Annotated in this window: 53 protein-coding genes (2 of these 53 running past the window's edge); 18 read left to right on the forward strand and 35 right to left on the reverse strand. The window is 67.6% G+C overall.

The features are described from left to right. The 6 genes from FS787_RS11595 to FS787_RS11620 form a co-directional block, all read right to left on the reverse strand. Positions 1-2,444: the 5' portion of a DUF4118 domain-containing protein gene (locus FS787_RS11595; protein ID WP_144672586.1), read on the reverse strand. It extends 232 nt beyond the left edge of the window; 2,444 of the gene's 2,676 nt are visible here — the first part of the coding sequence; its start codon is at positions 2,442-2,444; its stop codon lies off the left edge, out of view. Positions 2,445-2,456: 12 nt separating this feature from the next. Beyond that, complete coding sequence (gene kdpC / locus FS787_RS11600; protein ID WP_144672587.1) at positions 2,457-3,086, reverse strand: potassium-transporting ATPase subunit KdpC; 630 nt, start codon at positions 3,084-3,086, stop codon at positions 2,457-2,459. A gap of 12 nt (positions 3,087-3,098) precedes the next feature. Then, positions 3,099-5,225: a potassium-transporting ATPase subunit KdpB gene (gene kdpB, locus FS787_RS11605; protein ID WP_144672588.1), complete on the reverse strand. Its 2,127-nt coding sequence runs from the start codon at positions 5,223-5,225 to the stop codon at positions 3,099-3,101. Then, positions 5,222-6,889, reverse strand: coding sequence for a potassium-transporting ATPase subunit KdpA (kdpA, locus tag FS787_RS11610; RefSeq protein WP_144672589.1), 1,668 nt, complete (start codon positions 6,887-6,889; stop codon positions 5,222-5,224). The genes kdpB and kdpA overlap by 4 nt, the downstream gene beginning before the upstream one ends. Positions 6,890-6,896: 7 nt before the next feature. Then, entirely contained in the window at positions 6,897-6,995 is a 99-nt protein-coding gene (locus tag FS787_RS11615) for a potassium-transporting ATPase subunit F (protein ID WP_116765591.1), read from the reverse strand. Between the two features lie 385 nt (positions 6,996-7,380). Further along, positions 7,381-7,584 carry a cold-shock protein gene (locus FS787_RS11620; protein ID WP_013599688.1) on the reverse strand — a complete coding sequence of 68 codons (204 nt, stop codon included), beginning with the start codon at positions 7,582-7,584 and terminating at the stop codon, positions 7,381-7,383. A gap of 158 nt (positions 7,585-7,742) precedes the next feature. On the opposite strand from FS787_RS11620, the gene FS787_RS11625 reads away from it, so the two are divergent. Beyond that, entirely contained in the window at positions 7,743-8,486 is a 744-nt protein-coding gene (locus FS787_RS11625) for a glycosyltransferase family A protein (protein ID WP_144672590.1), read from the forward strand. Positions 8,487-8,502: 16 nt separating this feature from the next. Here FS787_RS11625 and FS787_RS11630 read toward each other — a convergent pair whose 3' ends face one another. From FS787_RS11630 to FS787_RS11655, 7 genes are all read right to left on the reverse strand, one after another. Next, complete coding sequence (locus FS787_RS11630; protein WP_144672591.1) at positions 8,503-9,441, reverse strand: alpha/beta fold hydrolase; 939 nt, start codon at positions 9,439-9,441, stop codon at positions 8,503-8,505. Positions 9,442-9,490: 49 nt separating this feature from the next. Next, a complete protein-coding gene (locus FS787_RS18150) occupies positions 9,491-9,694 on the reverse strand; it encodes a hypothetical protein (protein ID WP_260982520.1) in 204 nt (67 codons plus the stop codon). Beyond that, a complete protein-coding gene (locus FS787_RS11635; RefSeq protein WP_260982521.1) occupies positions 9,691-10,629 on the reverse strand; it encodes an alpha/beta hydrolase in 939 nt (312 codons plus the stop codon). The genes FS787_RS18150 and FS787_RS11635 overlap by 4 nt, the downstream gene beginning before the upstream one ends. Before the next feature lie 60 nt (positions 10,630-10,689). Beyond that, positions 10,690-13,383, reverse strand: coding sequence for a PEP/pyruvate-binding domain-containing protein (locus FS787_RS11640; RefSeq protein WP_144672592.1), 2,694 nt, complete (start codon positions 13,381-13,383; stop codon positions 10,690-10,692). 9 nt (positions 13,384-13,392) lie between these two features. Next, positions 13,393-13,710 carry a hypothetical protein gene (locus tag FS787_RS11645; RefSeq protein WP_144672593.1) on the reverse strand — a complete coding sequence of 106 codons (318 nt, stop codon included), beginning with the start codon at positions 13,708-13,710 and terminating at the stop codon, positions 13,393-13,395. Positions 13,711-13,809: 99 nt separating this feature from the next. Further along, the gene (locus tag FS787_RS11650) at positions 13,810-14,514 is read right to left on the reverse strand and encodes a class I SAM-dependent methyltransferase (protein ID WP_144672594.1); all 705 of its coding nucleotides are present in this window, start codon (positions 14,512-14,514) and stop codon (positions 13,810-13,812) included. A 62-nt stretch (positions 14,515-14,576) separates the two neighbouring features. Beyond that, positions 14,577-15,632 (reverse strand): zinc-dependent alcohol dehydrogenase family protein, encoded by a 1,056-nt coding sequence (locus FS787_RS11655; protein ID WP_144672595.1) that lies wholly within the window; start codon positions 15,630-15,632, stop codon positions 14,577-14,579. A gap of 184 nt (positions 15,633-15,816) precedes the next feature. Here FS787_RS11655 and FS787_RS11660 point away from each other — a divergent pair, with 184 nt between their 5' ends. Further along, positions 15,817-16,677, forward strand: coding sequence for a 3-hydroxyacyl-CoA dehydrogenase family protein (locus FS787_RS11660; RefSeq protein ID WP_144672596.1), 861 nt, complete (start codon positions 15,817-15,819; stop codon positions 16,675-16,677). 11 nt (positions 16,678-16,688) lie between these two features. On the opposite strand, the gene FS787_RS11665 is transcribed toward FS787_RS11660, so the two are convergent. The 8 genes from FS787_RS11665 to FS787_RS11700 all read right to left on the reverse strand — a co-directional run bounded on the left by FS787_RS11665 (position 16,689) and on the right by FS787_RS11700 (position 24,575). Next, positions 16,689-17,492 carry an SDR family NAD(P)-dependent oxidoreductase gene (locus tag FS787_RS11665; RefSeq protein WP_144672597.1) on the reverse strand — a complete coding sequence of 268 codons (804 nt, stop codon included), beginning with the start codon at positions 17,490-17,492 and terminating at the stop codon, positions 16,689-16,691. A gap of 10 nt (positions 17,493-17,502) precedes the next feature. Beyond that, a complete protein-coding gene (locus FS787_RS11670) occupies positions 17,503-19,065 on the reverse strand; it encodes a class I adenylate-forming enzyme family protein (RefSeq protein WP_144672598.1) in 1,563 nt (520 codons plus the stop codon). Next, positions 19,062-20,363, reverse strand: coding sequence for an MFS transporter (locus FS787_RS11675; protein ID WP_144672599.1), 1,302 nt, complete (start codon positions 20,361-20,363; stop codon positions 19,062-19,064). Before FS787_RS11675 ends, FS787_RS11670 begins: the two co-directional genes overlap by 4 nt. Before the next feature lie 169 nt (positions 20,364-20,532). Next, entirely contained in the window at positions 20,533-21,675 is a 1,143-nt protein-coding gene (locus FS787_RS11680; RefSeq protein WP_144672600.1) for a CdaR family transcriptional regulator, read from the reverse strand. Beyond that, positions 21,668-21,874, reverse strand: coding sequence for a hypothetical protein (locus tag FS787_RS11685; RefSeq protein WP_144672601.1), 207 nt, complete (start codon positions 21,872-21,874; stop codon positions 21,668-21,670). Before FS787_RS11685 ends, FS787_RS11680 begins: the two co-directional genes overlap by 8 nt. Positions 21,875-21,889: 15 nt before the next feature. Further along, positions 21,890-23,086 (reverse strand): acetyl-CoA acetyltransferase, encoded by a 1,197-nt coding sequence (locus FS787_RS11690; RefSeq protein ID WP_144672602.1) that lies wholly within the window; start codon positions 23,084-23,086, stop codon positions 21,890-21,892. After that, a complete protein-coding gene (locus FS787_RS11695) occupies positions 23,083-23,811 on the reverse strand; it encodes a CoA transferase subunit B (RefSeq protein WP_144672603.1) in 729 nt (242 codons plus the stop codon). Before FS787_RS11695 ends, FS787_RS11690 begins: the two co-directional genes overlap by 4 nt. Before the next feature lie 32 nt (positions 23,812-23,843). Then, positions 23,844-24,575, reverse strand: a complete 732-nt coding sequence (locus tag FS787_RS11700) for a CoA transferase subunit A (RefSeq protein WP_144672604.1) — start codon at positions 24,573-24,575, stop codon at positions 23,844-23,846. A 198-nt stretch (positions 24,576-24,773) separates the two neighbouring features. Here FS787_RS11700 and FS787_RS11705 point away from each other — a divergent pair, with 198 nt between their 5' ends. Next, positions 24,774-25,550: an IclR family transcriptional regulator gene (locus FS787_RS11705; protein ID WP_144672605.1), complete on the forward strand. Its 777-nt coding sequence runs from the start codon at positions 24,774-24,776 to the stop codon at positions 25,548-25,550. Positions 25,551-25,724: 174 nt separating this feature from the next. On the opposite strand, the gene nadE is transcribed toward FS787_RS11705, so the two are convergent. Further along, a complete protein-coding gene (nadE, locus tag FS787_RS11710) occupies positions 25,725-26,546 on the reverse strand; it encodes an ammonia-dependent NAD(+) synthetase (protein WP_144672606.1) in 822 nt (273 codons plus the stop codon). A gap of 261 nt (positions 26,547-26,807) precedes the next feature. Between nadE and FS787_RS11715 the strand changes: the two genes are divergently transcribed. Both FS787_RS11715 and FS787_RS11720 read left to right on the forward strand, forming a co-directional pair. After that, complete coding sequence (locus FS787_RS11715) at positions 26,808-28,049, forward strand: FAD-dependent oxidoreductase (protein WP_144672607.1); 1,242 nt, start codon at positions 26,808-26,810, stop codon at positions 28,047-28,049. A 29-nt stretch (positions 28,050-28,078) separates the two neighbouring features. Continuing rightward, a complete protein-coding gene (locus FS787_RS11720; protein WP_144672608.1) occupies positions 28,079-28,666 on the forward strand; it encodes a dihydrofolate reductase family protein in 588 nt (195 codons plus the stop codon). Positions 28,667-28,676: 10 nt separating this feature from the next. Here FS787_RS11720 and FS787_RS11725 read toward each other — a convergent pair whose 3' ends face one another. The 5 genes from FS787_RS11725 to acsA are packed head-to-tail and all read right to left on the reverse strand — an operon-like array spanning position 28,677 to position 34,211. Continuing rightward, positions 28,677-28,919, reverse strand: a complete 243-nt coding sequence (locus FS787_RS11725) for an acyl carrier protein (protein WP_056427728.1) — start codon at positions 28,917-28,919, stop codon at positions 28,677-28,679. Between the two features lie 13 nt (positions 28,920-28,932). Continuing rightward, entirely contained in the window at positions 28,933-30,333 is a 1,401-nt protein-coding gene (locus tag FS787_RS11730) for a dihydrolipoamide acetyltransferase family protein (protein ID WP_260982522.1), read from the reverse strand. A 7-nt stretch (positions 30,334-30,340) separates the two neighbouring features. Further along, a complete protein-coding gene (locus FS787_RS11735; RefSeq protein ID WP_144672610.1) occupies positions 30,341-31,321 on the reverse strand; it encodes an alpha-ketoacid dehydrogenase subunit beta in 981 nt (326 codons plus the stop codon). After that, positions 31,318-32,319 (reverse strand): pyruvate dehydrogenase (acetyl-transferring) E1 component subunit alpha, encoded by a 1,002-nt coding sequence (gene pdhA, locus FS787_RS11740; protein ID WP_144672611.1) that lies wholly within the window; start codon positions 32,317-32,319, stop codon positions 31,318-31,320. The genes FS787_RS11735 and pdhA overlap by 4 nt, the downstream gene beginning before the upstream one ends. Continuing rightward, positions 32,316-34,211, reverse strand: a complete 1,896-nt coding sequence (gene acsA / locus FS787_RS11745; RefSeq protein ID WP_144672612.1) for an acetate--CoA ligase — start codon at positions 34,209-34,211, stop codon at positions 32,316-32,318. Before acsA ends, pdhA begins: the two co-directional genes overlap by 4 nt. A gap of 155 nt (positions 34,212-34,366) precedes the next feature. On the opposite strand from acsA, the gene pyrE reads away from it, so the two are divergent. The 4 genes from pyrE to FS787_RS11765 all read left to right on the forward strand — a co-directional run bounded on the left by pyrE (position 34,367) and on the right by FS787_RS11765 (position 37,662). Next, positions 34,367-34,951 carry an orotate phosphoribosyltransferase gene (pyrE, locus tag FS787_RS11750; RefSeq protein WP_144672613.1) on the forward strand — a complete coding sequence of 195 codons (585 nt, stop codon included), beginning with the start codon at positions 34,367-34,369 and terminating at the stop codon, positions 34,949-34,951. A gap of 107 nt (positions 34,952-35,058) precedes the next feature. Beyond that, a complete protein-coding gene (locus FS787_RS11755; RefSeq protein WP_144672614.1) occupies positions 35,059-35,832 on the forward strand; it encodes a GAF and ANTAR domain-containing protein in 774 nt (257 codons plus the stop codon). Between the two features lie 96 nt (positions 35,833-35,928). Next, a complete protein-coding gene (locus tag FS787_RS11760; RefSeq protein ID WP_186329177.1) occupies positions 35,929-36,561 on the forward strand; it encodes a hypothetical protein in 633 nt (210 codons plus the stop codon). Positions 36,562-36,621: 60 nt separating this feature from the next. After that, a complete protein-coding gene (locus FS787_RS11765) occupies positions 36,622-37,662 on the forward strand; it encodes an alpha/beta fold hydrolase (protein ID WP_144672615.1) in 1,041 nt (346 codons plus the stop codon). 9 nt (positions 37,663-37,671) lie between these two features. On the opposite strand, the gene FS787_RS11770 is transcribed toward FS787_RS11765, so the two are convergent. Then, complete coding sequence (locus FS787_RS11770; protein ID WP_144672616.1) at positions 37,672-38,526, reverse strand: HAD-IIA family hydrolase; 855 nt, start codon at positions 38,524-38,526, stop codon at positions 37,672-37,674. A 94-nt stretch (positions 38,527-38,620) separates the two neighbouring features. Between FS787_RS11770 and FS787_RS11775 the strand changes: the two genes are divergently transcribed. From FS787_RS11775 to FS787_RS11790, 4 genes are all read left to right on the forward strand, one after another. Beyond that, complete coding sequence (locus tag FS787_RS11775; RefSeq protein ID WP_144672802.1) at positions 38,621-39,277, forward strand: TrmH family RNA methyltransferase; 657 nt, start codon at positions 38,621-38,623, stop codon at positions 39,275-39,277. Between the two features lie 169 nt (positions 39,278-39,446). Further along, entirely contained in the window at positions 39,447-40,466 is a 1,020-nt protein-coding gene (gene fbaA, locus FS787_RS11780; protein WP_144672617.1) for a class II fructose-bisphosphate aldolase, read from the forward strand. Positions 40,467-40,468: 2 nt separating this feature from the next. Then, complete coding sequence (locus FS787_RS11785; RefSeq protein ID WP_144672618.1) at positions 40,469-40,897, forward strand: DUF3151 domain-containing protein; 429 nt, start codon at positions 40,469-40,471, stop codon at positions 40,895-40,897. 1,664 nt (positions 40,898-42,561) lie between these two features. Continuing rightward, a complete protein-coding gene (locus FS787_RS11790; RefSeq protein ID WP_222124070.1) occupies positions 42,562-43,755 on the forward strand; it encodes a phosphatidylserine/phosphatidylglycerophosphate/cardiolipin synthase family protein in 1,194 nt (397 codons plus the stop codon). A gap of 471 nt (positions 43,756-44,226) precedes the next feature. Here FS787_RS11790 and FS787_RS11795 read toward each other — a convergent pair whose 3' ends face one another. Next, complete coding sequence (locus FS787_RS11795; RefSeq protein ID WP_144672619.1) at positions 44,227-44,859, reverse strand: uracil-DNA glycosylase; 633 nt, start codon at positions 44,857-44,859, stop codon at positions 44,227-44,229. 432 nt (positions 44,860-45,291) lie between these two features. On the opposite strand from FS787_RS11795, the gene FS787_RS11800 reads away from it, so the two are divergent. The 5 genes from FS787_RS11800 (at position 45,292) to FS787_RS11825 (ending at position 50,008) form a co-directional block, all read left to right on the forward strand. Beyond that, on the forward strand, positions 45,292-46,581 hold the full coding sequence (locus tag FS787_RS11800) for an adenylosuccinate synthase (RefSeq protein ID WP_069952569.1): 1,290 nt from the start codon (positions 45,292-45,294) through the stop codon (positions 46,579-46,581). A 189-nt stretch (positions 46,582-46,770) separates the two neighbouring features. After that, positions 46,771-47,781 carry a 1-aminocyclopropane-1-carboxylate deaminase gene (locus FS787_RS11805; RefSeq protein ID WP_144672620.1) on the forward strand — a complete coding sequence of 337 codons (1,011 nt, stop codon included), beginning with the start codon at positions 46,771-46,773 and terminating at the stop codon, positions 47,779-47,781. A 305-nt stretch (positions 47,782-48,086) separates the two neighbouring features. Next, positions 48,087-48,590 carry a hypothetical protein gene (locus FS787_RS17990; protein WP_186329178.1) on the forward strand — a complete coding sequence of 168 codons (504 nt, stop codon included), beginning with the start codon at positions 48,087-48,089 and terminating at the stop codon, positions 48,588-48,590. Between the two features lie 87 nt (positions 48,591-48,677). Further along, positions 48,678-49,226: an RNA polymerase sigma factor gene (locus tag FS787_RS11820; protein ID WP_144672622.1), complete on the forward strand. Its 549-nt coding sequence runs from the start codon at positions 48,678-48,680 to the stop codon at positions 49,224-49,226. Further along, complete coding sequence (locus tag FS787_RS11825; RefSeq protein WP_144672623.1) at positions 49,223-50,008, forward strand: hypothetical protein; 786 nt, start codon at positions 49,223-49,225, stop codon at positions 50,006-50,008. Before FS787_RS11820 ends, FS787_RS11825 begins: the two co-directional genes overlap by 4 nt. Before the next feature lie 90 nt (positions 50,009-50,098). Here FS787_RS11825 and FS787_RS11830 read toward each other — a convergent pair whose 3' ends face one another. The 6 genes in view from FS787_RS11830 to FS787_RS11855 are tightly spaced (each overlapping or abutting the next) and all read right to left on the reverse strand, a layout consistent with a single transcriptional unit that may run on beyond the window. After that, complete coding sequence (locus FS787_RS11830) at positions 50,099-50,593, reverse strand: CoA-binding protein (RefSeq protein ID WP_144672624.1); 495 nt, start codon at positions 50,591-50,593, stop codon at positions 50,099-50,101. Beyond that, the gene (locus FS787_RS11835; RefSeq protein WP_144672625.1) at positions 50,590-51,951 is read right to left on the reverse strand and encodes an O-acetylhomoserine aminocarboxypropyltransferase/cysteine synthase family protein; all 1,362 of its coding nucleotides are present in this window, start codon (positions 51,949-51,951) and stop codon (positions 50,590-50,592) included. The genes FS787_RS11830 and FS787_RS11835 overlap by 4 nt, the downstream gene beginning before the upstream one ends. After that, the gene (sfnG, locus tag FS787_RS11840; protein WP_144672626.1) at positions 51,951-53,177 is read right to left on the reverse strand and encodes a dimethylsulfone monooxygenase SfnG; all 1,227 of its coding nucleotides are present in this window, start codon (positions 53,175-53,177) and stop codon (positions 51,951-51,953) included. Before sfnG ends, FS787_RS11835 begins: the two co-directional genes overlap by 1 nt. Next, positions 53,174-55,186 (reverse strand): acetate--CoA ligase, encoded by a 2,013-nt coding sequence (gene acs / locus FS787_RS11845; protein WP_144672627.1) that lies wholly within the window; start codon positions 55,184-55,186, stop codon positions 53,174-53,176. Before acs ends, sfnG begins: the two co-directional genes overlap by 4 nt. Beyond that, on the reverse strand, positions 55,177-56,088 hold the full coding sequence (locus tag FS787_RS11850; protein WP_260982523.1) for an ABC transporter permease: 912 nt from the start codon (positions 56,086-56,088) through the stop codon (positions 55,177-55,179). The genes acs and FS787_RS11850 overlap by 10 nt, the downstream gene beginning before the upstream one ends. Continuing rightward, positions 56,088-56,281, reverse strand: the end of a protein-coding gene (locus tag FS787_RS11855; RefSeq protein WP_144672628.1) for an aliphatic sulfonate ABC transporter substrate-binding protein. It continues 850 nt past the right edge of the window; 194 of the gene's 1,044 nt are visible here — the last part of the coding sequence; its start codon lies beyond the right edge, outside the window; it ends in the stop codon at positions 56,088-56,090. Before FS787_RS11855 ends, FS787_RS11850 begins: the two co-directional genes overlap by 1 nt.

The raw sequence follows: 56,281 nt of genomic DNA on the forward strand, positions 1-56,281 counted from the left end.
GTAGTCTGCGGGGCGTCGTCCAGGCGCTGGAACGGCCGGAACATTTCCACGACCCTCTCTGCCGGAATTCCCCGGCCGTGATCGATGATGCGCAGTTCTCCTGCCGGGCGGCCCCCGAGGGTAACCGGGCTGAGGCCGCCCCCGGCGCCAACCAGGACGATGTCCGAATCGGGGGCGTACTTCACCGCGTTTTCGACGACGTTGGCAACGACGCGCTCAAGCATCCCGGGGTCCGCGTCGACCTCCGGCATGTTGGCGGGCAGCTCCACCCGGACACGCCCCTCCGGCACGGCACGCAGGGCGTCCGGAATGACGTCGTACCAGCGCACGGGCCTGAGCAGGGGGTGGGCGGCATCGGCACTGATTCGGGACATGTCCAGGAGGTTGCCCACCAGGCCGTCCAGCCGGTCCGAGCATTCCTCGATGGTCGCGAGCAGCTCCTGTTGTTCGTCGGGGGTGTACCGGGCGCCGTCGTGGCGCAGGCCGCCGACGGCGAGTTTGATTCCGGCCAGCGGCGTGCGGAGGTCATGGGAGACAGCACGGAGGATGGACGTTCGGATGGTGTTGCTTTCGGCGAGGCGCAGCATCTGCCGGCGGCTGGCCACGAGCTGCTGGCGTTCCAGCTGCGCGTTCAGATGGACGCCGAAGGCCCCCAGCAGCCGCCGGTCGCTCGCCGGCAAGATCCGGCCGAAGAGCACGAGGCGGGTAGATGGGTCGATCTCTTCAATGTTCCCGCCCTCGGCGCCGCCCCCTTCTGTCTCGCCCGCGGCAAGGTCCCCGGCTGCGGCAAGCAGCCTCCACTTCCGCCCGTTGGCGCCAGGAGCCGCCCCGTCGCCCGGGGAATCAGCGAGGCTGAAGATGGCGGCCCCCCGGACCTGGAAGACCCCCAGCGCCTGCTCCAGGAGGGCCAGGACCATATCGTCGGCGCCGGCTGCACTCCTGGCCAGATCACTGAGGGTCGTGGCTTCCGCGCGGGCGCGGGCGGCTTCCTTGGACCGGCGGGCCGACATGTCGACCACCACCGCCACGGCTGCCGAAACACCCACAAACACCAGCAGGGCGAGGAGGTTCTGCGGATCGCTGATGGTGAGGTTCCCGACCGGCGGGGTGGAGAAGTAATTCACCAGCAGGCTGCTCCAGAGCGCGGCCAGGATCGCCGGCCAGAGCCCGCCGATCAGGGCCACGACGACGGAACCGCTGAGCTGGACGAGCACGGCCGTGGCAATGTTTTGGTCCGGGTTGAGAGCCAGCAGCAGGAGCTGCAGCACGGCCGGGAGGAGCACGGCCAGAATGAATCCCACCGTCACCCGGACGCGGCCCAGATCCCGCTGCCGGGACGGCCGGGTGCCATGCCCGCCGAGCGGGTGGGAAACCATATGGACGTCGATGTCGCCGGAATCGCGGACCACCCGGGTGCCGACGCCGCCGCCGAGCAGGTTTCCCAGCAGCGCGGAGATCTTCTTGCGCCGCGAGATGCCGACGACGATCTGGGTGGCGTTGACGCTGCGGGCGAAGTCCAAGAGGGCCCCGGCCGGATCCTCACCGGTCACGATGTGATAGCTGCCGCCCAGGTCCTGGATCAGGAGGCGTTGGGCTTCGAGCGCCTGGGGGGATTCGCTGGCGACACCGTCCGCGGCCCGCACGTGGACCGCCAGCAGGTCGCCACCGCTGACGCGGTTGAGGATCCTGGCGCCCCGACGGATCAGGACCTCCCCTTCCGGGCCGCCTGTCAGGCCCACCACGATCCGCTCCCTGGCCGGCCAGCTTTCCTCGATACCCTGCTCGGCCCGGTATTTGGCGAGGCCCTCATCCACGCGGTCGGCCAGCCACAGAAGCGCCAGCTCCCGCAGCGCGGTGAGGTTGCCCAGACGGAAATAGTTCGAGAGTGCCGCGTCGATCTTCTCGGGGGCGTAGATCTTTCCGTCGCCCAGGCGCTGCCGCAGCAGCTCGGGGGAGATGTCGACGAGATGGATCTGATCGGCCCGGCGGACGACGTCGTCCGGTACTGTCTCCGCCTGGTGGACGTCGGTGATCGCGCTCACGACATCACCCAGCGATGCCAGGTGCTGGATGTTAACGGTGGACAGGACGTTGATTCCCGCGTCGAGCAGCTCGTCGACGTCCTGCCAGCGTTTGGGGTTGCGGCTCCCGGGGATGTTGGAGTGGGCGTACTCGTCCACGATCGCCGTCCCGGGTGCCCGGGCGAGGACGGCGTCAAGGTCCATTTCCTCAAATTCGGTGCCCCGGTAGGGCATGCGCCTCGGGGGAATGACTTCCAGCCCCTCCAGCAGCGCCCGCGTCTCGCTGCGTCCGTGGTCCATAGCAAGGGCGACGACGACGTCCTCGCCGCGCTTGCCGAGCCGGTGCGCCTCTTCGAGCATCTCGTAGGTCTTGCCGACCCCGGGCGCGGCCCCCAGGAAAATCCGCAGCGTTCCACGTGCCATGCCGTCATTCTCTCACTCGGATTGTGCCGGCTGCGACGCGTGCGAGGCCTCAGCGACCGCCAGGTTCAGCGATGTCACGTTGACGGACGGCTGGCCCAGGAAAGCGAGCAACCCGCTGCTCGTGTGCCGGTCCACCAGCGACGCCACGGCCTTGGTGTCCAGGCCGTGCGCCGCCGCCACCCGGGCCACCTGCAGCCTGGCGTATTCCGGCGAGATGTCCGGGTCCAGCCCGGACCCGCTTGCCGTGACGGCGTCGGCCGGAACCTCGGACTCGTTGATGCCTTCCGCGGCGGCGACGGCGGACCGGTTCGCGGTGACGGCGTCAATGAGCTTGGGCTCGTTGGGGCCGAGGTTGCTGGCAGAGGATGACGCTGGGTCCCACATGACGGCCGACGGCCGGGCGTGGAACCACCGCGGATCCCGGGCGCCGCTGTCATCGGCGCTGGCCTGGGCGATCAGGGCGGACGCCGCCGGGGCGCCGGCGGCGTCAGTGATGATCGAGCCGTTGGCCTGGTAGGGGGCAATCAGTTGTCCGACGCCGAAGACGGCCAGCGGGTAGGCCAGGCCGAGGACAAGGGTGGCGAGGACGAGGAACCGCAGGGCAGTTCCTGCCTGGCGGAGATAGCCGGTGAGGGTGTTCATGAGGGCGTGCTCCTAGCCGATTCCGGGAATGAGGGAAATGATCAGGTCGATGATCTTGATGCCGATGAAGGGGGCGATCAGCCCGCCGAGCCCGTAGACCAGCAGGTTCCGGCTCAGGGCCTGGTTGGCGGACACGGCCCGGTACTTCACGCCGCGCAGGGCCAGCGGTACCAAGGCCACGATGATCAAGGCATTGAAGATCACTGCGGACAGGATCGCCGAGGCCGGCGTGGCCAGGCCCATGATGTTCAGCAGCCCGAGGCCCGGGAAGGCCGCAGTGAACAGGGCCGGAACAATCGCGAAGTACTTGGCGACGTCGTTCGCCACGGAAAAGGTGGTCAGCGCGCCCCTGGTGATAAGCAGCTGCTTGCCGATGCCGACGATATTGATGAGTTTGGTGGGGTCGGAGTCAAGATCCACCATGTTGGCGGCGTCCTTCGCGGCCGGGGTGCCTGAGTTCATCGCGACGCCGACGTCCGCCGCGGCCAGCGCCGGGGCATCGTTGGTGCCGTCCCCGGTCATCGCCACGAGGCGCCCGTCGGCCTGCTCCTTCTTGATGACCGCGAGTTTGTCCTCGGGGGTCGCCTCGGCCAGGAAGTCATCCACCCCGGCCTCGGCCGCAATCGCCTTGGCGGTGATGGGGTTATCACCGGTGATCATCACAGTCCGGATGCCCATTTGCCGCAGTTCGGCGAAGCGGGCGTGCATGCCCGGCTTGACGACGTCGGCCAGATGGATGGTTCCCAGGATCTCCGCGCGGCCGTCCTTGCCCACCTGGGCGACCAGCAGGGGGGTGCCGCCCTGCGCCGAGACTTCCTCGACCCGGTGCTCGACCTCCGCCGGGGTGTGGCCGCCGTATTCGGCAACGAAGGCAGCCACCGTGGAAGCGGCGCCTTTGCGGATCTGCAGCCCGTCAAGGTCGAGTCCGCTCATGCGCGTGCTGGCGCTGAAAGGTACCACGGCAAAGTCGCCGGAGCTGCGTTCGAGGGTGACCAAATCGGATCCGGTGACGCCCTTGTCCGCGGCGAGGTCCACGATGGACCGGCCCTCGGGGGTTTCATCCGCCAGGCTGCAGACCCGGGCCGCTTCGATGAGCCGGGTCCTCTCCACATGGCCGGCGGGGAAGAAGTTGACGGCCCGGCGGTTGCCATAGGTGATCGTCCCGGTCTTGTCCAGCAGGAGGGTGGTGATATCCCCTGCGGTCTCGACGGCGCGGCCGGACGTGGCGAGTACGTTGTGCTGAACCAGGCGGTCCATACCCGCGATGCCGATTGCCGGCACCAAGGCCCCGATGGTGGTCGGGATCAGGCAGACCAGCAGGGCGACCAACACGATCGGGGACGGGGTGGCGCCGGCCAGGGCGGCGAACGGGGCAAGGGACATGGTGACAGCCAGGAAGACGATGGTCAGGGACACCAGCAGCACGTGGAGCGCGATTTCGTTGGGCGTCTTCTGCCGGACGGCACCCTCCACCAGCTTGATCATCCGATCGATGAACGTCTGTCCCGGCTCCGCCGTGATGCGGACGACAATCCGGTCCGAGAGCACCCGGGTGCCGCCGGTGACCGAGGACCGGTCGCCGCCGGATTCGCGGATCACCGGGGCTGATTCACCGGTGATGGTTGATTCGTCGACACTGGCCAGGCCCTCGATGATTTCGCCGTCCGAGGGGATGACATCCCCGGCTTCGCAGATCACGACGTCGCCCCGCCGCAGCTCCGTTCCGGGGATCTCTTTGGCGGTGCCGTCGGCTTGCCGGAGCCGGGCCTGGACACCTTTGCGGCTGGCGCGGAGGCTGTCGGCCTGGGCCTTTCCGCGTCCCTCGGCGATGGATTCGGACAGGGTGCCGAAGAGGACGGTGAGCCAGAGCCAGGCGGTGACGGCGATGCCGAACACGGAGGGCCGGTACACCGAGATCGCGGTGCACAGGGCGGCGCCCACCAGCACGGTGAACATGACCGGGGAATGGATCATTTGCCGCGGGGAGAGTTTCCGGACCGCGAGGGGCAGTGCGGCGGCGACGGACCCGAGCGTCAGTTTGGCCGGTGCCTTGGTGTGGTGTTTGTGTTCGCCGGGGGTGCCGAGGGGGTTGCCGTCGGCGTAGGTGGCGGCGGCGGTGTCCGTGCTGGACGGCGTCATTTCAGGAGTCCTTCTGCGAGGGGGCCGAGGGCAAGGGCCGGGAAGTAGCTCAGGGCGGTCAGGATCACTGTCACGCCCAGCAGCAGACCGCCAAAAAGCGGGCCGTGAGTGGGGACGGTGCCGGTCGAGGCGGGAATCCTGCCCTGCCGGGCGAGGGAGCCGGCCAGGGCGAGGACCAGCGCGATGGGCAGAAACCGGCCCAGCAGCATGGCCAGGCCCATCGCGACCGAGAGAAACGGGCCGGAGGTGGTGATGCCGCCGAATGCGGAGCCATTGTTGTTCGCCCCCGAGGTGAAGGCGTAGAGCACTTCACTGAATTGGTGCGGCCCTGATGCCGGGGCGTTGGCCAAGATCCCCGGCAGCAGGACCGTGATGCCGGCCAGCGCGAGCACGAGGGTGGGAGTTACTAGGATGTACATGGCAGCGAGCTTCATTTCCGTGGGGCCGATCTTCTTGCCCAGGTATTCCGGGGTGCGCCCGACCATTAGGCCTGCGATAAAGACGGAAATGATGGACAGGATCAGCAGGCCATAGAGCCCGGAACCGGTTCCGCCGGGGGCGACCTCGCCAAGCATCATGTTCACCATGGCCACGCCGCCGGCCAGCGGCGGCAGGGAATCGTGGGCGGTGTTCACGGCGCCGGTGGAGGTCAGGGTGGTGGACGCGGCGAAGATCGCGCCCGGCACCGGACCGAAGCGCTGTTCAAATCCCTCGCCCAGCCCGCCGGCCGCCGCCGTGGCTGTTCCCTGGCCGGAAGCCACGGCCCAGCCCATCAGCGAAGCCGATGCCAGCCACAGAGTGCCCATCACCGCGGCCACTGTGTAGCCCTGCTTCTGGTCACCCACCATCCTGCCGAAGGCGTAGGGCAGAGCCGAGGGAATGAGCAGGAGCAGGAACACCTCGAAGAGGCTGATGAGGGCATTGGGGTTCTCGAACGGGTGGGCGGAGTTGGCATTGAAGTACCCGCCGCCGTTGGTGCCGAGCTCCTTGATGGCCTCCTGGGACGCGACCGGCCCTCCGGGGATGCTCTGGCTGATTCCCGCCGCCTGGTTGGTGACGTCGGTGGGCCAGAAGTTCTGCACCACCCCGCCCAGGACCATCACCACTGCCGCGACGAACGCAATCGGTAGCAGGATCCGGAACGACGTCCGGGCCAGGTCCACCCAGAAATTGCCCAGCCGCTGCGTCCTGGTGCGGGCGATGCCGCGGATGAGGGCGACGGCGACGACGATGCCGACGGCGGCGGAGAGGAAGTTCTGCACCGCGAGCAGACACATCTGCACGAAAATGCCGACCGTGGTCTCCGGGACGTAGGTCTGCCAGTTCGTGTTGGTCACAAAGGAAATCGCGGTGTTCATCGCCACCCATGAGTCCACTCCCGGCAAGGAACCGCTGCCCGGAAGGATGCCCTGCAGCCGCTGGAGGGCGAACACGGCCAGAATGGAGACAGCCGAGAACGCCAGGACGCTGCGCAGGTACACCGACCAGGTCTGTTCAGTGCCGGCGTCGATCCCGGCAAGCCGGTAGAACAGCCGCTCCGGCCGGGTGGACGTGGTTGCTTCGAAAACCCGGGCCAGGTAGATGCCGAAGGGCTTGTGCAGGGCTGCCAGAACAATGAGAAGCGCCGCCACTTGGACCACGAAGGATGCGTAGTTGAAGGTCATGATCCGCTCACCACTTCTCGGGATGGATCAGGACCGCCAGGAGGTAGCCAAAGAGGCTTAATCCGGCAATCAGCAGGACGAGCCACATGATCGCGTCGGCGCTCACCTTTCGCCCTCCGGCCGGTCCTCGGCACCGCCGACCATCCCGGCCAGGACGTGTCCGATCCACATCACGAACCCCATGGACACCATGAGAATTCCGATAACAGCCACATCGGCCATTGCAGGTTCCTTTCCTCTGCGCCCCGTGTGCGGGGCTAACTCCAGTCAAGTCCTCCCGGGAGACCAGAGCGCAGGGACTAACGGATCCTTGATGCCGACAGGGCGGATCTTGACGGATTCTTGACGCATACTCCTCGGGGAGGCTGCAGAGCTTCCGTCGGCTGGTTCTTAAACGACAAACGCCCCTCCCGAGGAAATCCTCGCGGGGGGCGTTTGTGGTGTTGGGGAAAGCATGGCGGCCGGATGGCCGGTGCTGCTATCCGGAGTCCTTAGAGCGGGCGGATGTTCTCAGCCTGCGGGCCCTTCGGGCCCTGGGTGACGTCGAACTCGACCTTCTGGTTCTCGTCCAGGGAGCGGTAGCCGCTGCTGGCGATTGCCGAGTAGTGGGCGAAAACGTCGGCTGACCCGTCATCCGGGGCAATGAAGCCAAAACCCTTTTCGGCGTTGAACCATTTAACTGTGCCTGTAGCCATGCCATATCCTTCTGAAATGCTGCTGATCTCCGGCGGCCCGGAGGCCAACGGCTGCGGAGACATTCGTCCGCTGTTGCCCAACCTACGGGTCCGGGGGCCATGGTGCAAGAGGCCAACGCGGGCGTTTCTTTAGGTGCCGGGGCTATAGTCGGGGCACCATGACAACAATCTCGGTGGTTATCCCCACCCGGAACGACGCCGACATGCTGGCCGTCTGCCTCGCCGCGCTCGCGGACCAGACCCGCCGGGCCGACGAAATCGTGGTGGTGGACAACGCCAGCACGGACAACACCGCCGAGGTCTGCGCCGCCGCGGGCGCCCGGCGGATCGCCGTCGAACTCCCCGGCATCGCAGCCTCCACGGCCTGTGGCTTCGACGAAGCCCGCTCCGAGCTGATCGCCCGGCTGGACACGGATTCGATCCCGCCGGCCGACTGGCTGGAACGGGTCGAAGCAATCCTTGAGGCGGCGGGCCCGCTGTCCGCTGTGTCCGGTCCCGGCGACTTTTACGGCGAAACCCGATTTGCCCGGTGGGTGGGCACTAGCGTCTACATCCCCGGGTATTTCTGGGCCATCGGCTGGCTGCTGGGTCATCCGCCGCTGTTCGGCTCGAATTTCGCGCTGCGTTCAGAGGTCTGGGGCCGGATCCGGGGTTCCGTCCACCGGGGGCTTCCGCCGGTTCACGACGACCTGGATATTTCCTACCAGATCCCGCCTGACGTGAAGGTGATAGCCGATCCCACGCTACGCGTGCAAGTCTCCGCGCGGCCGCTGGCGGGCTGGGCCGCGGCCGGGCGCCGCCTGTCGATGGCGTGGACCACGTTCAATGTCGAATTCACGCAGGAGGGCCCGTTCCGCCGGCGCCGCCGGCGGCGGCAATGGGAACGTGACCACGCTGGCTAGGCAGATCTGAACGGCGCTACGAGGACCTGTACAGTGCGATCAGATCGCGGCTCATCTGGTGCGGTGAGGTCTCACTCGGACTGTGTCCGCCCCGGTAGACCGCGATGCGCGCTCCGATGGCCTGTGCGAAGCGGCGGTGCAGCGCCAGCGGCCAGAGGTCATGTTCCCCGACGGCGACGAACTTCGGCAGCGGCGCCGCGGCCAGTTCTGCCCTCATATCCGGGGCGTGCTGCATCAGTCCGACGATGTCGCTCACGGAGCTCCGGCGGGTAAAGCGGAACCGGTAATTCACGAACCGTATCCGGTTGGGCGGGACACGCACAACGTTGACCCGGATGCCCCAGATCATCAATGCAGCCCCGACCCGCGGCCCGATCAGGCCGCTGAACCACCCGACGCGCTGGACGCCGCGGAAGCTCTGGCCCGGTTCGGGCGGGCAGCTGAGCAGGGTGAGGCTGCGGAATTTTTCCGGGCGCCGGGTGAAGGCCAGCTGGGCGAAGATCGCGGCGAAGGAATACCCCACGACGTGCGCGGGCCCGTCCTCGGCGTCGAGCATGGCGAGAAGGTCGTTGGTGAACAGGTCATAGTCGTAATGGGCGCGGGGCGGCACGAGGTTTTCGGGGCCGGCCGCGGCGGATTCGTACTGGCCGGCGATGTCGCAGCTCAGGACGTAGTACCCGGCAGCGGCGAGCCCGGGCAGCATCAGCACAAAATCTTCCTTCGATCCGGTGGCCCCCGGTATCAGAAGCACCCGGGGATTCCCGGGTGTGCCCATGGTGAGGGTGGCAAGTGTGCCGCTGGGCGCATCGAAAGTCCCGCGCACGGCGCCGTCGGGCAGGGCGGTCCAGACCACGTTGTGCAGGGCCGCGTCCCGGCGGGCCGCTTCATCGACCAGGGCTGAACCGAACCCCTCGGGTTCCGGATCGTTCAGGGCGTTGCTGTCGGCAGACACCATGGACTAAACATAGCCCGGTCCGGATGCGGCCGGGCGGATGGGGCTCCGCTCAGGCCACTTTGCGGACGAAAGCGTGGAGCCGGCGGTACACTTCCTGTGATTCCGGGTAGCGGAAGTTCTGCTGCCAGGTGTGTTCAGTGTTCGAACTGTCCCAGGCGTAGATCAGGCTGTCCACGGGGACGGAATGTTCGCGCAGCCGGGCAATGAAGTTCATGTTGGCGGCGTAGAAGAAGTCCCGCTCCGAGGTGGTCACAAAGACCGGCGGGAAGCGCGAATCCAGCCATTCGATCGGGGGAGGAAACCTGCGCCCTTGCGGAGGGCCTCCAAGTGGCTGGCCCCGTTGCCAGGGCCGCCGAGCCTGCCGCCGATGCCGCGGTTGCGTGCCCCGGAATGGAGGCCGGGCAGCAGCATGCGGATGAAGTTGAGGCTCAGCACGAATCCCTTGTCGAAGAAGACCGAGAAGTCCACCACGCTGCAGTGCTGGACGAGCCCCTTGACGTCGGAGGCGGGCAGGGAGGGTGTCAGGCCGTGGTGCCGTGCCAGTTCCGGGCGGAAGCTGGCCGCCGTCAGGAGGGCCGCGATCTGGCCTCCGGCGGAGTCTCCGCCCAGCACGATCCTCGACGGGTCACCGCCGTAGCCGGCGATGTTCTGCCGGACCCAGGCCAGGGCTGCATTGGCGTCCGCCAGGACGTGGGCCATCTGGAAACGCGGGGCCTTCCGGTAGTTCACGTTGACCGCCACCATGCCTCCCGCGGCCTGGCTGGCGCAGTATTTGGTCAGCGAGGCTTTGTCCCCGGACGTCCAGCCGCCGCCGTGGAAGTACACGTAGACGGGCAACGCAGGCGGCGCGCCGGCATCGGCGGCGCCGGCTGCTGCAGTGCCGTGCGCTGTAGTGCCGTTCGGCAGCCGGGGAGTGATGACGTCGAGGCGGTGCGCCCGGATGCCGTCGCCTACGAAATCAATGTCGCGGACGTACTCGACGCCGGCAATCGGGTCGACGTTGAAGCGGGTGTTCTCGCTGGCCTTCACCGAGTGCATCAACACCCGCCAGGTCCACACCGGAACCCGCCGCAGGAGGTTCCTCGCCTTGCGGGCCACGGCGAACGTGCCGCCGGACTGCTGTGGCCGTTGTGTGTGTTGCTGGAAGGACGAGTCGTGATGCCGTGGCTGGTGGCCCGGTGTGGTCATCACCCAATTCTATCTGGCACAACTGTGCTACAGCTGTGAGCGCCGGGTCACGGCCCCAGGTCACGGTTCTGCGGCGACGGTCCCGGCGGCCCCGTCAACAGTGACCGTCTGGCCGGTGTGCAGCCGCGTGGTGGCGTCCGGAACGCCCACGACGGCCGGGATCCCGTACTCGCGGGCCACCACCGCCCCGTGGGAGATGACCCCGCCCATCTCCATCACCAGGGCGCCTGCCGTCAGGAAGAGCGGCGTCCAGCCGGGGTCCGTGGAAGGGGCCACCAGGATTTCGCCGGGTTCCAGGTGGGCGCCCACCGGATCCAGGATCACCCGGACCCGGCCGGTGGCGGTACCGGCGGACGCCGGTGTGCCGCTCAGGCCGCCGGCCGCGGGAGACTTCGCCATCATGGCGGCCTCGACGTCGGTGCCGTCGGACAGCAGCAGCCGCGGGATGCGCCGGCGTCGTAATTCGGTGTTGTAGAGCCGGCGGCGTCCGGCGACGATGCCGTGCAGGTCCGCCCCGCGCAGCCCGACGCGGATCTCGTCAAAGTCCAGGAAGAAGACGTCGTCGGCGGCCGCGACAGTGCCTGCCGAGGCCAACTCGGTGCCGATCCGCAGCAGTTGCCGGTGCATCTCGCCGAGTATCAGGACGATGTAGAACTTGGGCAGTTCCCGCAATCCTGCGAGCTGCCGCACGCGGCGCAGGCTCAGCGCCAGCGCCCGTGCGCGCCACAGGCTCCGGGCCCGCGCCTGTTCGACGAGGGTGCGTATCCGGTCCTCCGCATGCTCGGCGGCCCGGGCGAACTGGCGGTCAGGGGCCTGCTCCGGATCTTCTACGCGGAGGTAGTTGGAGATCATGCCGAGGATATGGTCGGGCTCCTGGGACCAGCGGGGCATGCCAAGGTCGATTTCCGCGACCGCGCGGTGGCCGTAGCGGGCGAGGAAGCCGCGCACGCTGGACTGGGCCTGGGGCGGCAGCGTGCCGGCGAGATAGGCGGCGGCCAGTTCCTCGGGCTGTTTCGACAGGAACTCGCCGCGGGAGACCGGATCGTCGCGGATGGTGACGGCGAGCTGCCAGAGTTCCAAGTCCATTTCGGTGGTGACGTTATGGGGGAGCCCGCGGAGCACGGCTTCCAGCTCGCGGGGTTGCGCAATCCCGCGCAGGAGACGGCGCGCCACCGCCAGCATGATGTAGCCAACGGACGGGCCCGGCAGGGTGGCCTGGATCAGCCCGTTGATGGTCCGGCTAAGAACCCGTTCGGTGTGCTCGAGGCGGCGGGCGGCGCTGGCTGGTTCGGCCAGGACGAGCTCGGATTCGAGCCGCTTCCGGTAGTTCAGCGCCTGGCGCAGCTCAGCGGCGGGCCGGAATATGGGCCGGAACATTCCCGGTATGAGCCCAAGGATGAGCCCGAGGCTGGCGGTCTGCTCGGTGCTGCGGGTGTTGCCGGTGCGCCGGGGCGGCTGCGGGCGGCTGCGCTTTCTCCCGGCGTTGCGGACGGATTCCAGGAAGGAGCGCTGAACGATGCTGAACCTCGGATCCTCCAGCAGCGCCGGAAGCACGGCTCCGGACCTGCCGTCCGCCAGGGGGAGCATGCGCTGCAGGTAGCCGCGGCCGGACTTGTTGCGGACCAGGGCCGTCAGGTCCACGTACATCCGCAGCCCGGGGTTGACGTACCGCCAGGGTCCCTTGCTGTTGCGCATCAGCTCAAGGACGGTCAGGCCCAGCGGTGTGATGGGCCGGGTCAGCCCCTGGAACAGGGTGCCGCAGAGGTACACCCGGGTCGGGGCCGCGGCGCCGGCTGCGGCGTCTTCGGGCGCGGGCTCGGGCAGCGGATACAGCGTGGTGATCGGGCGTGACTGGGTGAGCCAGATCCTGCCGCCGGCGTCGATGGCCCATTCGATGTCCTGCGGCGCCCCGAAGAGCCGCTGGACGCCGTCCCCCAGCGCGGTGAGTTCCTGGAGCTGCGGGCCGGCCAGGCTTGGAGTCCGCCCGGGTTCCGTCCCGCCCGGCGTATGCAGCACCACCTTGGCGGAAGCTGTCTCCAGCACGAACTGGTCCGGGTTGACGGCCCCCGAGACAACGGCCTGGCCCGTGCCCGGGTTCGCGTTGATCACCGTTTCGGTGCGCTTCCCGGTGACGGGGTTTGCCGTGAACAGGACCCCCGCCGTCGCGGCGTCGACCATCACCTGGACGACGACGGCGAGCCCGACGTCGCGGTTGCTGATCCCGTTCGCGGAACGGTACGCCACCGCGCGTTCGGTCCAGAGCGATGCCCAGCAGCGACGGACGGCTTCCACCACGGCGTCGGCTCCGGTGACATCGAGGTACGAGTCCTGCTGGCCTGCGAAGCTGGCGAACGGCAGGTCCTCAGCCGTGGCCGAGGACCGGACCGCCACCGGAACGGTTCCGCCCAGTTCCTTGTACGCTTTCCGGACCGCGGCGTCCACCTCGGGCGGGATGGGCGCTTCCTCGATCAGCCTCCTGGCCTGTCCGGCAACGGTGCCGAGGGTGCCCGGCGCAGGGGCCGCCGTTCCGGCCCCGGCCGCGTCGAGGTCGGCGGCGAGGGCTCCGAGTCCGGGCGGTGCCGCCAGGTCATAGGCCGCGGTGGTGAGGCAGAACCCGCGCGGCACCGGCAACCCGGCCGCCACGAGCTTGCCGAGGTTCAGGGCTTTGCCGCCCACCAGCGGCAGGGGCGCGGCACCGGTCCCGCGGAGGTCCAGCACAAGAGGATCTTTCGGGGCCTTCTGCATCGGGTCCATGGCGGGCCGCTACGGGGTCACTGTTGAGGCGCCGGCGTCCTCCCACATCACGTCCAGGTTGCGGAACACCGGCGGCCCGTCGCAGAGGGCCGCGAACCTGGCGGCGAAGTCGGAGGTCTCCGGCCGGTTGGAGTTCTCCATGGCCGATTCGTAGGAGTCGAATTCGACGATGGTCAGATACGTCCCGGGGCGGTCGCGGTCCGCGGTGGCGAGGATCCGGCGGAACGTCGGGGCGGTGCTTCCTTCGGTCCTGGACGGCTGGCCCAGGGCCTCGATTTCCTCGATGCGGGCGGTCTGGAATTCGATGATTTGCACGAACCTGGCCATGACGGCTCCTCGACGCGGCGGCGGATGCTGATGCGCTTCACGCTAGACCCGGTGCCCGTCACAGGACAAGGGTCAGAAGGAGGGGCCCTGCGGGAGGCTTCAAGCTGCTTCGAGGACGAAGAAGATGAAGGACAGGAACGCTGTCTTCTCGCCGCTGAGGATGCGCGGCGGAAGGAGTTCGCGCGGTGTGTCTGGAGATGGCTCCGGTTCGCTCACGGTGGCGATGCGGTATCCCGCCGACGTGAAGGCGTTGATCATCGCGTGAAGTGGCCGGTGCCAGAAGGTCAGCACCGCAGGCTCGCCGTCGAACACGTAATCTTCCGAGTACTCCCGGATGGCGAAGTAGTCCTCGGTTGGTTGGGTGACCACGCTGACCGTGGGGTGGTTCACCGAGAGGATCAGGCGACCGCCCGGCTTCAGCACGCGCCGCAGTTCGGCAAGTGGCGCTGACCAGTCCTCCAGATAGTGCAGGACCAGGGACGAGATGACGTCGTCGAAGGAGCCGTCGTCGAAAGGGAGCGGCTTGCCGAGGTCGGCCACGTACAGGTCCGCTGTGGCGCCCAGTCGCTGCCTTGCCAATTCGAGCATCGCGGGACTGGCATCGATGCCGGTCATGATCGCGCCTTTTGCGCTCAGTGCCGCGGACAGGGGCCCGGCGCCGCACCCAGCGTCCAGGATCCGGTGGCCGTCGACGTCGCCGGCGAGGCGGATCATCGCCGGCCGCTCGTAGTAGGCGTTGAGCAGGCTGGACTCGTTCTCCGCCGAGTAGCTCTCGGCGAAACTGTCATAGTGGTCCGGCTTCACGGATCCTCGCTCCCGGGATAGCACCAATGGTCAGGACGGTCAGCCCGATCCTAACGGCCTGGTCAAGGCATCAGCAGGACCTTGATGGCGCGGCGTTCGTCCATGGCGCGGTAGGCTTCCGGCGCTTCCTCCAGCGGCATCACGACGTCGAAGACGCGGCCCGGGTTGATGCTGCCGTCGAGGACGTCCGCCAGCAGTTCCGGGATGTAGGTCCGCGCCGGGGCCATGCCGCCGCCGATCGAGATGTTCGTGTCGAACAGGTAGCGCAGTGGGACCTCGCCGCCGCCGGTGGGGACGCCGACAAAGCCGAGCGCCCCGCCGGGGCGGGTGCTGTGCAGTGCCTGCTCCATGGACTCCTTGGTCCCGACACACTCCAGCACGGAATCGGCCAGCACTCCGCCCAGGAGTTCGCGGACCCTGGCGACGCCCTCGGCGCCGCGTTCTTCCACGATGTCGGTGGCACCGAACTCGCGGGCGATCGCCTGCCGGTCCGAGTGGCGGGACATCGCGATGATCCGCTCTGCCCCGAGCCGCTTGGCGGCCAGCACGCCGCAGAGTCCGACGGCGCCGTCGCCCACCACCACAACGGTGCGGCCCGGGCCGGCTTTCGCGGCGAGGGCCGCATGGTGGCCGGTGGCCATCACATCGGAGAGCGTGAGCAGGCTCTTGCGGAGCGCGTCATCCGGCTCGGTGATGCCGGGAACCTTGACGAGGGTGGAGTCGGCCAGCGGGACGCGGACCGCCTGGCCCTGGCCGCCGTCGATTACGTGCCCGGTGTCGTCCTTGCCGCCCCAGCCGGCCAGGTGCTCGCAGGCCACGGTGACACCGTTGCGGCACTGGGGGCAGGCCCCGCAGCTGACCACGAACGGCGCGATGACCAGGTCGCCGACCGCCAGGCCGGTGATCCCGGCGCCGATGCTCTCCACGGTGCCGATGAATTCGTGGCCGATCGCGGTGGGCCTGCGGGTGGGCTTCACGCCCCGGTAGGGCCACAGGTCCGAGCCGCAGACACAGGACGCGGTGACCTTCACCACGGCGTCGGTGGGCAGCTGGACGGTGGGGTAGTCGCGGTCTTCGACCCTGATGTCACCGGGGGCGTGGATGATCGTGGCGCGCATGGAGGCTCCTGAGGTTGCTGGCGGGCTTGGACCGAGTTTAGCCCTCCCTGCCGGCTGGCCCTTGTGCTTGCCCGGTGTCCTGGCCTTGTATTGATCGCCAAGGGGTATTGATCGCCAAGGGCATCAGCACGAACAGCGTCCGCCCGGCCGCCGCAGCGTTGGCGGCCTCCTGAAAGGATCTGACATGACCTATGCGCTCCCCGCCAACATCGCGGACCGGCCCATAACAGTCATCGGTGGCGGAACCCTGGGCCGGCGCATCGCCCTGATGCTCTCGCTCCAGGGCGCCGAAGTGCGCGTCTACGACACCAGCCTGTCCGTGGCCAGGGCCGCGCTCGAATATATTGCCACCCAGCGCCACCGCGCCGTGGAGGAGCTCGGGGGCAATCCGGCGGTGCGGCTCGCGGCGACAGACAATCTCGTCGACGCCCTGCGGGATGCGTGGCTCGTGGTCGAGTCGGTTCCTGACAAGCTTGGCCTGAAGCAGGCAATCTTCGCTGACCTTGACCAGATGGCGGCCCCGGACGCCGTGCTGGCCAGTAACTCTTCGTCGTTCGCTTCCTCCGAGTTCATCGGGGGAGTGAACAGCCCGGAGCGTGTCCTGAACCTGCACTTCTATATGCCGCCGGACGTACGTTCGGTGGAGCTGATGTCCTGCGGTCACACCGATCCGCGGATCATCGAGTTGCTGATGGCGGAGCTGCCCAAATATGCGCTGAAGCCGCACCGGGTGCGCAAGCAGAGTGCCGGCTTCATCTTCAACCGGGTCTGGGCGGCCATCAAGCGCGAATCGCTCCTGGTCGTGGCCGAAGGCGTGGCGGAGCCGCAGGACGTGGACGCCTTGTTCGCCGACCTCTTCAAGTCCGAGATCACGCCGTTCCGATTTATGGATGAGGTGGGACTGGACGTGGTCCTCGACGTCGAGAACCACTACTGCGAGGTGGCCGGGATTGAGAACAAATCGGCCCCCATGCTGCAGGAATACATTGCCAAGGGCTGGCTGGGGGTCAGGAGCGGCCGCGGTTTCTACAACGACTACGCCTGACCCCGCGTTGGTTAGATACCCAGCGAAATGCCGCCGTCCACCCGCAGTTCGATGCCCGTGACGTAGGCCGATTCGTCGCTGGCCAGGAACACTGCGGCGTTGGCGACGTCCCAGGCGGTGCCCATGTGGCCCATGGGGACCTGGGCGTGCCGCTTCCTGAGCATTTCCTCACGCTGCCCGTCCGCGTAGGCTCCGGCCAGTTCGGCGGATTCCGTGACCATCGGGGTTTCCATCAGGCCGGGAAGGATCGCGTTGACCCGGACGTGCTTGGCGGCGTATTCGGCGGCGGTGGTGCGGCTCAGGTGGTTGAGGGCCGCTTTGGAGGAGTAGTAGGTGGCGTACGGAACCCCGGTCCAGCGGATCCCCGCCAGCGAGGAGATGTTGATGATGGATCCGCCGCCCTGAGCCACCATGTGCGGGATGACGTGCTTCATGGTGAGGAAGGGGCCCTTGAGGTTGATGGCGTGGACGCGGTCCCACTCGGATTCGTCCAGTTCCACGACGCCGCCCACCTTGGCAATGCCGACGTTGTTGTCGAGGCCGTCGATCCGGCCGAATTCTGCGATGACGCCGGCGACCGCTTGGGCGACGGCGGTCGAGTCGGTGACATCGAAGGCCAGGTGCCGTGCGCGGCCGCCCTCGTCCAGGATCAGCTGCGCGGTCTCCTTGGCGGCCGCCTCGTTGACGTCCGTGCACACCACCGTGGCGCCTTCACGGGCAAACGCGATGGCGGTGGCCTTGCCGTTGCCCATGCCGGGCGCGCTGGATCCGGCACCTACCACGAGGGCGATTTTTCCTTCGAGTCTTTTGGACATTGCTGATCTCCTAGATCTTGGTTTTTTCGTCGCGCCAGAAGGCTGCGCGAATGTCTTTTTTGAGGACTTTCCCGTTGACGCTGCGGGGCAGGGAGGGGACAAGGTGCACGGATTTGGGCGCCCGGACGCTGCCCAGCTCCTGTTTGCAGAGCGCGATGAGTTCCTGTTCCGTGACGGAGCAGTTTTCGTTGAGCTCGACGACGGCGGTGACCGCCTCGCCCCAGTCCGGGTGCGGTGACCCGACCACCGCGCAGTCACGCACCGCCGGGTGGCCCCAGATGACCTGCTCCACCTCGCTCGGGTAGACGTTGAACCCGCCGGAAATGATGAGGTCGCGTCTCCGGTCCGTGAGGTGCAGGTAGCCCTCCTCGTCGAAGAGCCCGATATCGCCCGTGTGCAGCCAGCCGTCGCGGATGGCCAGCCGGGTCTGCTCGGGATTCTTGTAGTACCCCTTCATCACCAGGTCGCCCCGGACGCAAATCTCGCCGGGGGTTCCGGGCGGAAGCGCTACCCCGTCGTCATCGCGCACTTCGACCTCGACCAATGGGTACGGGCGGCCGCAGGAAGACAGCCGGGAATCGGGAGCGATGGCGCCGTCGACGAAGTGCTCGTCCGGGCGGAGGAACGTTACGGATGCGGGCGCCTCCATCTGTCCGTAGAGCTCCATCATCACCGGGCCGATCGCGGTGAGCGCCTGCCGGAGTTTCTCCACGGACATGGGCGCTGCCCCGTAGATGACGTACCGCAGTGAGGACAGTTCCCTGGGCGCTTCCTGCAGCACTTCCAGAAGCCGGTAGATGACGGTGGGCGGCAGGAACAGGTCAGTCACCCCGTAGTGCTCGATGGCGTCGAGCACGGCCTCCGGATTAGCTTTCGGGAGCACCACGACGGTACCGCCGCGGGCGGTGGCGGCCAGGCTGAGCAGCCCAGCGGTGTGGGTCATCGGTGCGGCGGCGAGGTTCACGATCGCGTCTTCGGAACCGTAGTGCGCAGCCATCATCAGGTGCGTCGCGAAGGCCGACAGGCTTCTGTTCGTGTTCATCACCCCCTTTGGCAGGCCCGTGGTGCCGCCCGTGGGGGCCAGCGAGACGACGTCGTCCGGGGAGGGACGGACGGCCGGCTTCGTGGCCGGGTGCGGTGCGGTCCACTCGGCGAAGGGGGTGTCCGCTGGCCGGGCGTCGCCAGATCCGAACTGGACCCACTGCCTGACGGCGGGAAGGCGGTCCCGCAGATGGCGGGCATCGCCGGCGAGGCTGGAATGGAAGATCACCATTTCCGCGTCGAACGCTTCAAGAAGCTGCGCGGTCTCGCCACTCGGGCTTGCCGGATTGGCGGGAATCCAGGTCAAACCGGAACGCCAGATACCCAGGACACAGATCCAGGCGAGCGGATCGTTGGGGGAGAGGACCGCAATCTTGGCCCCGGACGAGAGCCCGGATGCCAGAAGCGCATTGGCGATCCGGCAGGACAGCTCGCCGGCCTCGCGGAAGGTATAGGACGTGGCGCCCTGGACGTACGCGACGCCGTCGGGGTTGGACCGCCAGCCCCGGTCAAAGAATCCGATCACGCTCACTGCGGCAGTCCCGTCTTGTAGCTTTCCTTCAGCCTCAGGAAGACTGCCGTGGTGATCGCCGCGAGGATGGTCAGGTACCAACCGAAGACGTCGATCATCTGGGCGTCGGCCAGCCAGGTGGCGACGTACGGCCCGGTGCCGCCCACCAGGGCAACGCCGAGCGCGTAGGGCAGGCCGATTCCGGCGGCCCGGATCCGGGCGGGGAAGAGTTCGCACATCACGGCGGACGTGATGGACGTGTAGCAGGCCAGCAGCGTCAAAGCCGCCATCTGGACCAGGAGCAGGCTCAGGAAGCTGTTCTGGAGTGAGTTCAGCAGGGGAAGGGTCAGCAGGGTGAACCCGAGGCCGAAGGTCAGCAGCAGGGGTTTGCGGCCGATCCGGTCCGAGAGTATGCCCATAACGGGCTGCAGGATCGCGAAGTAGGACAGCGAGATCAGTGCCACCAGCAGACCGTCCTTCATGTCGAAGCCAACCGTGATGTGCGCGTACGTCGGCAGGTATGAGGTGAACACGTAGAAGAACAGGGTGGGGGCGGCGTTGATCGCGAAGACCAGGGCGCACTCCTTCGGGTGGGTGCGCATGAACTCGAAGACGGAAGGCTTCGGCGCGCGGGCCGCGCCCGGTCCGGAGCCGGGGTCATCTTCCCCGGTCACCAGCGTTTCCTCGGCGAACCGGCGGATGAACAGGCCGGCTGCCGCGCCGAGGGTGCCGATGGCGAACGGCACACGCCAGCCCCATTCGCGCATGGCCTCATCCGGCAGGGCCGCGACCAGCAGGGCCACTGAGCTGATTGCGGCGAGGTTGCCCAGCGTTGCCCCGATGTACAGGAAGCTGGAGAAGAATCCACGGCGCCCGTCCGGTGCGGACTCCACCAGGAACGTCGAGGAGGCGGCAAACTCGCCTCCGGTGGAAAGCCCCTGCAGGAGCCGGGCAAGCACCAGGATCATGGGCGAGAGCACCCCCACCTGGTCGTAGGTGGGCGCAATGGCGACGAGGAGGCTGCCGACGCCCATAAGCATCACCGTCCCGGTGAGCGCCTTCTTCCGGCCGAACCGGTCGGCAACAATGCCGCCCAGGAAACCGCCCAGGGGACGCATGAAGAAGCCGACGGCGAAGATCGCCATGGCGCTGAGCAGCGGGACAATGGGATCGCCCGTCTTGGGAAAGAACTGGGCGGAAAAGTACAGGGCCAGCATGGAGTAGACGTACCAATCGAACCATTCAACGATGTTTCCGACGGTGGCGGCCGCCAGTTGGCGTGCCCTGCTGACAGGTGGTGCGGCGGTGATGACGCTCATCCGGTTGCTCCCAGATCCGATGGTCCCGGACGATCCATGGTGCGTCGTCCGGACGGTCAGGTCGCGGTTCAGCAGATCATCCGGCTGTGATGCAAACCACGTTACGGAGCGCCCGGCTCCCCGGACTATGGAGCCAGCTCAAAGGGACTCCGGCCGCCGTTGTGGATTCCTACAACCAGTCCGCGGATGCCTCCTGGCATGCCTCGAAAGCCCAGCAGAGCTCGACGATGGTGTCCGTGGCGTCCAGCCGCGCACCGGTGGCCTGCTCGAATTTCTGCAGGCGGTAGCGGAGGGTGTTTTCGTGCACCGACAGGGCTTTGGCCGCTGCGGAAATCCGGCGGTCATGGTCCAAGTAGCTCCGCACCGAAGCCAGCACGATCCGGCCGAAGTCGGCGTCGTCGACAAAAGGGGCCAGGTAGCGCTGGCGCAGCACGGCCGTGACATCCGGATCACCGGCGGCCGTCCGCCAGGTCAGGTCCTCCAGGGAGAACACGCCGCCCGCCGGGCGTTTCCAGGCGGCAGCGAAGACCCGGTCGGCTGCCGCTTTGGAGCGGGGCAGCTCGGAGAGCGGAAGAGCGGGACCCAGTGCGATGGTGGCGGTGTCCCCGGGGTCCGGCCGGCGGGCGGTGAATCCGACGACGTCGCCCGCCCGCAACGTCAGGACACCGTCGCCGGTGGATACTCGTCCGGCCAGGACGCGCAGCAGTTCATCGGGTGAAGACCCGGGCCGGGGCCGGGCGTGCAGGGCGTGGAAGGAGCGCTGGGGGTCGATCCCAAAGTCCGACGAGCGGGTGCGCAGCTCGCTGTCCGCGAGTGACCCGGCCAGGACGGCGCGCAGGTAGTCCTGCCGCAGCTCATGGTCCCGCACGGCCTGCTGGACGCTGCTTTCCCGGTACGAGTGGACCAGTGCGGCCGTGTAGGAGTCGCTGACGCCCCAGAGGACCCGGTGCGCCGCGAGGACTTCGCGGTCGCCGAGGCCCAGTTCGTGGGCGATGTCGAGGAAGCGGTCCTGGATCACGGCCATGGACAGCCGGTACCCCCGCAAAACGTCCTCGATGCGCAGGCCCTGGTGGAACCGGACCTGGGCCACCCGGGCCTCTACCGCGAGTTCCGACGATGCCGGCACCACGCCGGACTTCACCGCGTGGATGGCCATGCGCAGATTCTGCTCGACGGAGGAGCTGATATCCGTTTCGGCGACGCCGCGGTAGCCGGGCACCTCGTCGAGGCACCGCTGAACGCTGTTTCGTTTCAGGTATTGCAGGTCACGGAACAGCAGATCCGCGACGCTTTCAATGCTGGATTCAGGCAATGTCCGCCTCGCACCATACTTCTGTTCCGTCGGCCTTGTGGAGCATGGCGCGGTCGGCGGAGAACCAATACCTGACCCAGAGAATCTGTCCGTCCGGGGTGGCGAGCTCCACGGTTGCCACGGCCGGTGCACGGCCGGGCCGGCGCACCGTAACGGGTGCGCCGGCCGCTAAGCCAAGCCAGTTGGTGACCCACACCATGTCCGCGGGTTGCGCCTAGACCGCTTCGAGAACACTGACGTAGTTGGCGATGCCCACCCCGCCCATGTTCTGTACGGCAGCGCGGCGGGCCGCGGGCAGCTGCATGTCGCCCGCGGTACCGGTGAGCTGCATTGCCGCGATGACGTGTTGCGAGACGCCGGTGGCGCCCACGGGGTGGCCCTTGGCCTTGAGCCCGCCGGAGACGTTGACGGGCAGCTTGCCGTCCTTGAACACCCAGCCTTCCGTGATGGCACGGGATCCCTGACCCGGTTCGGTCAGCCCCATCGCCTCGTACATCAGCAGCTCGGCGATGGTGAAGCAGTCGTGCACCTCGGCGAAGTCCAGCTCCTCAAGCCCGACGCCGGCCATGCCCAGCGCTCGCTGCCACGAGGCGCGGGTTGCGTTGAACGCGGTGGGGTCCCGGCGTTCGGTGGGGAAGAAATCGTTCGCGTGGCCGAACCCGGCGAGCCGCACCGGCGCGGTAGCCCCGCCGGTCGGCGAGACGGACAGCACGACGGCGGCGGCGCCATCGGACACCGGCGAGCAGTCGGTGCGGCGCAGCGGGTCCGCGACCATCGGGTTCTTGTCCGAAACGGTGCGGCAGAACTCCTCTCCGAGGTCCTTGCGGAGCTGGGCGTAGGGGTTGTCCACGCCGTTGCGGTGGTTCTTCGCGGCGATGGTGCCCAGGACGTCCGACAGGTTTCCTGCGCCAGCGCCATAGCGCTTCTCGTAGTGCTTGGCCACCTCGGCGAAGAGGCCCGTGAACCCGGTGCTGGAGGCCTTGCCGGCCATGTCGTAGTCCGCGCCCAGCAGGGCAGCGCCCACCACGTCCGCGCCCGCATGGGTCATCTTTTCGGCGCCGATTACGAGGACAGTCTTCGCGGTACCGGCCAGGAGCGACTTGGTGCCCTGCTGGAACGCGGCGGATCCGGAGGCGCAGGCGTTCTCGACCCGGGTGGATGGGACGTTAGCCAGCTGCTCGGAGACCTGCAGGGCCAGCGAGGACGGGAACGCCAGCGGCATCATGCCGGAGTTGAACTGGCCGAGGTAGATTTCGTCGATCTGGCCCGGTTCGATCCCGGCGTTGCCGATCGCTTCCGTGGCGACCTGGACGATCAGGGATTCGAGGGTCTCATCAGTGAGTTTGCCGAATCGGCTGTGGCCCCAACCGGTTAGCAGGACGTCTTTGCCGAACTGTTCGCGCAGGCTCATGCGGTGGCTCCTTCAAGGGTGCTGCTGTCAAGGGTGTTGCTGTCAGGGGTGGGGGACGCGTCGGGGGACGGGGCGACGTCGAACTCGGCCTCTGTCTTTTCGCGGATTTCCTCCACGGTGACGCCGGGGGCGAGGCGGGTCAGCGTGAGCCGGCGGACGCCGCCGGTTTCCTGGTCAGGCTTCACCAGGTCGAATACCGCGAGGTCGCTGATGATCCGGTCCACGCAGCTCAGGCCGGTGAGGGGCAGGGTGCATTCCTTGACGATCTTGGCGGTGCCGTCCTTGGCGTTGTGCTCCGTGAGGACCACCACGCGCGGGGTGCCGGCGACGAGGTCCATGGCGCCGCCCATGCCCTTGACCATCTTGCCGGGGATGGTCCAGTTGGCGAGGTCGCCGGCGCCGGAGACCTGCATGGCGCCCAGGATGGCGACCTTGACGTGCCCGCCGCGGATCATGCCGAAGGACGTGGCGGAGTCGAAGATGCTGCCGCCGGGCAGGACCGTGACGGTCTGCTTGCCGGCGTTGATGAGGTCCGCGTCCTCCTCGCCCTCGTAGGGGAACGGGCCCATGCCGAGCAGGCCGTTTTCGCTCTGCAGGACAACGCGGACGCCGTCGCGCAGGTTGTTGGCGACCAGCGTGGGGATGCCGATGCCGAGGTTGACGTAGTCGCCGTCGTTGAGTTCTTCGGCCGCGATGGCAGCCATTTCATTCCGGGTCCAAGCCATGGTGATTCTCCTGAGGAAAGTAGGGGCGGCGCTTAGGCCGGAACTGTTGCGGCTTCGGCCGCTTCTGCGCGGGGGCGGACTGTCCGCTGTTCGATGTCTTTGGCCCGGTCACTGGCCTGCACGAGGTGCTGGACGAAGACGCCGGGGGTGACGATGTGGTTCGGGTCCAGCTGCCCGGGCTCCACGATCACTTCGGCTTCGGCCACCGTCACGGCGCCGGCCGTCGCCACCACAGGGTTGAAGTTCTGTGCCGTGTAGCGGTAGATGAGGTTGCCGTCGGTGTCGGCGGTGTGCGCGTGCACCAGGGCGACGTCGGCCTTGATGGCGCGTTCCTGGACGTACGTCTCGCCGTCGAACTCCGCGAGGGGCTTGCCTTCGGCGACCAGGGTGCCGACTCCGGTCTTGGTGTAGAACGCCGGGATCCCGGCGCCGCCGGCACGGAGGCGCTCGGCCAGGGTGCCCTGCGGGGTGAACTCCACCTCCAGCTTGCCGGCGAGGTACTGCTCGGCGAAGAGCTTGTTCTCGCCCACGTAGGAGGCGATGACCTTGCGGACCTGGCCGGCTTCGATCAGCACGCCGAGGCCCTTGCCGTCCACACCCATGTTGTTGGAGACCACCGTGAGGTCCTTGACGCCCGAATCCCGCACGGCCTCGATCAGGTCCGCCGGGATACCGCTGAGGCCAAAGCCTCCGACGGCGAGCGTCATGCCGTCCCGCAGTACGTCCTGCAGCGCGGCGGCCGCTCCGGATTTCACCTTTGACATCGCATCTCCTCATTGAGCTCGTGACGCAATCCACGTTGTGGACCGTTCCTTTGCTGTTGGAGCCTACGGGGCCGAAAAGCAGGCTGTCAACGGGTGATTTTGGCCAGACAGCTGCCGTTTTTACAGTGTGGACGGTAGGCTATGCACTGTCCACAATATGGATGGTTTAGCTGGTTCCGAATAGATTTTGAGGAAAAGATGACGCCACCACCGGTCCAGGGCGCGCAAGTGGTCAGCCGCGTCGCGTCCCTGTTGCGCATTGTTGGGCGGAGGCCGGAAGGATCCCCGCTGGTGGAACTCGTCAGGGAAACCGGGCTGACCCGGCCCACCGTGCACCGGCTGCTGTCCTCGCTGGCCGCCGAGGGACTGCTGGACCAGGACCCGCTGAGCGGAAACTGGGTGCTGGGGCCGGAGATCCTGCTGATGGGATCCGTGGCCTCGGCGCGTTTCCCGCTGGAGGACATCGCCCGGCCCAGCCTCCGCCGGCTCGCCGAAGAGACCGGCGAAAGCGCGTTCTTCTCGATCCGGCGCGGCGCGGAAACGGTGTGCCTGCTCCGGGAGGAGGGAAGCTTCCCGGTGCGGTCCTTTGTATTGCACGAGGGAGTCCGCTTCCCGCTGGGGGTGGCCTCCGCCGGCACCGCCATTATGGCTTTCCTGCCCGAGGCGGAGCAGGAGGAGCTGCTGGCCGGCTGGGCCGCGCACGCCGGTGACTTCGCGGCGGCGCACACCGAGCCCCTGGTCCGGGAGAACCTGGCGAAGACGCGGCAGGCCGGTTATTCGGTGAATCCGGGGTTGGTGCTGGAAGGGAGCTGGGGGATGGGCGCTGCGGTGTTCGACCAGCGCGGCCGCCCCGCCTGGGCGCTCTCACTGACCGGGATTGAACCGCGCTTCAAAGGCGAGCGGCAGGAAATGCTGGGCCGCCTCCTGATGGACGAGGCCCACCGGATCTCCACGCTGCTGCAGGGCACCACCTAGGCCCTGGCTCCGACTGGGCCCTGTGGACTACCCGGCTAGGTGAGTCCCGGCGTCGCGGTTTACCAGTCTTCTGCCGTCCGGGGGCACATTGGCACGGACACACCTGCCCTAAGTGCCGAAACGGTCCAGCCGGGCTTCAAAGTGCCCCCGGACGGATGACTCTCTGCGGACCGGTTACTTCCACCAAGTGTCGAAGATGGTGACCGGGACGGTGCGCTTGTGGCGGGTGCGGAGGTATTTGTGCTCGATGGATTCGGCCACAGCATCCGGGACCTCGCGGCCTTCGAGGTAGTCGTCGATCTGGTCATACGTGAGGCCGAGTTCGTCCTCGTCCGTGCGGCCGGGCTGGCCGTCGAGGAGGTCTGCCGTGGGGACCTTCTCCCAGACCCGGGCGGGTGCGCCGAGTTCGGCCAGCAACGCCCTGTTCTGGCGCTTGTTGAGCCCGAACAACGGCAGGATGTCCGCGCCGCCGTCGCCGAACTTGGTGAAGAACCCTGTGACGGATTCCGCGCCGTGGTCCGTTCCGATGACCAAGTAGTTGTGCTCGCCGGCGAGGGCGTACTGCGCGATCATGCGGGTGCGGGCCTTGGTGTTGCCTTTGTGGAAGTCGGAGATCCCGTTGCCCACGGTCTTCTCGAATTCGTCCTCGAACCCGTCCACTGCCGCGGAGATGTTGAACGTCCACTCCGTCTTGGCCTGGATGAAGTCGAGGGCGGCCTGGGCGTCGTCCTCGTCGTGCTGGACACCGTAGGGGAGGCGGACCGCCACGAAGTTGGCCTCCACCCCCTCGGCTGCAAGCTCGTCGACGGCCAGCTGCGCGAGCCGGCCCGCGAGCGAGGAATCCAGGCCGCCGGAGATGCCCAGGACAAAGCCCTTGGTGTGCGTGGCCTTGAGGTAGTCCTTGAGGAACGTGACGCGTTTGCGCACCTCCCCGGCGGGGTCGATCCGGGGCTGCACGCCCATTTCTTCAATGATCCTGGCCTGGAGTTCGCGCATGGAACCCAGCCTAGTCAGCAGTGTCAACCATGCTCAACTAAGTCCGAGGGCTCTTCGGACCGGCGCTGTGCTTTCGGACCGGCGCTGTGCTTTCGGAGGTGCGCTGTGCTTTCGGAGGTGCGCTGTGCTTTCGGACGTGCGCTGCGCTTTCGGACCGGCGCTGCGCGGATCTCCGGCGCGCCGGTCCTAAACCGCCGCGCAGGGCGGAAACCGCAGCGAAAACCCCTCCCGCCGGGGCGTGCGCGGGCGTACCGTATGGCCATGGAGACGACCGGATGCGTGGTGGTCGGCGGCGGCCCGGCCGGGATGATGCTGGGGCTGCTGCTGGCCCGTGCCGGCGTGCAGGTGACGGTACTGGAGAAGCACGCCGATTTCTTCCGTGATTTCCGCGGCGACACCGTCCACGCCTCGACCGTCAGGCTGATCGATGAACTGGGCCTCGGCGAGGAGTTCCGCCGGCTTCCGCAAAGCCGGCTCACCAACGTCGCCTTCCCGGTCCCGGGCGGGCGGCCGGTGGTGATGGGCAACTTCGAGTCGCTGCCGCCGCCGTACAACTACGTCGCGCTGATGCCGCAGTGGGACTTCCTGAACTTCCTTGCCGACGCCGCCTCCGCAGAGCCGTCCTTCACGCTGCGGATGAGTTCCACCGCCACAGCGCTGGTCCGGAACGGCGGCCGGGTGACCGGGGTCCGCTACCGCGCCGCGGACGGAACGGAGAGCGAACTCAGGGCCGATCTTGTGGTCGCCACCGACGGGCGGCATTCCACCTTGCGCCGCGCGGCCGGGCTTGCGCCGAAGGAGTACCGGGTGCCGTTCGACACCTGGTGGTTCCGGCTGCCGCGCTATCCCTCCGAGCAGGGTGCCGTGGCAGGAATCGTTCCCGCGTTTGGCCGGGGCGAGGCTCTGCTGGGACTCAACCGCACCGACTACTACCAGATGGGATACCTCGCGCCGAAAGGCATCGACGCCCGGATCCGCGCCGAAGGGATTGAACGCTTCCGGCAGCGGATCGCGGCCCTTCGCCCCGACCTGGCCGACCGTGTGGACGCCATCTCTTCCCTGGCGGACCTGCATTGGCTCGACGTGCGCCTGGACCGGCTGCGCCACTGGCACATCAACGGACTGCTCTGCATTGGGGACGCCGCCCATGCGATGTCCCCGGCCGGCGGGGTAGGGATCAACCTGGCCATCCAGGACGCCGTGGCCGCCGCGGACGGATTGGCCCCGGCGCTGCTCCGCGGCACGGTGTCGCGCTCGGATCTCGCGCGGGTCGAACGACGGCGGCGGATGCCCACCGTCGTCGTGCAGACCGTCCAGCGGGTCATGCACCGCGTCCTGTTCGAGCCAATCATGACCGGAAAACGGGCCGGGGCGCCGGGCGTCCTGTTGTTCCTGGCCCGGCACATCCCTGCCGCCGGAAGGGTGGTGCCGCGGTTCGTTGCCTTCGGACCACGGCCCGAACACGCGCCCGCCTTCGCCCGGCGCGCCCCGCAGCGTTCATAGCCGTTCGGAACACGGACAAGGAGCCGATCATGGGGCAACTGGTGGTCCAGGAATTCGTCACGGCTGACGGGTTCGCGGCCAACACCAACAACGAATTCACCGCCTACGAGATGCTCGAAGGCGGCACCGCCGAGTTCGACCGCAGCCAGCTCGCCTGGCTCGAGACCGTCGACGCTATGGTGCTCGGGGCAGCCACCTACCGCATGTTCGCGGAGTTCTGGCCGACCCCGGCCGCCAGCGGGGAGATCATCGCCCCGGCGCTGAACGGCCTCCGCCGCTTCGTGTTCTCTCGCACCCTTAGGAACGCGCCGTGGGGCAACCTGCCCGCGGCTACCGTTGAATCCGGCGATGCGGTCGAGGCGATCCGCCGGATCAAGCTCGACGTCGAGGGCACCATTGTGCTGTGGGGAAGCCTGACCCTGAGCGAGGCGTTCTTCGCGGCCGGCGAAGTGGACGCCGTGCGGCTGGTCGTTATGCCGGTCGCGATCGGCGCGGGGCGGGGTGTTTTCCCGCCCGGCCGGGAACCTGCCCTGCTGAGCCTTCGCAGCGCCAAGACCTACGACGCCGGGCTGGTCGAGCTTGAGTACGCGATCGGCGCAGGGCATACCGGGGTGTAGCAACCGGTGTTCAGCCGTGGGCGGCGAGGTAGCCGATCAACCCCTTGACCGTGGCCACTTCCGGGTAGTCGCGTTCCGGAATGTCGACGCCGGTGGCCGTATCGATCGTTTCGACCAGCCGGAGGAAGTCCAGCGAGTCGAGCTCCAGGTCCTGCCGCAGCCGGGCGTCCTCGTCCACCTCGGCCAGCTCGACGTCCGGCGCCACTTTGCCGATCGCGGCCCGCACCGCGTCCCGGGCGTCCTGTTCGTTCATGGTTCCTCCTGGTTCACAGTTCCTCCGGCTTCTGCAGCAGCTCGTCGATCCGGGTCAGGTAGCGGCCGCCGCGAAGCCCGTCGCTGACACGGTGGTCGGCGGAAAGGGTGGCGGTAACGGCCGGCCGGACGCCCAGCAGCCCGTTCTGTGCCCACGGTTGCTCCGTGACCCGGCCGAAGCCGAGCATCGCGACCTGCGGGGGATAGATCACGCCGAACACACTCTCCACGCCCAGGTCCCCGAGGTTGGTCACGGTGATGGTGGGATCCGCCATTTCGGCGCGCTGCAGCCGCCCGGCCCGGGCCCGGCTGACAAGGTCCCGCAGCTGCTCCATCAGCATGTCCACGGCCAGGGTGTCCGCGTCGTGGATGGCGGGCGCCACGATTCCGCCCTGCCGCAGGGCCACGGCGACGCCGAGATGCACGGACGCGCTGGGCCGGAACCCGCCGTCGTCGTAAAAGCCGTTGACCTCCGGCACGTCTTTGGCCGCGAGCGCCGCGGCCTTGAGCAGCAGCGCCGAGGGGACCAGCCGGGACGCCACCGGCCGCTGCGCGTTGACGGACTGCATCCATTCGACGGCGGCGCGCAGGTCCAGGGTGGTGCTCAGGTAGTAGTGGGGGATGGTCTTCTTTGACCGTGACATGAGGGCGCCGACCGCGCGTCGCAGGCTGGCGACGCGCTCGCGGGCGTCCGGGCTCTTCCCCGGTGGCGGCGCTTCGGGCTCCTGTTCCTGCGGGGGAGCGGACCCGGCGGGAGCCCCGGCTTCCGCCCGGCTGCCCGCGGCGTGCTGCACGTCCGCCACTGTCACGGCACCCTCCGGGCCCGTGCCGCTGACACCGGACAGCTCGACGCCGAGCTCCGCGGCGAGCCGACGGGCCCGCGGGGAGGACCGCACGCGTCCGGCGGACGGCCTCGCCGCCACTGCATGCTCCACGTCCGCCCGCGTGACGGCGCCGCCTTTACCGGTGCCGTGGATCCTGGCCGTATCAACCCCGAGCCGGTGGGCCAGATGCCGCACCGGAGGGGCGATGGGTGGCGCCTCCCCGGGAGAGGCCTGCACTGCGGTGGCCCGGACCGGGGCCGCCGCGGCAACAGACGGCTCGGCGGCAGCCGCCGGCGATGCAGCAACAGATGGCGCCGGGGCAACAGATGGCGCGGGGGCAACCGGCTGGGCCGGGGCCCCCACCTCAGCCGGGGTCGGGGTGATCCGGGCCAGCGGGGTTCCGATCGGTACTGTTTCGCCGGGGTCCACCAGCAGCTCGGCCACCACTCCCTCCTGGAAGGACTCCACATCCATCACTGTCTTGTCCGTGTCCACCACCGCCACGAGATCGCCGCGGCGGACATAGTCGCCGGGCTTGACCAGCCACTCGACGATTTTGCCGTGCTCCATGTCGGCCCCGAGCGATGGCATCAGGAAATCACCCACCGGCGCTGACCGCCTGCCTGGACGCCGTGATGATCCTGTCCACAGACGGCAGGGCCGCCAGCTCCATATGCTTCGAATAGGGGATGGGCACCTCGGCGCTGCAGACCCGGCCCACCGGAGCATCCAGGTCATAGAACGCGTTCTCGGTGATCCGGGCGCTGATTTCGGCGGAAATGCTCCCGCTGCGCCACCCTTCGTCCACCACCACGGCACGGTGGGTCCTGCGGACGGAGGCGAGGATGGAGGCCTCGTCCAGCGGACGGAGCGTGCGCAGGTCCAGCACCTCGGCGTCGATGCCCTCGGCCGCGAGTTGCCCTGCGGCGTCCAGCACGGCGGGAAGCGTGCCGCCGTAGGTGATCAGCGTGATGTCGGCGCCGGGTCGCCGGACAGCAGCCGTGTCGATGTCCACGGGGCCGGCGTCGTCGTCGAGCTCCCCGGTCACGTTGTAGAGCGAGCCGTGTTCGAAGATCAGCACCGGATCCGGGTCCTGAAGCGCGGGCCACACCATCCCGCGGGCGTCGGCCAGAGTTGCCGGGGCCAGGATGCGCAGCCCGGGGATGTGCGCGAACCAGCCCTCCAAGCTGTGCGAGTGCTGGGCGCCGAGCTGGCGCCCGGCGCCGGTGGTCATCCGGATCACGATGGGCACATTGAACTGCCCGCCGGACATGTGCAGCAGGCTCGCCGCGTTGTTCACGATCTGGTCCAGGGCCAGCAGGCTGAAATTGACGGTCATGATCTCCACGATGGGTCGCATCCCGCCCAGGGCCGCGCCGATGCCGGCGCCGACGAAGCCGGACTCGGAGAGCGGAGTGTCGCGGATGCGCTCCGGGCCGAACTCCTCCAGCAGGCCCAGGCTCACGGCGAAGGACCCGCCGTAGGCCCCGACGTCCTCGCCCATCAGGAAGACCCGTTCGTCGCGGATCATGGCGTCGCGGATCCCGGCGCGGAGCGCCTCGCGGTAGCTGGACTTCATGGCGCGCTCCGCTCGCTGTAGACGAAGCGGGTCAGGTCCTCCACGGGTTCGAGGGTCCCGGCTTCGGCGAACTCGACGGCGGCGCTGACCTCCGCGTCGGCCTCGGCCTGCAGCTGGTCCCACTCCTGGGCGGAGAGCTGGCCGGCGGCCTCCATGGTGGCGCGCAGCAGGGTGATGGGGTCGCGTTCGAGCCACTGGGCCACTTCGGCTTTGTCGCGGTACCGTTCCGGGTCGAACATCGAGTGCGCCCGGAACCGGTAGGTGCGCAGCTCCAGGAAGTGCGGTCCGCCGCCGGCGCGCACTGCCTCGACGGCGCGGCGCGCGGCGTCCTCGACGGCGAGGACGTCCATGCCGTCCACGGCCCACGCCGCGATTTCGTAGCTGGCGGCCTTGAGCGCCATGTCCGTCTGGGATTCCGAGCGGCCCAGCGCGGTGCCCATCGCGTACAGGTTGTTTTCGCAGCAGAACAGCACGGGGAGCTGCCAGAGCGCGGCGAGATTGAGGCTCTCGTGGAATTCGCCTTCCGCGACGGCGCCTTCGCCGAAGAAGCACACGGTGGCGCGGGAGCGGCCGCTCATCTTGTCGGCGAGCGCCATGCCGACGGCGAGCGGCAGCCCGCCGGCGACGATCGCGTTGCCTCCGTAGAAGCGTGTGGCGGCGTCGAAGAGATGCATCGATCCGCCGCGGCCCCGGCAGCAGCCCTCGACGTGGCCGTACATCTCGGCGAGGATCGCCCCGGCGGGAACCCCGCGGAGCAGGGCATGGCCGTGCTCCCGGTAGGTCGCGAGGATGGCGTCCTCCGGTTCCAGCGATTCCAGGACGCCGGCCGCGACGGCTTCCTCACCGATGTAGACATGCAGGAAGCCTCGGATCTTGGCGGCGCTGTAGAGCTCGACGCACTTCTCCTCAAGCCTCCGGACACGCAGCATCTGCAGCAGCAGATGCCGGCCGTGGGCCGGGTCCAGCGCGCGGGGCGGAGGCTCGAGCGGCCCGGTCATGCCCGTGCCTCCGGGCGTGTATCAGGTCCTGGATCCTGCTCTGCGGGTCCGGATGTCCGGGATCCGGGGGCGGGGGCTTCCCGCGTCCCCGCCGGCGTCTCGATCGTGGAGGTGTCGCCCTCCGGAAGGCCCAGCTCGCGGGCTTTCAGCAGCCGACGAAGGATTTTCCCGCTGCGGGTCCGGGGGAGGGCCGCGGTGAAGTCCAGCAGCCGGGGCGCCACCGCCGCGCCGAGCCGCTTCCGGGCGAAGCCGATGATCTCCAGCTGCAGTTCCTCGGACGGCGCCCAGCCGGGCCGCAGCTCCACGAAGGCCTTGACCACTTCGCCGGCCACGGGGTCGGGGACGCCGATCACCCCGGCCTCGGCGACGGCGTCGTGCTCCATGAGGCAGCTTTCCACCTCGAACGGGCCGATCAGGTGTCCCGAGGACTTGATCACGTCGTCGCCGCGTCCGACGAACCAGTAGTACCCGTCGGCGTCACGCCTGGCGAGGTCGCCGGTGAGGTACCAGCCGCCCGCGAAGCAGCGGCGGTAGCGCTCCTCCTCGTGCAGGTAGCCGCGGAACATCGAGGGCCAGCCGGGCCGCAGGGCCAATTCGCCGACGGCGTCCGGTTCCGTGACGAGGACGGCCTCGCCGTCGCGGACGATGGGCCGGTCCTGGGCGTCCCGGGCCACGAGGCCCGCCGCGACGCCGGGCAGCGGCCGCCCCATCGACCCGGGCCGGATCTCCGTGGCGGCGTAGTTGGAGATCATGATGCCGCCGGTTTCGGTCTGCCACCAGTTGTCGTGCACGGGCTGGCCGAACGCCTCCTGCCCCCAGACGACCACCTCGGGGTTGAGCGGTTCACCGACGCTGGCGACGAAGCGCAGCGCGGACAGGTCATGGGCCCGGGCCCGGTCCGCCCCGGCCTTCATCAGCATCCGCAGCGCCGTGGGGGCGGTGTACCAGACGCTCACGTGCTGTTCGGCGAGGATCCGGTACCAGCGGTCCGGGTCCATCTCCTCCTCGTCCACAATGGTTGTCACCCCGTGGGTCAGCGGCGCGATCACCCCGTACGAGGTTCCCGTGACCCAGCCGGGGTCGGCCGTGCACCAGTAGATGTCCTCCGGGTGCAGGTCCAGGGCGGTGGTGCCGGTCGCGTGGTGGGCGGTGACGGCGTCGTGCACGTGGATGGCGCCTTTCGGGGTCCCGGTGGTGCCGGACGTGAAATGCAGCAAGGCCATGTCCTCGGCCTGCGTCGCGGCGATCCCGCCGTCCGCCGGTGCCGCGCGCATCAGCGCGGTGAGATCCAGGGTGCCCGGCTCCGGGCGGCCGTCGGCGTCGGTCAGCAGGACGTACCGGAGCTCCGGCAGCGAATCGCGGAGCTGGGCGATTTTCCTGCGGTACAGCGCCCGGGTGGTGACCAGCGCCCGGCCGGATCCCAGCTGCAGCCGCTGGCGGACGGGTTCGGGGCCGAAGGCGGAAAACAGGGGGCAGAAGACGCTGGCGTTCTTGAGGGTGCCCAGCACGGCCACGTAGAGGGCCGGTCCGCGCCCGGTCAGCGAAAAGACGCGCTCGCCCCGCCCGACCCCCAGGCTCCGGAGCACCCCGGCAAAGCGGTTGGTCTGCTCGGCGAGGCCGGCGAAGGTGAGGGAGTGGCTGCTGCCGTCGGCCCGGACGAACCGCAGGGCCTCGTGCCGCGCGAGCCCGCCGGCGGCGTGCCGGTCCACCGCTTCGTAGGCGATGTTGACGCCGCGGCCCCCGGGCAGCCCGGACAGTCCGTGGCGGGCCTCATCCCAGGAAAACGCCGCACACGCCGCGTCGTAGTCCACCAGGTTAGGCCGGACCCGGAAGCTGCCGGGGTCTTTGGGGATGGCGGGCCAGCGGGTGGAAGAATCCGTTCCTGCCGTCATGGTTCCATCGGACTCCTGCCCGGCGTGGGTGCCTAGAGGAAAAAGGCCCGGCGGAGAAAGGCCCGGCGCATCCGTCCCCGGGCCGTCCGGAGCCGGCCCGACATCTAACGGGCCGGCTGGAAGTCCTGAACCGCCCAGCCACTAAACTGGGTCCCATGACTGCCAACAGTGCCCCTGCAGCTGACACCGCTGCCGCCCGTGCCCGCTTGCTTGAACTGATCAAGGAGCTGGCCGTTGTCCGCGGCAAGGTCATCCTCTCCAGCGGCGCCGAAGCCGACTACTACATCGACCTGCGCCGGATCACGCTGCACCATGAGGCGTCCAGGCTGGTCGGCCAGGTCATGCTTTCGTTGCTGGACGACGCCGGGATCGACTTTGAGTGCGCCGGGGGACTCACCATGGGCGCCGACCCGGTCGGCACCGCCGTGATGCATTCCGCCGTCGACGCCGGACGCGCCGTGGACGCCTTCGTGGTCCGCAAAGCCCAGAAATCGTACGGCATGGGCCGGCAGGTGGAAGGCCCTTCCGTTGACGGCCGCAAGGTGCTGGTGCTGGAAGACACGTCCACCACCGGCGGCTCCGCGCTGACCGCCGTCGAAGGAGTCCGCAAGGCGGGCGGCAACGTTGTCGCCGTTGCCGTCATTGTGGACCGCGACACCGGGGCCAAGGAAAAGATCGAGGCCGAGGCCGGCGTTCCCTACCTCTTCGCCTTCGGAAAGGACGAACTCGGCCTCAGCTGAGCGGCTCTGCCAGGCAGTTCTTCCCTCAGCGGACGCGTGTAGACGGTCGATTGGGTGTGTTTTATCATTCTGTAATATCCCTTTGAACACCCCGGAGACCACGCGCCATGCTCCATCCCGAAGAAGTCCTCGGAAGTGAACCCCTCAGCACCGTCGATCAAATCCAGAACCTCATCCTGGACAGCACCGACTTCGAGGACTTCCTCAATGAACTCGCCCGTTTCTCCGCACACCAGGTCGCGGGCACCGGGGACGACGCCCTGTGCGGAATCACGCTGCTGCGCGACCGCAAGGCCGCGACCATCGGCTGGAGCAGCGATTCCGCCCGCGAGGTGGACGAGATCCAATACCGGCTGGCCCAGGGGCCGTGCCTGACGGCGGCGCAGGAGGAGCGGGAGGTCTACGTCCCGGACCTGTTCGAGGAAGACCGATGGGGCCCCGACTACGCCACCGCCGTGGCCTCGCACGGACTGCGCTCGGTGCTCTCCGTGCCGTTCCACCTGCAGGGCGAAGCCCAGGCTGCCCTTAACCTCTATTCGGATGTGCCGCACAAGTTCGACGGCGACGTTGCCGCCCGCGCGCGCGACTACACGCGGCAGATCTCGCAGGCGCTGCGCATGGCCGTGCGCTTTTCGCTGCACACGGACAGCGCCACGAATCTCCGCGCAACACTCGAATCCCGCACCGTGATCGACATGGCCATCGGGATCGTGATGGCCCAGAACCGCTGCAGCCAGGAGACGGCCGTCAGGATCCTCACCGATGCCTCCAGCAACGGCAACGTCAAGCTCCGTGACATCGCCACCTCCCTGGTCCATTCGGTGGGCGGCACTGCGTCCCGTACCCACTTCGAGGAACCAGGGCGGCAGGAGGCCGGCTGAACCGGTAGGGGAATATGACTTGTGTGCACCGCCGCTGGCCTATACGCTGATTGAGGTTGAGCCGTCGGCCATAGATTCCTTCTTTTTGGAGTACCTATGGACAACTCTCTTAACGCCCAGCCCACCCTAGACATCGCGTCGGACATCGTCCGGATCGACGTCCGGGGGAGCCTCACGCAACAGTCCCGCCCCGTCCTCATGCAGCTGATCCAGCGCGTCCGGCGGATGGGCATCACCTCGCACATCCGGGTGAACCTCGGCCGCGCTGTCCTGGTGGAGTCTGCGGCTCTCGCAGGTCTCCGGAACGACCTCAACGCGATTGATGGTGCGGCTGCCCTGGTCGAAACAGCCGGTGCGCTGCCCAGCTCCGCAGGTGTCTCACTTGAACTGAATCCCTTCCGGGAAGCCCCCAGCGCCGCCGTGCGCCCGCTGGACCTCTCCGCAGACTTCTCCGCGTCCATCGACGCCACGGGAACCCGGCCGTTGAATGTCTACTCCGACGACGAACTGCTGGCCGCCAGCGACTCTGTGTTCGGGATGATGGACAACCCCGCCGATATGGCCCGGACTCAGCTCCTGGCGACCTACGACGAAATCGGCCTGGAAATCAGCCGGCGCGAAGGCGGCCTGGAAACTGTCCGCCGCGAGGTGGGCCCCTACCCTGTCATGCGCGAACTCGACCGCGACATCAGCGTTGCCGTGGCCGGCCGGGAGCCGGAGACCGTCTAGGGACAACCCGCCGCCGGCGCCCGTTTCGGATCCGGCTACCCCGGTGACTACGGTAGAGATGTGCCGTATGAGCCGGAAGTTGAGGGTGTGGACGGGGACGGCGATGCCGACGCCCGGGTGCTTCGGCACGCCGCCGAACTCAAGAGATTTTCCCGGCGAAGTTTGCTGATCGGCGCGGGGTCCGCCTCGGTGCTGGCCGCCGATATGTTGTTTACCCGGCGGGTGCAGGCCGAGCGGCGGGTCCACAGGATCCTCACCGTGCCGGACGAGACGGCGGAAAAGTACTTTCCCCGTGCCAGCTGGTTCCTCTTCCCCGGCTACAAGACAAGCTGGGAGGAAGCGCTGTGGATCCTGAGTACCCTGCGCGGAACCCTGAACAAGCGGGGCAAGCTGGCCGCCGTCGGCTACTCCAACACGGGCCTGGACATCGATGAGATCGTGATCGCGGTGGTGGAGCACGCCCGGGCCAACCAGCTGGACACGTTCTACTTCTACGGCCACAGCTTCGGCGGTATGGTGGCCACCCAGGTCGCCGCGCGGCTCCGGGAGCTGCACGGCATTGAGGTGGCGTTCATCCTGCTGGATTCCAGTCCGTATAGCAAGTACGACGTGCTGGACCAGAGCTGGTTTGAGGGCGTGGTGTTTCTCTACGAGAGCGGCTTCCGGTTCCCGACGGTGGTGCGCGGCGGCTACGAACTCGGCGAACGGATGCTGCACAAAAATGAGCGCAGCTGGGCGCAGGTGGTGGACCAGACCCTGGAGCAGCTCTCACCGATTGCGCCGTCCAGCGTCCTGATCCAGTCCCAGTCCGCCTACATCTACCACTTTGATGCCACCCGATTCGTGGGAAAGCTCGGAGGGACGCGGATGGCCTTTATTGGCAACCCCCGCGACCGGACCGTGGATTATGAGACTGCCCGCGACTCCTGGTCCCTGACCTTCAAGGACAACATGGCCTCGGACTCGCAACGGACCGACGGCGCCCGGCCGGCGCACGCCAGCCCGGGCTGGAACCCGTTCGTCTACCGGCCGGTCATCGAGGGGCTGCAGGACGAACTCTTCCCGCTTCCCTCGGGCGGGGGCAGGAAGATCGCCTTCTAAAGCGGTGTCCTAGATCTGGTTCTTCAGGTCCGCGACGGAGTTGAGGATCTGGTTGGGCCGGAACGGGTAGGCGGCGATGTCGTCCTTGTGCGTGATGCCGCTGAGCACCAGCACCGTGTGCAGCCCGGCCTCCATCCCGGCGATGATGTCGGTGTCCATCCGGTCACCGATCATAGCGGTGGTTTCCGAATGCGCGTCGATCTGGTTCATGGCCGAGCGGAACATCATCGGGTTCGGCTTACCCACAATGTAGGGCTCCCGGCCGGTCGCCTTCGTGATCAGCGCGGCGATCGCCCCGGTAGCGGGCATCGGCCCGTCCTTGGAGGGGCCGGTGGCGTCCGGGTTGGTGGCGATGAACCGCGCGCCGCCCAGGATCAGCCGGATGGCCATGGTGATGGCCTCGAAGGAGTAGGTGCGGGTTTCGCCGAGCACCACAAAGTCCGGGTCCTGGTCGGTGAGGATAAAGCCGGCCTCGTGCAGCGCCGTCGTGAGTCCCGCCTCGCCGATCGTGTAGGCGCGGTTGCCGGAATCCGAGCCGCGCACCTGGTCCTTGAGGAACTGGGCGGTGGCCAGGGCCGAGGTCCAGATGTTCTCCTCGGGGATTTCCAGGCCCGAACTCTTCAACCGTGCCGCGAGGTCCCGGGGAGTGAAGATGGAATTGTTGGTCAGGACGAGGAAGCGCCTGGAGGTGTCCACCCAGCGCTGGATGAGTTCGGCGGCGCCGGGGATGGGCTGGTTTTCGTGGACCAGGACCCCGTCCATGTCGGTCAGCCAGCACTCAATCTCTTGGCCGCTGCGGTACACCGACTTTGATGAACGCACGTGATCCGAATCGTCCCTGTGGTCTGACTGCTGCTCCGTCATGCTGTCCTCCGCCGTTAATGTGCCGATGCCAGACCCAGTCTAATGTTGAGTCGTGACTGAACCCGAGATCCCCAGCGAAACCCTTTCCGGCAGCTTGACCGCAAGAGAGGGCGAGCCGGAGCCGGAGGCAGAGCCCAAGGCGGAGGTCGGCGTCGGCCCCTGGGAAGGCGAACTGCCGGACGGTGCGCACTGGGACCCGGATCTCCTGGCGGACGGGGACCGCCGCAACGTGGTGGACAAGTACCGCTACTGGAAGCACGAGGCGATCGTCGCGGACCTGGACGCCAAGCGGCACAATTTCCACATCGCGATCGAAAACTGGCAGCACGACATGAACATCGGCACTGTCGTGCGCAGCGCCAACGCGTTTCTGGCCAAGGAAGTGCACATCATCGGACGACGCCGGTGGAACCGCCGCGGGGCCATGGTCACCGACCGGTACCAGCACGTCCGCCACCACCCCACCGTTGCGGATTTTGTGGCTTGGGCGCAGGGGGAGGGGCTGGCGATCATCGGAATCGATATCTTCCCGGATTCCGTCCCGCTGGAGACCTACGAACTGCCCAAGGACTGTGTGCTGGTGTTCGGGCAGGAGGGCCCCGGCCTTTCCCCCGAGGTCCACGAAGTGGCAGTGGATACGTTGTCGATCGAGCAGTTCGGCTCCACCCGCTCCATCAACGCCGCCTCGGCCGCGGCCATCGCCATGCACGCCTGGATCCGCCGGCACGTGTTCAACCAGCTCCCGGGGTAGGCGCACCCGATATTGCAGCGGGCGCCGGGCCCGGGCCGGGGCGAGTATTACAGGCCGGAGTGACCGGAAACACTGCCCCGGCGCAGGAATGGCTAGGATGGTTCCTAGCCGACGAGGTTCACTCCAGGGTCAACCCAGCCCGCAGATGAAATTCACTTTAGGAGTCAGCATGCCCATTGCAACCCCAGAGATCTACTCCGAGATGATCGACCGCGCTAAGACGGGCGGTTTCGCGTTCCCCGCCGTTAACGTCACCTCCTCCCAGACCCTCAACGCAGCCCTCCGCGGCTTCGCCGAGGCCGAGTCCGACGGCATCGTCCAGGTCTCCACCGGCGGTGCCGCCTACTGGTCCGGCGCGTCCACCAAGGACATGGTGGCCGGTTCGCTCGGTTTTGCCGCGTTTGCCCGCGAAGTCGCAAAGAACTACGGCGTCAACATCGCCCTGCACACCGACCACTGCCCCAAGGACAAGCTCGAGGGCTTCGTCCTGCCGCTGCTGGCAGCCTCCGAAGCCGAGGTCAAGGCCGGCCGCAACCCGCTCTTCAGCTCGCACATGTGGGACGGTTCCGCCGAGACCCTGGAGGAAAACCTGCGGATCGCCCGTGAGCTGCTGGAGCGCACCGCCGCCGCGAAGATGATCCTCGAGGTCGAGATCGGCACTGTCGGCGGCGAGGAAGACGGCGTCGAGAACGCCATCAACGACAAGCTTTACACCACCGTCGAGGACGCCTTGGCCACGATCGACGCGCTCGGCTCCGGCGAAAACGGCCGCTACATCACGGCGCTGACCTTCGGCAACGTGCACGGCGTCTACAAGCCCGGCGGCGTCAAGCTCCGCCCGGAAATCCTCAAGGACATCCAGGAGCAGGTGGGCGCCAAGATCGGCAAGGCCAACCCGTTCGACCTGGTCTTCCACGGCGGCTCCGGCTCCACCGAGAAGGAGATCGCCGACGCCGTGTCCTACGGCGTCATCAAGATGAACATCGACACCGACACCCAGTACGCCTACACGCGCCCGGTAGCGGACCACATGTTCCGCAACTACGACGGCGTGCTGAAGGTCGACGGCGAGGTAGGCAACAAGAAGCTCTACGATCCCCGTGTCTGGGGCGCATCCGCCGAGGCCGGCCTCGCGGCCCGCGTCGTTGAGGCTGCCCAGCAGCTCGGTTCCACCGGCAAGACGTTCTAGGCATGTCGGACGAGTTCCGCAAGAACCTGTTGGGCCCGGAGCCCACGCGCCTGCCTGCCGAGACCGAGATCTACGCAGCATTGGACGCCGGCCAGGAAGCGTTGGACCTGGTGGAAAAACACCCGACATCTTCGCTGCTCTGGGCCGTGCTGGCCGAGGAAGCCTGGAGCGAGGGCCGGACCATCGACTCCTACGCCTACTCCCGGGTCGGTTACCACCGAGGCCTGGATTCGCTGCGCCGCAACGGCTGGCGCGGCGTCGGGCCCATCCCGTGGGAGCACGAACCCAACCGCGGCTTCCTGCGCGCCCTGTACTCGCTGGGCCGCGCCTCCGCTGCGATCGGCGAGGCGGAGGAGCCGGAGCGTATCGAGAAGTTCCTCAAGGACTCCGATCCCGCGGCCAAGGCGGCCATCGAAGCCGAGAAGCGCTGACACCCAACGCGGGGTCACCTACGGTCCATCCCACGTCCTGGGATCGACCGGGAGTGACCCCGCGTTGATTGTTAAAAGTCCGACGGCGGGCGTCCACGAATGGTGGGCGCCGCCGTCCCATGGACGAAGGGCCCCACACCCAGAAAGTCAAAGACTCCCTCGCTGTGGAACCATCCGAAAACCAGCTGGTGACTGTTTTGCCCCACTACACGTGGATGGACAGGGACGAAAGCTTCGGCCGCGCATCCGGCGATGTGCCCATGCAGCTCTATCCTCGATGATGCAGTGAAGGCATGATTGAGGGGTCTACCGAAAGCAGGTCAGCTGATGCCGGACCGAGATTTAGTGCGTCAGATAGTTACCGCCGGAGCCATAGCCGGCGGTTTCCTGGTTGGTGTGAGCGGGGATTACGGGGACGGGTCGGCCAGCCCCAGCCTGGTCCTGCCGTCCGGGTATGCCTTCGCCATCTGGACGCCGATATATGCCGGCCTGTTTAGCCATGCCATCTACCAGGCGCTGCCGGCTCACCGCCGTGACCCGCTGTTGCGCCGGACCGGATGGGCGACCGCCTGCGCCGTGGGCATTTCAGGGTTCTGGGTATGGACCCAGGACATCCCCGGCCTCGAGCTGACACTCATTGCCGCAACGACGACGGCTGCCTTGACGGCGTATCTGCGCGCGAAGCCGCAGGGGGAAACCGAGGTCCGGTCGAGGCGCGATCGTTGGCTTGTGCGCGTGCCGCTGGCCCTCTTCGCCGGTTGGATAACTGTGGCCACGGTAGCCGGTGGGGGTGAGGCCCTCATCGCAGCGGGCTTTCCGGCCCCGTGGCCCGGAGTTGAGGCCTGGAGCACGGCGGCGCTGATCGGAGCCGGGGCGGTCGCTGGCAGCATCGCTTGGCGACGGCCAATTTCTTTCGCCTATGCCGCCGCCGTCAGCTGGGGTCTCGTCGCAGTCGCAGTCCGGGATCTCCCCGATCGTCCGGTACCTGGAGTAGCCGCGCTACTGGCTGGGGCAGCCGTTGCGGCCGCAGGTTTCGCTGGCGCGCGGAGACGTAGAAAGCTCACCGGCAAGAGCGAACGGAATGCCACGCCTCAGGTCCGCTGACCGCTCCGGGGTAAGGGTTTACCTCTGAGGACTGAGGCAACCCGCCGCGGGCGAACTCCCGACGGCCAGACAGCGCGCCGAGCCGGCACAATGACACCGCCGCCGAACCGGCGGCAAACCGCTTGGACCGGACCGGCACCCGGGTAAGGCGCAGGCGATCAGACAGGCACTCACAGGACCCGTGACTGAGGAGTTCCGGCGTAACCAATCCAGCGTCATCCCAGCGCCACGGTGGTCCTCGACCGGGAGGCGCCCGCCCTGCCGTAGACCTACACGCGCCCGCGAGAACCCCGAGCCGCCCATCTCGTCGGGTAACCCTGTCTGGCCGAGGCAGTCCTCCGACGAAAAGACTTTGGTAACCCGAGTTTCCTGACCGGCCCGCCCGCGGCAAGGCACGACACCACTTCCGTTAACCCGGACCGCCAAGAATCGCTGAGGGCAGCCGCGGCCCATCACATGATCGTTATCGGCGAGGTTCTCCACCCCTGCGAAAACCACTGAGTCCCGGCACCGAAACCCGTTTTGCACTGAACAGCACGCAATCAGCAAAGGAAAAGAGCATGCCCAAAACAACTCATAAAGCACTGGCCGCATCCCTGATGGCAGGGCTGCTGGCCGTTTCGGCCGGAACCGCGGCCCAAGCCCAGGCGCCCGGCGCCCTGAAGGACGCTGCTCCGTGTCTCAACGCGCCGGCCACGCCTGTGATCACGGGCGCGGCCTTCAACAACCCGGCAGCCGGCAGGGCTACCGGGGTAGTGGAACAGATCTGCAACCTCGTGAACCAGGCCGCGCCCGGCTCCAAGATCCAGATCGCCAATTTCGTAATCTCCGGCACAGCCGGCATGGATTTCGCCGACACCCTACTCGCCGCCCACAGCCGCGGCGTGGCCGTGCAGATAGTGATCGACGGATGGCAGATCGACAAGCCCGCCGCAGCCAAACTCATCAACGAACTCGGCGTCGACGAAACTGCCTCTTCATGGGTCCACGTCTGCAGCAACAAATCTCCCGAAGGCAACACCTCGTCCTGCATCGGCACCAAAGGCCAGCACAACAAGTTCTACCTGTTCTCCGAAACAGGAGGGGAGCAGGACGTCGTCGTGCAGTCCTCAGCGAACTTCACCGACGTCAACTCCAAAACCTACTGGAACAACGCCCTGACCATCACCGACAACCACAAACTCTACGAAGGCTACGCCGGGTACTTCAACGACCTCGTCGCCGAGATCCAGCAGCCGGACTACTACCGGACCGTCACCGCCGGGATGCGCGGCGGAAAGGTGACGGCGCACTTCTTCCCGAGCGCCACGGTGGATCCGATCGTCGATCGGCTCTCCCAGCTCGGCTGCAAAAACACCGGAAACACCGAGATCCGGATCGGCATGTCCGAATGGGACGAAACCAGGGACGGCATCGCAGACCGACTCGTGGAGATGGCCCAGGCCGGCTGCACTGTACGCATTGTGCACGGTCCGATGGCAGAGCCCATCCTGCAGCGGTTCACCGCGCAGCCCGGTATCGAGCTCCGCGAGCTGGACTCCAGCGCACTGCCCGGCCGGATCCATTCCAAGTACCTGATCGTGGAAAACGCCACCGGAAAGAATTCCGGTCGCAACTTGGTCATGACCGGCAGCCACAACTACAACGCAACCTCCCTGCACCGCAACGACGAAGCCATCGTCGAAACCTCAGACCGCGACGTCTACCTGCAGTACCGCGACAACTTCGAAGAAATGTGGACCGTCGCACAGTAAGAACCGGCTCACCGGGTTAAGGCCAGCGGGGACGGCCGCTACTCGGGGCCGGGACGCCGGCGGCGGGATGCCGGACAAGCCCGGACCTTTGCGGGCTTGCTGTGCCCGCGCGAGGGCGCCGGGGACAGACGCCCTCGCCCTCGTCCGCGTCGGTGTTGGTTACGTCGATGCCGTAACGGCTCTGCACCTGCTCGATGATCTGCTCGGATGCCTGGGCTGCTTCGGGGTCACCTACGGCCCATCCCACGCTTGGAATGGACCGATAGTGACCCCGCGTTGCTTGTTAAAGTCCGACGGCGGGCGTCCACCGAAAGGTGGGCGCCCGCCGTCGTGCATTGGCTAGGGTGCAGGTGGGTGGGCCCACGCCTGCCGGGTTCCCTGGCCGAGCTTGCGAGGCTAGGGTGCAGGTGGGTGGGCCCACGCCTGCCGGGTTCCCTGGCCGAGCTTGCGAGGCTAGGGTGCAGGTGGGGACTAGCTGGTTTTGGCCAGGCCCGTGCGGGCCATGGCGTCCGCGTAGACGGTGCCCATTTCCTCGAGGTACTGCTCCTGGCGGGCCGGGGTGCCGGCGAAGGCGCGGCCGCTGAGTGAGCGGACCTTGTAGGTCTTGAGGCCGCGGCGCCAGATCATGGGCACCTCGGTCTTGAGGAGCAGGTTCGCGAGTCGGTTGGCTTCGGTGCCGTGCGCCACGATCACCGAGGCGCGGGGCACCAGGGCGAGGAATTTCAGCAGCGGCTTCAGGCCGGCGGAAATCTGGTCCGGCGTGAACTTCCCGTTGGGCTCACCCGGGACGTACCACGGGTGGACGTTCCAGGGCATCACGTATTCGGGGCGCAGGCCCAGCTTCCACTGGACGCCGAGCAGGCGGGTGGCGGCTTCGTCGTCGCCGGCAGTGATGAAACCTGATTCGTCCTCGGTTCCGATGTTGGAGAAGAGGCTGATGATCCGGCACTCGTCGACGTCGTGCATCGGGTCCACGTAGGGGACATTCGTGCCAGCTTTGGTTGCCTGCAGCGTGTCGCACAGCTCGTTGACGGCTGCGACGCTAGGTTCGTAGCGGCGGCTCAGTAGCTGTTCGCGGGAATTTTCAGTGGCCAAGGCTGTCATATGTTGCTGATTCTCCTGCGGGATTGGTAAAGCTGCCAGACCGTACTCGGGCACGCCGAACACCGGGCACGCCAAGTACGGTGTGGTTTGAAAATGTGGTGTGGACCGATTCCTGGTCGGTCCTTATTAGTCTATCAAGCCCTGCGAAATGTCGCGGCTGCCGGAGGCCCGGGACCGCGGCCTGTGCAGACAATCACAGTTTCTGCCGGGAAAGCCCGCCGGGAAGTCCATTGGATGGTCAAATGAGCCGCCGCCACCGCTATCGGCTAAACTTGGGTGGTAAGAGCCCCGGACTCTGGCGTTGATGGTACAGATCGTAGCGGTACTGAGCACAGCGGTAGATTCGGGGCATTCTCATGAACGGCGCTGAGCTCCGGGGACCACCCCGGTGAACCACTCGGATTTCAGCCCGAACGAATGGGGGAGGATCCCATGCCAGCAATCGTGATCGTCGGCGCCCAATGGGGCGACGAAGGCAAAGGTAAAGCCACTGACCTGCTTGGTGGCCGAGTCGACTACGTCGTCAAGCCCAACGGCGGCAACAATGCCGGGCACACCGTCGTCGTAGGCGGTGAGAAGTATGAGCTCAAGCTCCTTCCGGCCGGCATCCTGAGCCCCAACGCGGTTCCAATCATCGGCAACGGCTGCGTGGTGAACCTGGAGGCCCTGTTCCAGGAGATCGACGGCCTGGAAGCCCGCGGCGCCGACACCTCCAAGCTGCGCGTCTCCGCCAACGCACACCTCGTCGCGCCATACCACCAGGTCCTGGACAAGGTCACCGAACGGTTCCTTGGCTCCCGCGCCATCGGCACCACCGGCCGCGGCATCGGCCCCGCCTACATGGACAAAGTGGCGCGGCTCGGGATCCGTGTGCAGGACGTCTTTGACGCCTCCATCCTGCGCCAGAAGGTCGAAGGATCGCTGCGCCAGAAGAACGAACTCCTGGTCAAGGTCTACAACCGCCGCGACATCGAGGTGGACGAGATCGTGGAGTACTTCCTGTCCTTCGCCGAACGCCTCCGCCCGCTGGTCATCGACAGCACCTATGTCCTGAACACCGCCCTGGACGAGGGCAAGGTGGTCCTCATGGAGGGCGGCCAGGCCACGTTCCTGGACGTCGACCACGGCACCTACCCGTTCGTGACCTCCTCGAACCCCACCGCCGGCGGCGCCTCCGTGGGCTCGGGCATCGGCCCCACCCGCATCTCGCGCTCCATCGGCATCATCAAGGCCTACACCACCCGCGTCGGCGCAGGTCCGTTCCCCACGGAACTGTTCGACGATATGGGGATGTACCTGCAGAAGACGGGCGGCGAGTTCGGCGTCAACACCGGCCGGCCGCGCCGCTGCGGCTGGTACGACGCCGTCCTGGCCCGCCACGCCTCCCGCGTCAACGGCTTCACGGACTACTTCGTCACCAAACTGGACGTGCTCACCGGCATCGAGCAGATCCCGGTCTGCGTGGCCTACGACGTCGACGGCGTCCGGCACGACGAAATGCCGATGACCCAGACCGAGTTCCACCACGCCAAGCCGATCTTCGAATACTTCGAAGGCTGGACCGAGGACATCACCGGCGCCCGCACCCTGGACGACCTCCCGGAGAACGCCAAGAACTACGTGCTGGCCCTCGAGAAGCTCTCCGGAACACGCTTCTCGGCCATCGGCGTCGGTCCGGACCGCGACCAGACCATCGTGATCAACGATTTGATCAACGACTAATACTGACGCTTTAACTGACGCACGACGGCGGCGGGTCACCTCACAGGTGGCCCGCCGCCGTCGCGTTCCCGGCCGCCACCTGCTGCGTGCCGAGGCTCGAGGCCAGGTCACAGGGGGCGACGATTGTTGCCTTGCACTGCAATCTATTGCAGTTTGGAGGTCTCAGGTGATCCGAGCAAAGGACAGATGATGGCCATCACCGATTTCGAGCGCTACCCCCTGATGTTTGGACCCAGCCCCATCCACCCGCTGCCACGGCTCAGCGCGCATCTGGGCGGGGCGCAGATCTGGGCCAAGCGGGAGGACGTCAACAGCGGCCTCGCGTTTGGTGGCAACAAGACCCGCAAGCTCGAGTATTTCGTGCCGGATGCCTTGGCGCAGGGCGCGGATACCCTCGTCTCCATTGGCGGCTACCAGTCCAACCACACCCGCCAGGTGGCGGCGGTGGCGGCGAAACTCGGACTCAAGGCCCGCCTGGTCCAGGAGAACTGGGTCGACTGGCCCGATCCGCTCTCTGACCGTGTGGGCAACATCCTGCTCTCCCGCATCATGGGGGCCGACGTCCGGCTGGACAGCGCGGGCTTTGACATCGGCATCCGCAGCAGCTGGGAAAACGCCATTGAAGAGGTCAAGGCCGCGGGCGGCACGCCGTACGCGATCCCGGCCGGCGGGTCCGACCACCGGCTGGGCGGGCTGGGCTTCGCCAACTGGGCCTACGAGGTGCAGCAGCAGGAGCGGGAGCTCGGCATCTTCTTCGACACCATCATCGTCTGCACCGTCACGGGATCCACCCACGCCGGGATGATCGCGGGTTTCGCCGGCCAGGACAAACCGCGCCGCGTCATCGGCATCGATGCCTCGGCGACCCTGCAGAAAACCCGAGACCAGGTGGAACGCATTGCGCGGAACACCGCCGAGCTGATCGGCCTGGGGCGGGAGCTCCGCGAGGACGAAATCAATGTCATGGAGGGCTGGGCCGGTGACCTCTACGGAATTCCCGTCGATTCCACCCTGGAAGCCATCCGCCTCGGCGCCTCGCTCGAAGCGATGATCACGGACCCCGTCTACGAGGGCAAGTCCCTCGCCGGGCTGATCGACCTCGTCAAGAGCCGGGAGATTCCGGCCGGCAGCAACGTCCTGTACGCCCACCTGGGCGGCCAGATCGCCCTCAACGCGTACAGTGGGCTCTTCCGTTCCTGACAGCGCATCGGGTGGGGCGGCGGCCTTGGCGGGTGCCGCCGCCGCCGTCGTGCGGCTGCCCGGAAAGCGCTGGAAAAAACTTTCGATCGGGGCGTAACCTTTTGCGGCCCTCCAGCGATTACTCATTTGTAAGCGCCGCCGGAGCCTGGACCCCCCACCAAGTGCCCGGCCGGCCTTCCACTGTAAGTGCGGCCGGCGTCCGCCCCCATCGGGCGCCGGCCAGCCTTCCACCGAATGCGCGGGCTGTTGACTGCCCCCATCAGGCAACAGCCGGCCTTCACACCAACAAAGGATGTACGTTTTTTATGAAGAGTGTTAGCAAGACCACCAAGATTGCTGTCGGCGCCGCGATTCTCGCTATCGGAGGATTCTCCGGCGTCGGCCTGGCCAACGCGGCCCAGGTTTCGAACACCCAGCAGGCTGAAGTGACCCCCGCTACGCCCGCCGTCCCGGCTGTCCCCGCGGTCCCGGCGACTCCTGACCTTCCCGCCACCCCGGCTGTCCCGGCTGTCCCCGCGGTTCCGGCCGTTCCGGCGTCCCCGTCCGTTGACGGCTCCGCCAAGGGCGACGCCAGCGTCGAGGACGCCGAAGGCTCTGCAGAGGGCTCCGTGTCCGCTGACAAGGACGGCGCCTCCGTCGAGGGTGCAGCCAACGCGAAGGGCGCGGCCACGGCCAAGGCCAACGCCGGCGTAACCGTTGCTGTACCGGCTGTACCGGGCGCCAAGGGTGTGCCGGCTGTCCCGGCCGTTCCTGCTGTCCCGGCCGTTCCGACCCTGCCGTCGGACGAGCTGCCTGAGCTCAACAAGTAGGCACCAACGCCTCTTTGGAGGCACCGGGGGTGCGGCCGCTAGACTTGCCGGGCCGCACCCCCCAGCAGTAACCGGAAGGACAGCCCCTTGGCAGAACAGCTAAGCGATGACGAATTGTCAGCAGCCTTAGCTGGCGAGCCATCAGGATTTAGCGCTGTCTACACGGTCATCTCACCCGCGGTGCTCGGCTACTTCCGGGCCCGCGGCGTGGACGACGCCGAGGCGCTCACCCAGGACGTCTTCGTCGATGTCCTGCCGAAGCTGGCCAAGGTCACCGGCGGCTACAGCGGCCTCCGGACCTTCATTTTCTCCATCGCCCACGCCAGGCTGGTCGACCACAACCGGCGCGCAGAGCGTACGCCCTACCTGGCCGAATACGATCCCCGGGACGATACCCGGTACGCCGCCTCCGCCGAGGAGGAGGCCCTGGGGTCCCTGGGCGGAATTGCGGATACCCTCTCCCAACTCAACGACGAGCAACGGGAAGTCCTGGTCCTGCGGATCGTCGCGGACCTCTCCATCGAACAGGTGGCCGGCATCATGGACAAGACGCCGGGGGCCATCAAACAGCTTCAACGACGCGGGCTCAGCGCCCTGCGCGAACTCGTCACTGAAAAGGACCACGCAGCATCATGACCGGAACACGCGAACCCCAGCAGGATGGCAGCATCCACGCGATGCTCCGCGATTCCGGACTCGAATCATCCACCGAGCTCCGCAGCTCGCTGGAGGAGCTCCGTTCCCTGGTCCCGGACCGGGCCCCCGCGCCCCGCGCAGACCTCGCCGCGCTGCTGGCCGCCGGGGCCCCCGGAATTGGCGCCGCCGGTTCGCCCGCAGCCGCGGCAGTTCCCACGACGGCGACGACGGCGTTGCCCCTTGTCGCGTCCGCACCGGAACCCACCGACGAGGCCCTGCCGGCCGGGGTTTCGAGCCTCGCCGAGCGCCGCGGCCTGAAGCGCAGGCTGGCAATAGTCGGCGGCGCCGTGGTGGGTGCCATGACCCTCGGCGCAGGCGCAGTGGCGGCTTCCAGTGAAGACTTCCGCCAAAGTGTCAACCACACTGTGGGCGTCATCTTCCAGCCTTCCGGCGAGACGCCTGACGTGGCGCCGAAGCCGGCCAAGCCGGCGCCGACGGACCTTCCGGCGGCCCCTGCGCCCTCGAATGCGGCGGGCAGCACCGCGCAGCCGACGCCAGATGAGATTCCGGAAGCTCCCGGATCCGCGCCCGCCCGTCCTTCGAAGCCCGCTGCCACCCCGCCCGCCGTTGGCCGCGGCGGAGTCCTTCCGACGCCGCCGCGCCGTCCGGTCACTCCGGGTGTGCCCGGTCTCCCCGGCCGGGGCGAGGGCCGGGTCCTTCCCGTGAAACCGCTTCCGGAGCCGACCCTTCCCGTCGAGCTTCCCACGCTCCCTGCCAGCTAATACGTCAGCGCCCGTCCGGTTCGCCGGTAGCGCGCGGTCGCCGATACGTCGGCGACCCCGCGCGTTTCCCGCGAATGGGCCGCGAATGGGCTAGGCCAGCACCTGCCGCTTGGAGGAGATGACGCCGGTATCGAACCCGGCCAGGTGCAGGCCGCCGTGGAAACGGGCATGCTCAATCTTCACGCAACGGTCCATCACGACGTCGAGCCCTGCGGCTTCGGCTTCCTTCGCCACATCCTCGTGCCACGAGCCCAGTTGCAACCAGAGTGTCCCGGCACCGGCCGCGATGGCCTCGTCCAGGACCCCCGGCAGGTCGTCGTGCTTGCGGAAGACGTCCACGATGTCCGGGCTTTCCGGCAGGTCCGCGAGGGTGGCGTATGTCGGCTCGCCCAGGATCTCTTTCACCACTGGGTTCACGAAATACACCTTGTAGCGCGTGGAGGACTGCAGGTACGTCGCCACAAAGTAGCTCGCCCGGGACGGCTTGTCCGAGGCTCCCACAATCGCGATCGACTTCGCCTGCCGCAGCAGGTTCAGGCGTTCCGGGGCTGACGGCCCGGTCCAGGTTCGTTCTTCCGTGCTCATGCGTTTGCTCCGATCGTGCAGGACTCTGCCTCAACGGGTTCAGCGCCGGGAGTGGACCCGGCGTCGGCCGCGACGTCCGAGGCCGCGTCCAGGGCCTGGTCGAGGTCCCAGAGGATATCTTCGATGTCCTCCAGCCCGATTGAGATGCGGACGAGGTCTTCCGGGACACCTGCGGATTCGAGCTGTTCCGGGCTGAGCTGCTGGTGGGTCGTGGAACCGGGGTGGATCACCAGGGTCCGCGAGTCGCCGACGTTGGCCAGGTGTGAGGCCAGCTGCAGGGACTCGATGAACTTTTGCCCCGCGGCACGGCCGCCCTTCACGCCGAAGGAGAACACGGAGCCGGGGCCCAGCGGCAGGTATTTCCGGGCCCGCTCGAAGTGCGGGTGCGAGGGTAGGCCGGAGAAATTCACGTAGGCCACCCGCTCATCCGCTTCAAGCCACTCCGCCACGGCCTGGGCGTTCCTGAGGTGCTCATCCAGGCGCTGCGGGAGGGTCTCGACGCCTTGCAGGAGCTGGAACGCGGAGGTTGGGGAGAGGGCGGGGCCGATGTCGCGCAGCTGCTCGCAGCGCAGCTTGGTCAGGAAACCGTACTCGCCGAAGTTCCCCCACCAGGAGACGTTGCCGTAGGAGGCCACCGGTTCGGTCATGGTGGGGAACTTGCCGTTGCCCCAGTTGAAGCGGCCGCTTTCGACAATCACCCCGCCCAGTGTGGTGCCGTGCCCGCCGAGGAATTTCGTGGCGGAGTGGATCACAATGTCCGCCCCGTGTTCGATGGGCCGCACGAGGTACGGCGTGCTCAAGGTGGCGTCGACGACGAGGGGGATGCCGGCGTCGTGCGCCACCTTTGCCAGCCCCTCCAGGTCCTGGACTTCCGACGACGGGTTGGCCACCACTTCCACGAAGATCGCTTTGGTGTTCTCCCGGACCGCGGCGGCGTAGTCCGCCGGGTCGGTGCCGGGGACGAAGGTGGTGTCCACGCCGAAGCGCCGCAGGGTGACGTCCAGCTGGGTCACGGTGCCGCCGTAGAGCTGGGAGGCGGCCACGATGTGATCCCCGGATTGGGTCAGGGCGGCAAAAGTGATGAATTCCGCAGCCATGCCCGAGGAGGTGGCCACCGCGCCGATGCCGCCCTCCAGGGAGGCGATACGCTCCTCGAACGCGGCCACCGTGGGGTTGCCGATCCGGGAGTAGATGTTGCCGTACTTCTGCAGTGCGAAGAGGTTGGCGGCGTCCTGGGTGTCCTTGAACACGAAGGACGTGGTCTGGTAGATGGGTACGGCCCGGGCGCCGTGCTCGGCGTCGGGCGTGCCGCCGGCGTGCAGGGCGCGCGTGCGGAAACCGAACTTGCGGTCCGCCATTACGCGTTCACCAGCCCGGCGGTTGAGCCGGCAGCCGGCGTGCCCGAAAGATCGAGTTCGGTGCCGTGCTTCCGGGCGAGGTCCGCTTCGAGGTCGCGGACGATCGGCAGGATGTCCCGCCCGAACGCGGCGACTTCCTCCTGGAAGTGCAGGTAGCCGGTGAGGAACAGGTTCACGCCGATCTTCTTGTACTCCACGATCCGCTCGGCGATCTGCTCCGGCGTGCCGATCAGCTGGGTCTTGAACCCGTCGTTGTACTGGACCAGGTCCTCGAAGCTCGAATCGGCCCACATGCCCTTGCCGTCCTTCGTGGACGCCCCGGCTTCCTGGACCGCCGCGCGGAAACCCTCGACGGCGGGCTTGTGCGCCTTCGCGACGATCTCGCGCAGGGTGTCCCGGGCCTCCTGCTCCGAATCGCGGGAGATCACGAAGCCGTTCAGGCCGAACCTCGGAGATGGGAGGTGAGAGGATAAAGCGGAGGGGAGATCACCTTCGGTGCCGCGGCCGGCCTCACCGGCGGAGGCCACCACACCGGCGATGTTCTCCTTGAAGCCTTCCAGGTCCTTGCCGTTGGAGAAGTACCAGTCCGCCACGCGCCCGGCCGTGGCCTGCGCGGCGGTGGAGTTCCCGCCGAAGAAGATCTCCGGGTGCGCCCGGCCCGGCACGTCCACCGGAGCCGGGTTCAGGGTGAAGTTGTTGATGTTGTAGTACTTGCCGGACTGGCTGTACTCCTGCTCGGTCCAGAGCCCGCGGAGGATCCTGATGAACTCCTCGGTGCGGACGTAGCGTTCATCATGTTCCAGCCACTCGAGGCCGAAGTTGGTGAACTCGTCCTTGAGCCAGCCGGAGACGATGTTCACGGCGGCGCGGCCGTTCGAGATGTGGTCCGCGGTGATGATGTACTTTGCCAGCACGCCGGGGTGCCACATGCCCGGGTGGACGGCGGAGATCACTTTGAGCCGCTCGGTTGCCGCCAGCAGGGCGAGGCTGAATGAGGTGGCCTCGTGCTGCTTGTCCGCGCCGTAGGATGCGGCGTAGCGGGTCTGGGTGAGGGCGTATTCGAAGCCGGAGTTCTCCGCGATCCGGGCCAGCTTCTTGTTGTACTCGAAGTCCCAGCCGGTGCGCTGTTCAATGGTGGAAACCACCAGGCCGCCGGAGACATTCGGGACCCAGTAGGCGAACTTGAGCGGTTCGGAAAGACGGGCGACGTTGCTGATGTCAGTCATGAGAGTTCCTTACTTCTGGGGTAACGGGACCGCAGGACATCCTGGATGTCCGCGATGCATGGTTCGTTCTGGAGTGAGGTGGTGTCCCCGAGCGCACTTTCTTCGAACAGCTGGGTCAGCAGCCGGCGCATGATCTTGCCGCTGCGCGTTTTCGGCACATCGGGAACGACGACGACGTCCCGCGGCTTGGCGATCGGCCCGATCGCCTTCGCCACATGGTTGCGCAGCTCCTCGGCCAGCGAGTTTGGGCCCACGCCCGCAGGGTTCCCTGCCCGAGCCTGCGAGGGGAGGGGGCGGGTGGGGACGACGAACGCCACGATGGCGTGCCCGGTCTTCGGGTCCGCGACCGGGCACACCCCGGCTTCCACCACGTCCGGGTGCGAGACGAGCGCCGATTCGATCTCGATCGTGGACAGCAGGTGTCCGGAGACGTTGAGGGTGTCGTCCACGCGCCCGAGGATCCAGATGTCGCCGTCGTCGTCGTACTTGGCGCCGTCGCCGGCGAGGAACCAGCCCTGGGCGGCGTACTTGCGCCAGTACGAGTCAAAGTACCGCTGCGGGTTGCCCCACACGGTGCGGGCGATGGCGGGTCCGGGGGCGTCCACCACGATGAAACCCTGGACGCCCGGCGGCACCGTGTTGCCGGCGTCGTCCACGATCCGCGTGCCGACGCCGGGTAGGGGCCGGGCCGCGCAGCCGGGTTTGAACTCCGTGTCCGTCGGTGCGGGGGAGAGGATGGCGGCGCCGGTTTCGGACTGCCACCAGGTGTCCACCACGGGGGCTGTGCCGGCCCCGACGTTTTCCCGGAGCCAGCGCCATGCCTCGGGGTTGACGGCCTCGCCGACCGTGCCGAGCAGCCGGATGGAGGAGAGGTCGTAGCCGTCCGGGACGCCGTCCGGGAACCAGCCCATGAGCGAGCGCACCAGGGTGGGGGCGGTGTAGTACTGCGTCACGCCGTAGCGTTCGATGATTTCGAAGTGCCGGCCCGGGTGCGGGGTGTTGGGGGTGCCTTCGAAGATCACCTGGGTGGCCCCGTTGGAGAGCGGGCCGTACAGCTCGTAGGTGTGCGCGGTGACCCAGGCGAGGTCCGCCGTGCACCAGTGGACGTCCCGGTCCCGGAGCGCCGGGTCCGGGTTGCTGAAGAGGTGCTCGAAGCTCCAGGACGCCTGCGTCAGGTAACCGCCCGAGGTGTGGACCAGGCCTTTGGGCTTGCCGGTGGTCCCCGAGGTGTACATGATGAACAGCGGCGTCTCCGCGTCGAACGCCTCGGCTGCGTGGACGTCGGAGGCCTGCCCGACGGCGTCATGCCACCACACGTCGCGCCCCGCGGTCATCGGGACGGTGTCCAGGAGTTCCGGTGCGGTGGTGCGGTTGACCACCAGCACGTGCTCGATGGCGTTGTCCCCGGAGACGGCCGCATCCGCGTTGTCCTTGACCGGCACGGCGGCGCCGCGGCGGAACTGCCCGTCGGTGGTGACCAGCAGCTTGGCGCGGGTGTCCTCCACCCGGAACTTGAGTGCCTCCGCGGAGAAACCGCCGAAGACGAGCGAGTGGATGGCGCCGATGCGGGCCACGGCCAGCGTGATGATCACCGTTTCCGGGATGACCGGGAGGTAGATGACCACCCGGTCGCCCTGGGTGATACCGAGGTCCAGCAGGGCGTTGGCGGCTTTGGAGACCTCCCGCTGGAGTTCGGCGTACGTGATGGTGCGCCGGTCGCCGGGCTCGCCCTCGAAGTGCAGGGCCACCTTGTCGCCGCGTCCCGCCGCTACATGGCGGTCGACGCAGTTGTAGGCGACGTTGAGCCTGCCGCCGTCGAACCAGGTGATGTCCGGGCCGATGCCGGCGCCGACGTCGGCCGGGATGCGGCGGTGGGTGGTGTGCCACGGTTTGTCCTGTCCGGGCACGTCCTCCCAGTCGAGACGGAGGGCGGCCGCCTCCCAGAAGGTGAGGCGTTCCTCTTCGGTCGCAGGGACATTGGCCGGGGCGGCTTGGATGGCTAGGCCCATCGTTTCACCGCCCATTTCTCGGCCAGGCCCAGCAGGGCGTCGGTGGTCTTGCCGATCAGGGCCAGCAGCACGATGGCCAGCAGGAGCCGGTCGGTGCGGCCATTGTTCTGTGAGTCCGTGAGCAGGAAGCCGAGTCCCATCGAGGAGGCAATGAGTTCAGCTGCCACGAGGAACAGCCACGCCTGGGCCAGGGCGAGCCGGAGCCCGGAGAAGACGGCAGGCACTACGGCCGGAAGCTGCACCGTTGTCAGCAGCTTGACGCCTTTGAGCCCGAACGCGCGCGCGGCTTCCACCAGGTTCTGGTCCACGTGGCGCAGCGCCAGGGAGACAGTGGTGAACACAGGGAAGAAGGCGCCGATCAGGATCAGCGTGATCTTGGAGTCCTCGCCGATCTTCATCCAGAGGATGAGCAGCGGTACCCAAGCCAGGGAGGGGACGGCTCGGAGCGCGCCGATGGTCGGGGCGAGCAGGGCGTCCGCGAACCGGGACAGGCCCACCAGCGATCCAAGAACCAGGCCCAGCGATGCACCGGCCGCAAAGCCGATCAGCACTCGCTGGGTGGAGATGGCGATGTGTTGGCCGAGCTGCCCGCGCTGGAGGAGGTCAAGTCCGGCCTCCAGCACCATGGCCGGCGGCGGGAGTTGGACAATGCTGAACACCCCGGCAGCCGTCGAGACCTGCCAGGCGGCCAGCATCGCGGCGGGAATGATCAGTCCAAGGAGCAGACGCGCCCAGCCGTTGGCCAGGATCCCGGCGGGGGACCATCCGTTCGCCGGGGAACCACCCGCAACCATAGCGGGGGAGTCCGGCCGGGCGGCGTCTGCCGGAGTTGCGGGGACAGCTGCAGCGTGCCCGTCCGCAACACTGTTGCCAGTGACGTATGGATTTCCGAGGCGGGTCATCAGGAATCCTTGATGGCGGACGCGTCCGCCTTCGTCACCAGCGAGTCATCGAGAAGGGAGGCGATGGCGTCGTCGATCTGCTGCTGGCTCGCGACGTCGCCGGTCTCCACAAACGTGGGGCCGATCTTCGCCAGGACCTTGCGCTGCGCGTCGCCCGGTGCCGGGTCGACGTTGAGGTTGCTGCGCTGCAACA

Source organism: Arthrobacter sp. U41 (assembly GCF_007679325.1).
Taxonomy (GTDB): Bacteria; Actinomycetota; Actinomycetes; order Actinomycetales; family Micrococcaceae; genus Arthrobacter.

Coding starts and splice junctions, on each gene's coding strand:
- kdpC (WP_144672587.1), bottom strand. CDS start 3,086: ATGAACACCCTCACCGGCTATCTCCGCCAGGCAGGAACTGCCCTGCGG.
- kdpB (WP_144672588.1), bottom strand. CDS start 5,225: ATGACGCCGTCCAGCACGGACACCGCCGCCGCCACCTACGCCGACGGC.
- kdpA (WP_144672589.1), bottom strand. CDS start 6,889: ATGACCTTCAACTACGCATCCTTCGTGGTCCAAGTGGCGGCGCTTCTC.
- FS787_RS11620 (WP_013599688.1), bottom strand. CDS start 7,584: ATGGCTACAGGCACAGTTAAATGGTTCAACGCCGAAAAGGGTTTTGGC.
- FS787_RS11625 (WP_144672590.1), top strand. CDS start 7,743: ATGACAACAATCTCGGTGGTTATCCCCACCCGGAACGACGCCGACATG.
- FS787_RS11630 (WP_144672591.1), bottom strand. CDS start 9,441: ATGGTGTCTGCCGACAGCAACGCCCTGAACGATCCGGAACCCGAGGGG.
- FS787_RS11635 (WP_260982521.1), bottom strand. CDS start 10,629: ATGACCACACCGGGCCACCAGCCACGGCATCACGACTCGTCCTTCCAG.
- FS787_RS11640 (WP_144672592.1), bottom strand. CDS start 13,383: ATGGACCCGATGCAGAAGGCCCCGAAAGATCCTCTTGTGCTGGACCTC.
- FS787_RS11645 (WP_144672593.1), bottom strand. CDS start 13,710: ATGGCCAGGTTCGTGCAAATCATCGAATTCCAGACCGCCCGCATCGAG.
- FS787_RS11655 (WP_144672595.1), bottom strand. CDS start 15,632: ATGCGCGCCACGATCATCCACGCCCCCGGTGACATCAGGGTCGAAGAC.
- FS787_RS11660 (WP_144672596.1), top strand. CDS start 15,817: ATGACCTATGCGCTCCCCGCCAACATCGCGGACCGGCCCATAACAGTC.
- FS787_RS11665 (WP_144672597.1), bottom strand. CDS start 17,492: ATGTCCAAAAGACTCGAAGGAAAAATCGCCCTCGTGGTAGGTGCCGGA.
- FS787_RS11675 (WP_144672599.1), bottom strand. CDS start 20,363: ATGAGCGTCATCACCGCCGCACCACCTGTCAGCAGGGCACGCCAACTG.
- FS787_RS11685 (WP_144672601.1), bottom strand. CDS start 21,874: ATGGTGTGGGTCACCAACTGGCTTGGCTTAGCGGCCGGCGCACCCGTT.
- FS787_RS11690 (WP_144672602.1), bottom strand. CDS start 23,086: ATGAGCCTGCGCGAACAGTTCGGCAAAGACGTCCTGCTAACCGGTTGG.
- FS787_RS11695 (WP_144672603.1), bottom strand. CDS start 23,811: ATGGCTTGGACCCGGAATGAAATGGCTGCCATCGCGGCCGAAGAACTC.
- FS787_RS11700 (WP_144672604.1), bottom strand. CDS start 24,575: ATGTCAAAGGTGAAATCCGGAGCGGCCGCCGCGCTGCAGGACGTACTG.
- FS787_RS11705 (WP_144672605.1), top strand. CDS start 24,774: ATGACGCCACCACCGGTCCAGGGCGCGCAAGTGGTCAGCCGCGTCGCG.
- nadE (WP_144672606.1), bottom strand. CDS start 26,546: ATGCGCGAACTCCAGGCCAGGATCATTGAAGAAATGGGCGTGCAGCCC.
- FS787_RS11715 (WP_144672607.1), top strand. CDS start 26,808: ATGGAGACGACCGGATGCGTGGTGGTCGGCGGCGGCCCGGCCGGGATG.
- FS787_RS11720 (WP_144672608.1), top strand. CDS start 28,079: ATGGGGCAACTGGTGGTCCAGGAATTCGTCACGGCTGACGGGTTCGCG.
- FS787_RS11725 (WP_056427728.1), bottom strand. CDS start 28,919: ATGAACGAACAGGACGCCCGGGACGCGGTGCGGGCCGCGATCGGCAAA.
- FS787_RS11730 (WP_260982522.1), bottom strand. CDS start 30,333: ATGCCATCGCTCGGGGCCGACATGGAGCACGGCAAAATCGTCGAGTGG.
- FS787_RS11735 (WP_144672610.1), bottom strand. CDS start 31,321: ATGAAGTCCAGCTACCGCGAGGCGCTCCGCGCCGGGATCCGCGACGCC.
- pdhA (WP_144672611.1), bottom strand. CDS start 32,319: ATGACCGGGCCGCTCGAGCCTCCGCCCCGCGCGCTGGACCCGGCCCAC.
- acsA (WP_144672612.1), bottom strand. CDS start 34,211: ATGACGGCAGGAACGGATTCTTCCACCCGCTGGCCCGCCATCCCCAAA.
- pyrE (WP_144672613.1), top strand. CDS start 34,367: ATGACTGCCAACAGTGCCCCTGCAGCTGACACCGCTGCCGCCCGTGCC.
- FS787_RS11755 (WP_144672614.1), top strand. CDS start 35,059: ATGCTCCATCCCGAAGAAGTCCTCGGAAGTGAACCCCTCAGCACCGTC.
- FS787_RS11760 (WP_186329177.1), top strand. CDS start 35,929: ATGGACAACTCTCTTAACGCCCAGCCCACCCTAGACATCGCGTCGGAC.
- FS787_RS11770 (WP_144672616.1), bottom strand. CDS start 38,526: ATGACGGAGCAGCAGTCAGACCACAGGGACGATTCGGATCACGTGCGT.
- fbaA (WP_144672617.1), top strand. CDS start 39,447: ATGCCCATTGCAACCCCAGAGATCTACTCCGAGATGATCGACCGCGCT.
- FS787_RS11785 (WP_144672618.1), top strand. CDS start 40,469: ATGTCGGACGAGTTCCGCAAGAACCTGTTGGGCCCGGAGCCCACGCGC.
- FS787_RS11790 (WP_222124070.1), top strand. CDS start 42,562: ATGCCCAAAACAACTCATAAAGCACTGGCCGCATCCCTGATGGCAGGG.
- FS787_RS11795 (WP_144672619.1), bottom strand. CDS start 44,859: ATGACAGCCTTGGCCACTGAAAATTCCCGCGAACAGCTACTGAGCCGC.
- FS787_RS11800 (WP_069952569.1), top strand. CDS start 45,292: ATGCCAGCAATCGTGATCGTCGGCGCCCAATGGGGCGACGAAGGCAAA.
- FS787_RS11805 (WP_144672620.1), top strand. CDS start 46,771: ATGGCCATCACCGATTTCGAGCGCTACCCCCTGATGTTTGGACCCAGC.
- FS787_RS17990 (WP_186329178.1), top strand. CDS start 48,087: ATGAAGAGTGTTAGCAAGACCACCAAGATTGCTGTCGGCGCCGCGATT.
- FS787_RS11825 (WP_144672623.1), top strand. CDS start 49,223: ATGACCGGAACACGCGAACCCCAGCAGGATGGCAGCATCCACGCGATG.
- FS787_RS11830 (WP_144672624.1), bottom strand. CDS start 50,593: ATGAGCACGGAAGAACGAACCTGGACCGGGCCGTCAGCCCCGGAACGC.
- FS787_RS11835 (WP_144672625.1), bottom strand. CDS start 51,951: ATGGCGGACCGCAAGTTCGGTTTCCGCACGCGCGCCCTGCACGCCGGC.
- sfnG (WP_144672626.1), bottom strand. CDS start 53,177: ATGACTGACATCAGCAACGTCGCCCGTCTTTCCGAACCGCTCAAGTTC.
- acs (WP_144672627.1), bottom strand. CDS start 55,186: ATGGGCCTAGCCATCCAAGCCGCCCCGGCCAATGTCCCTGCGACCGAA.
- FS787_RS11850 (WP_260982523.1), bottom strand. CDS start 56,088: ATGACCCGCCTCGGAAATCCATACGTCACTGGCAACAGTGTTGCGGAC.